The sequence below is a fragment of the Bacillus sp. NTK034 genome (assembly GCF_017303275.1).
Lineage (GTDB): Bacteria > Bacillota > Bacilli > Bacillales > Cytobacillaceae > Cytobacillus.
The window spans coordinates 1-53838 of sequence record NZ_JAFKOJ010000018.1; the positions used below are offsets into that span (position 1 = coordinate 1).

Consider the following 53838-nt stretch of genomic DNA (forward strand, 5'->3'; position numbering starts at 1 on the left):
ATCCTGCCCCCGCAATCTGGTCCGGTAGTTCAGTTGGTTAGAATGCCTGCCTGTCACGCAGGAGGTCGCGGGTTCGAGTCCCGTCCGGACCGCCATTTTCTAATATTAAAAACGTCAAACGAAACCTGGTTTCGTCTTTTTTTTATTCTTTTTTATCCTAAGCTCATATTTCATTAATAATGAAAATAGCTTACTTTGCCCATTGCTGCAAAATAAGGTAAACTACATATAGATTATTCTCCTTAGGATTTATCCTAAGGTTTTTTTTCTTTATAGATTAGACCATAAAAGGTGATGAAACATATGAGTCAGTTTGAGTTTATCTCAAAGAAGCCAGAGGATACGATGGCGTTTTCGGAAAGGCTGGGCAGCCTGCTCCAGCCGGGGGATGTCCTTGCTCTGGAAGGAGATTTGGGCGCAGGAAAAACGACATTCACCAAGGGGCTGGCAAAAGGACTTAATATTACCCGTAATGTAAATAGCCCCACTTTTACGATAATTAAAGAATACCAAGGAAGATTGCCCCTGTATCATATGGATGTATACAGAGTTGAAGATTCTTTTGAGGATTTGGGGTTTGATGAATATTTTGAAGGCAATGGGGTCACAGTTGTAGAATGGGCTCATCTAGTTAAAGAACAGCTTCCCGAAGAGTTATTGACGATTTATTTATATCTTGATGATAATGACTCAAGAAAGCTTGTCCTGGAACCCCAGGGAAAAAGATATGAGGAATTGTGTAAGGAGATTATGTTATGAAGGTTTTAGCCATTGATACATCCAATTACCCTTTGGGAGTAGCTCTTCTGGATGGTGATCAGGTTATAGGCGAGTATATTACCAATGTAAAAAAGAATCACTCTGTCCGTGTTATGCCGGCTATTGATATATTAATGAAAGATTGTGGTGTTACGCCAGCTGAGATAGATAAAATTGTTGTTGCGAAAGGACCTGGCTCCTATACAGGCGTCCGTATTGGGGTTACCATTGCAAAAACTCTGGCCTGGACTTTAAATAAGCCGCTGGTTGGGGTATCCAGCCTGGAAATTTATGCGGCTTCGGCCGGCAGATACTTTAATGGCGTCATATCTCCTCTGTTTGATGCACGAAGAGGGCAAATATATACTGGCCTGTATCAATATAAGGAAGGGAAATTAGAGTCTCTTATGAAAGACCAGCTCCTTCTTGCAAAAGATTGGGCATCAATGCTTTCTGAACAGAAAGAGAAGGTCCTTTTAATGGGGAATGATTTGCCTTTACATAAAGAGGTATTCGCAGAATCCCTTAAAGACCGGGCTGTGTACGCTTCGCCTGCAGAACATAATCCAAGGCCAGCCGAACTTGCCTTATTAGGCAGAGACCGAGAGCCTGAGGAAGTTCACACTTTTGTTCCTAATTATATTAGGATTGCGGAAGCTGAAGCTAATTGGATAAAAGCAAACCAAGAAAAAAAGCTATAGTGATGAGGAAGCGAACGTATGAATAAATCCTTAACTTTCCGTTTTATGAATGAAGAGGATATTGATGATGTTTTGGAAATAGAGCATAAGTCCTTTGCCACACCCTGGAGCAGGGAAGCCTTTTTTAACGAATTAACACAAAATCAGTTTGCTTTGTATGTTGTTTTAGAAGGAGAAAATAAAGTAATAGGCTACTGTGGAGCATGGATCGTCGTGGACGAAGCTCATATCACAAATGTTGCGCTGCTCCCTGAATATCGCGGGAGAAAGCTTGGAGAAGCTCTGATGCGAAAGTTAATAGAGATTGCGTCTGAAATGGGGGCCATCACGATGACTCTGGAAGTAAGGGTATCTAACTTCACAGCTCAGTCCTTGTACCGAAAGCTTGGTTTTCAAAATGGAGCCATTAGGAAGAACTACTATACTGATAATCAAGAAGATGCTTTAGTAATGTGGGTGAATTTATAATGAAAAAAGATCAATGGATCATGGGAATTGAGACAAGCTGTGATGAAACTGCTGTTGCCATCATTAAGAATGGCCGTGAAATCTCAGCCAATATAGTTGCATCCCAAATAGAGAGCCATAAACGTTTTGGAGGAGTAGTTCCGGAAATAGCTTCCCGCCATCATGTTGAACAGATAACGATAGTGCTGGAAGAAGCATTATATAAGGCTGGCATCACAAATTCTGATCTTTCAGCAATTGCTGTGACTGAAGGACCTGGCCTTGTAGGCGCGCTGCTGATCGGGGTTAATGCCGCTAAAGCGGTTGCTTTTGCTCATGGTATTCCTCTTGTAGGCGTGCATCATATTGCTGGACATATTTATGCCAATCGATTGGTTGAAGAAATGGAATTTCCATTACTATCCCTGGTAGTCTCTGGCGGACATACAGAACTGGTCTATATGAAGGAGCATGGCCATTTCGAAGTGATTGGAGAGACAAGGGATGATGCTGCAGGAGAGGCATATGATAAAGTTGCCCGGACATTAAATCTGCCATATCCAGGCGGTCCTCACATTGACAGACTCGCTCATGAAGGGAACCCAACGATTCAGCTGCCGAGAGCATGGCTGGAAGAAGGTTCATACGACTTTAGCTTCAGCGGCTTAAAATCTGCCGTTATCAACACTGTTCACAATGCTGAGCAGCGTGGTGAGGCCATTGTGCCGGAAGATCTTGCCGCAAGCTTTCAGGAAAGTGTTATTGATGTCTTAGTAACGAAAACAGAAAGAGCCGTTGAAGAATATCGGGTGAAGCAGCTGCTGCTCGCAGGCGGAGTTGCGGCGAATAAAGGACTTCGGTCCTCTTTGGAAAAGAAGTTTGGGGGCAAAGCGGATATAAAGCTTATTATTCCTCCATTATCTTTATGCACAGATAATGCAGCGATGATTGGTGCAGCAGGAAGTGTGCTGTTCGAAAAAGGACAATTCGCCGGTCTTGATTTAAATGCCAATCCCGGTTTAGACATCACTATCCACAATGATAAATAAATTAGTAAAAAGTCCCCGACCGAAGAGGGGACTTTTTCTGTGGATAAAATCATTTATTTCAGAATTTTATGTTGATTATGTGGATAAAATCAGTTCGTTTTGTGGATAATGTGGAAAAGTCTGTGGAGAGTATATATAACTGCGTTTTTCTTGTGTTTATCTCTGTGGATAATAAAAAAGACTGGCAGTGACTATTCTACCAGTCTAAAAGTTATGAATTTTCCTTTATTAATCATCAGCTAAAAGTGCCCATTCTTCCATCAACTCTTCCAGCTTTGCTTTTGCTTGATCAGTTTCATTTGTAATGCCCATCACTTTTTCATGGTCTTGATAAACATTCGGATCACAGAGAAGCTGATCATTCATACCAATTGCTTTCTCCAATGCTTCTATTTGCTCTTCAATTTCTTCCATTCTTCTTTTTCGCTGTCGTTCGAGCTTTTTGGCTTCTTTATCATGCTGATAATTATTTTTGTCCTGCTTAACAGGTTGTGATGGAGAGGATTCAACTTGCTCATTAAGTGTAAGCAATTCCTCCTGTTCCTGCTTTTTTTCCACATAATAATCATAATCGCCAAGATACTCTGTTGCACCACTACTGGAAAGTTCAACTACTTTTGTTGTGATTCTGTTGATAAAATATCGGTCATGAGATACAAAGAGAATCGTTCCGGGATAATCAATCAATGCATTTTCAAGAATTTCTTTGCTATCCAGGTCCAAATGGTTTGTTGGCTCGTCGAGGATTAAGAAATTGGCTTTCTGCATCATAAGCTTCGCAAGTGCAAGACGAGCCTTTTCACCGCCGCTCAGTGTTGAAACAGTTTTAAGAACATCATCACCAGAGAAAAGAAAGTTCCCAAGTATTGTCCGAATTTCCTTTTCCGGTTTAAGAGGGTATTCATCCCATAATTCGTTCAGGACTCTTTTGTTGCTGGTGAGTTCCGCCTGTTCCTGGTCATAGTAGCCAATTATCACATTGGAACCGTACTGAATCTCCCCAGAAAAAGAAGGGATTTTTTTGATGATGGTTTTAAGCAGAGTGGATTTGCCAATACCATTAGGCCCAACAAGTGCTATGCTGTCTCCTTTTGCCAGTCGCAGTGAAATATTTCCGCTCACTTTCTTTTCATAGCCTATAGCAAGAGAATGAATATTTAAAACCTCATTGCCAGATTGCCGTTCAATGTCAAAGCCAAAAGAAGCCGATTTCTCGTCTCCAAGCGGCCTGTCCATCACCTCCATTCTTGCCAGCTGCTTTCTGCGGCTTTGCGCCCTTTTGGTTGTGGAGGCCCGGGCAAGGTTTCGCTGGATAAAATCCTGCAGCTTAGCGATCTCTTCCTGCTGTTTCTCGAATTCCTTCATTTCTCTTTCAAAATTCGCGGCTTTTTGATCCAGATATGAACTGTAGTTGCCAGGATACTTTCTTATTTGGCGGCGGGAAATCTCGTAAACCTGGGAAACGACCTTATCAAGGAAATAGCGGTCATGGGAAACGATTAGAATGGCGCCATTGTATCCTTGCAGGTATTGTTCGAGCCATGATAATGTTTCAATATCCAGGTGGTTGGTAGGCTCGTCAAGTATTAAGATATCAGGCTTTGTCAGCAAAAGTTTACCAAGGGCCAATCTGGTACGCTGTCCGCCGCTCAATGATGAAATTTTAGTGTCATAGCCCATTGAGCTGAAGTTGAGTCCGTGGAGAATGGAACGGATATCTGCCTCATATTGATAGCCGCCATTTTCTTTGAAATCAACCTGAAGCTTGTCGTATTCTTTTAAGATGCGTTCATAGGCATCAGAGTTATTTAGGATATCAGGGTCTGCCATTTGTTCTTCAAGGCTGCGAAGCTGTTTTTCCTGCTTCTGCAGATGACTAAAAACAGTCAGCATTTCATCCCAAATGGATAACTCTGATTCCAGGCCGGTATTTTGTGCAAGATAGCCAATTGTTACTTCCTTCGGCTTTATAATCTCACCGGAGTCATACGTCATTTGTCCGGCAATAATTTTTAAAAGGGTGGATTTTCCTGCACCATTGCGCCCAACAAGGGCAATCCGGTCCCTGGTTTGTACTTCAAGCTTTATATTCGATAAAATGGGATCAGCGCCAAAATTTTTTGTCAGCTGATTGACTTGTAATAATATCATGTTCTTTCACCTCGGGTATAGAGTAAGTGTAACTCATTCATATATGTTCGGCAATAAAGGGGACAGGACTTAAGCCTGACTGCAGGGCATTAAATCAAGACAAAAGGCAAATAAATATGTGAGGAACCATACAATGCACATACAAAGTAACAGAAAAATAGTGTATGATTTTGAAGAGAGGTGTTTTTGAATGGCGGATTTTACTCATTTTAATCAAGAGGGAAGGGCAAAAATGGTGGATGTCAGCGATAAGCCTGAGACGTCACGGACAGCCATCGCTCAATCAAGTATTGCTGTTAATCAGGAGATATACGAGAAGATAACATCCAACTCCATGAAAAAAGGGGATGTACTCGCTGTTGCACAAACTGCAGGCATTATGGCGAGCAAGAAAACATGGGACATTATTCCGATGTGCCATCCGCTCCCGCTAAAGGGTGTGGACATTTCATTTTCATGGAAAGCGGAATCGGAAGAGTATGTTCTTATCGTTACTGCTTCTGTAAAAACGAAGGGAAATACGGGTGTGGAAATGGAAGCGTTAACAGCTGCTTCGGTCTGTGCACTGACCGTATATGATATGTGCAAGGCTGTAGATAAAGGAATGGTGATTGGGCCAACCTTTTTAATAGAGAAAACAGGCGGAAAAAATGGAGACTTTAAAAGAAGTTAATTCATCATAAGAAATGGGGATGGACGAATGGCCAATGAACCAATTAAGATACCGCAGGCAACAGCTAAACGGCTGCCTTTATATTACCGCTTTCTAAAAAATCTTCACTCATCAGGCAAACAAAGAGTCTCTTCAGCAGAATTGAGTGAGGCCGTAAAAGTGGATTCTGCTACAATCCGCCGCGACTTTTCGTATTTTGGTGCGTTAGGGAAAAAAGGATATGGGTATAATGTGAATTACCTGCTGAGCTTCTTTCGGAAGACTCTTGACCAGGATGAGCTGACTAAAGTAGCTTTGGTCGGGGTAGGCAATTTAGGAACAGCCTTTCTTAACTATAATTTTCTTAAAAATAATAATACTAAAATAGAAGTAGCTTTTGATGTTGATGAGAGTAAGGTTGGCACGAAAATCGGCGATGTGCCGGTCCATCATATGGATGACCTTGAAGAAGTTATTGTAAATAATAATATTCAAGTGGCAATTTTAACAGTGCCGGCACCGCCTGCCCAGTCTATTACCGATCGGATGGTGAATGCGAAAATAAAAGGAATCCTAAATTTTACACCTGCGAGGCTCACTGTGCCAGCCTCGATTCGTATCCATCATATCGATCTGGCAGTGGAATTACAGTCACTGGTTTATTTTCTGAAAAATTATCCTGAAGAAGTGTAAAAAAATGAGCCTTTTGCGGGCTCATTTTTTCATTTTATTTTTCAATTTAAAATGCAGGCCAACCATCCGCAGACCGGTGCCAAAATCGAATGTGGCAATTATGATCAGAAAATAAGTAAAGAAACCCCAGGTTTCTTCACGCTGGATATTCTGTATTGCTATAAAGGTGAAAAGGCATCCGAGAAGGATGTAAATAAAGCCTGAAAACAAAGGTGTACTTCTCATCAAAATCCCCCAGTAAATTTAAAACTCTGCACAGCATTCCACTAAGCTAGAAAAAGCTGATAAAGCTCTGCATTTTTTCCATTTCTTCTAACCATTTTTGCATATTATCCTGATTCAGCTGGATAACTGCAACAAAGGTGTTCATCGCCACATGGGCAAAAATCGGCACAATAATCCGCTTCGTCTTGACGTATAAAAAGGCAAAGGTGAACCCCATTGCCGAGTACAGCAGTACATGTTCAGGCTCAAAATGGGCAAGTGCAAAAATGACTGAGCTGATCAGGGCCGAAAGGAAGAAGTTGAAGCGCTTATGGAGAGAACCGAAAATAATTTTTCTAAAGACGATTTCCTCAAGGATTGGCCCGATGACCGAGCTGATTAATATAACGATTGGCGATGCCTCAATGATCCGGATAATCTGCTGCGTATTTTCAGATCCCATTTCAATGCCAATCATATTTTCAATGCTTGCAGCGGTAGCTTGAGCGATCATGGCCAAAAATATGCCGCCTATTGCCCAGCCCACTGAGCTTGCTGCGGGAGATGCATCCCTATCCAGGCCTCTTTTCATCTCTTTTCTTAATAATAGAAGCGTAATGATCAGTGTGACTGTAAAACTGATGACAAGCCAGTAGGCTACAGCCAGGATCTGCATGTTTTCGGGATTCTGTCCAAGGGCATCTGCAATAAATAACACAAGCGGAACGCCAAACAAACTGGACAGCTGCATAGCAATATAAGCTATTAATATAAACCAATATTCCTTCTTCAAAATGTTATACTCCTTAATCTGAATGTTGGAAAACAAGTCCTAAAGCCATTGTACTCTTAAAAAGGAGCGGGTTTCAAATATCAGCATCAAAGCAGCAAAATACCATGTTTAAAGTGAAGAGCTTCGAAGTATACTTAAGTGGTTGTCTGTGTCGAAAAATAGCGTGTATCGGCGGGTAAAATTTTTTCTAAAAAATTTAAGCTTCACCCTTGCAAATAGATATAAGATTCATTAATATAATAATTGTGTTAGCACTCATACAGAGAGAGTGCTAATAAATAAAAATATTTACATATTATTTGAGGAGGTTGTTTCACTTGTTAAAGCCACTAGGTGATCGAATCATTATCGAGCTTGTTGAAACTGAAGAAAAAACTGCAAGCGGCATCGTACTGCCGGACACTGCTAAAGAGAAGCCTCAAGAAGGTAAAGTTGTAGCTGTGGGAACTGGCCGCGTTCTTGAAAATGGCGAGCGTGTTGACCTTGAAGTTGCTGACGGCGACCGTATCATCTTCTCAAAATATGCTGGTACTGAAGTGAAGTACGAAGGCAAAGAATATTTAATTTTACGCGAAAATGACATTCTTGCTGTAATTGGCTAATCGCCATCAAGCGAAGATTATTAAAAGATAAAGCTAAAATTTTTGAGGAGGTTTTTATCAATGGCTAAAGAGATTAAATTTAGTGAAGAAGCTCGCCGCGCGATGCTTCGCGGTGTGGATTCCCTTGCAAATGCGGTAAAAGTAACTCTTGGACCTAAAGGACGCAACGTGGTTCTTGAGAAGAAATTCGGTTCTCCATTAATCACTAATGATGGTGTGACAATCGCAAAAGAAATCGAACTTGAAGATGCTTTTGAAAACATGGGTGCAAAGCTTGTTGCTGAAGTAGCAAGCAAAACAAACGATGTTGCCGGTGACGGTACCACAACTGCAACTGTTCTTGCTCAGGCAATGATCCGTGAAGGACTTAAGAATGTAACTGCAGGCGCCAACCCTATGGGCATCCGCAAAGGAATCGAAAAAGCTGTTTCTACAGCTGTTGAAGAGTTAAAAGCTATTTCAAAGCCAATTGAAAATAAAGAATCCATCGCACAGGTTGCTGCAATCTCTGCTGCTGACAATGAAGTTGGCCAGCTGATTGCTGAAGCAATGGAGCGCGTTGGCAACGATGGCGTTATTACAATTGAAGAATCTAAAGGATTCACAACTGAGCTTGATGTAGTAGAAGGTATGCAATTCGACCGCGGATACGCTTCTCCATACATGGTTACAGATTCTGATAAGATGGAAGCGGTTCTTGAAAACCCTTATATCTTAATCACTGATAAGAAGATCACAAGCATCCAGGAAATCCTTCCTGTACTTGAGCAGGTTGTACAGCAAGGCAAGCCTTTATTGCTTGTAGCTGAGGATGTTGAAGGTGAAGCACTTGCTACACTGGTAGTGAATAAGCTTCGTGGAACTTTCAACGCGGTAGCAGTAAAAGCTCCTGGCTTCGGTGACCGCCGTAAAGCTATGCTTGAAGATATCGCGATTCTGACTGGCGGTGAAGTAATCACTGAAGAGTTAGGCCGTGACCTTAAATCTGCTACAATCGACTCTTTAGGACGCGCTTCAAAAGTGGTTGTTTCAAAAGAAAACACTACGATCGTTGAAGGTGCAGGGGACAGCGCGCAAATCGGCGGCCGTGTGAACCAGATCCGCACTCAAATGGAAGAAACTACTTCTGAATTTGACCGCGAGAAATTACAAGAGCGCCTGGCTAAGCTAGCTGGCGGTGTGGCCGTGGTTAAAGTTGGTGCTGCGACTGAAACTGAATTGAAAGAGCGCAAGCTTCGCATCGAAGACGCCCTTAACTCTACACGTGCTGCTGTAGAAGAAGGCATCGTTTCCGGTGGTGGAGTTGCCCTTCTAAACGTATACAACAAAGTGGCTGCTATCCAGGCTGATGGCGATGAAGCTACAGGAATCAACATCGTATTGCGTGCGATGGAAGAGCCTGTACGCACAATTGCACACAATGCAGGCCTTGAAGGTTCTGTAATTGTTGACCGCTTAAAGCGCGAAGCAGTTGGAACAGGCTTCAACGCTGCTACTGGCGAGTGGGTAAACATGATCGAAGCTGGTATCGTTGACCCAACTAAAGTAACTCGTTCAGCTCTTCAAAACGCTGGATCTGTTGCAGCTATGTTCTTAACTACTGAAGCAGTAGTTGCTGACAAGCCAGAAGAAAATGCTGGCCCTGCAATGCCTGATATGGGCGGTATGGGTGGAATGGGCGGCATGATGTAATTTAAAGCGTTGAATCCAACGTTTTAAAGCATCTTCCTCCAGAACATAGGGACAGGTTACATGTCCCGCTGATCCCTAAAATGCTTATAACTCAAACAAAAAAGGAATTCCTATTCGGGAATTCCTTTTTTATTTATTCTTTATCCGAACCCCCGCCAAATGTTTCGGGAATCATAGTGAAGCCTTCAATCACGGTATCTTCTTCCACCTCGATCATCAGGTAACGCTTGCCATCAAAATGGACTTGTTTGACATATCTCAGGTCTTGCGGGCAGATGGATATGTTGGCTGCCTTCGTGCTGATTTTTATTGATTTTGAATTGTATTTGGGCAGGACGCTGCTTGCCTTTATTTCATATTTGTCATCATCGATGATTTTTTGATAAGCAGATTGGACCTTTTCTGAATTAATATCTTCGAGACCGCTCACCTTTAAAACACGTTCTACGTCTTTGGAATCCAGCTTCGGCGGTTCATCCTCTTCGTTTTCCACGATCATCCGGTTAATCTCTTCATATACGCTGGAAAGTGTTGATGTGCTTAGCTGATCTCCTGTTACGTCTTTAATAATTTCCTCAAAAACGATTTTATCATCCTGCGCCGTCATCGTTTCTTCCCCGTTTAAAACGTCCTCTATGAACAGGTGGTCGGGCTCATGGACCTTGCCTGCTGAATACAAGACATGATTGACATCAGCAGCATGATCGGTGAAGCAAGGAAATAGGAACCCTGAAATTGGTGCTTTGAGGTTGATAATCGGATCAACAGTAAAATGATACTTAAATTCCTTTTCTACATAGTCAAAAAGCAGTTCTTTCTTCGGTTCCTGCGTGTTATTTATGCTGCAGAGAATAAAGGGATGAGAATATACGGCATCGCTTTCACTTTCCTCGGCTTCTGCATTGCGGCGTTTCATTGGCTTAAGATATTCCCCGCGAATGAACGTAACGACAATATCCTTTTCATATTGCCGGATTCCCAGAATTTTGCCGACTATCTGAAGCATTTGATCCATCCAGCCTTCAGCATCACTGCTTAGCAATCCTTGATGCAGGATGAGCTGACTGCTGTTTTCGGCATCCCGCTGAAACTTTAATTCAAAGAGCTTTTCATCCAATTGGCCGCCCAGCAGCTTTTTGAAGTTATCCATAAACAGCTCCTGCTGATCCTGGTCCAGTATTTCAAAGGGCTGGCTCTCATAATGATAAATCTCGCTTGATTCCTTCATAATATAGACATTAAAAATATCTGAGATCTTTAGTAAGTCATTATTTAACTTAAATTGTTTCCGAATCTGTGCGATGTCTTTCTTGTTCACGGTTAAAATCCACTCCTAAGCTGCCCAATATGCATATTTACTAGAATAACAAAATACATCAGCTCTATAAATTATTATTTATTTTCGTTTTTTGATAAGGGTTTTTTAATGGAGATTTGAAAGAGGGGAGGTGACTGTAGAATCCTGATATTTTGGCAGCATTGAGGGTATAAAAAGAGACTTCCCATAAGTTGAGCAATACTTGTGTGAAGCCTCTTATTTTATGAAAAAGGGTTGTTGAACTATCACACGGCAGCTGTGCTAAGGCATTCTTTTTTGTGCACCGCTCTGTATACCCCTGGAAAGCAGCCGATCCGATTCATCTAAAAATTGCACGGATTGTCGCGTTGTTTCTTCGTTTTGCAGCAATACAGATTTATACGTCTCTGTCACCTGCTGAAGCTGCCTATTTAAAACATTCAATTTATTGATGAAATCAAGGACATTATTCTCCCCAATAGTGGATGGAAGGAATGGCTGGAGCCCGTTAGCGGAGGCTTGAAGTTTAGAGAGTGCCTGTTCTATTTCGCTTATCCTTAGCTTAATCTCAGTATCCATTCTCAGTACCTCCTCATTATTTCTTCGACCTCTCTGCTGCAAGCTGTGCTTCCAGGGAAGCGATCGTTTGTTTGATAGAATCGATTTCCTGCTGGATCTGCTGCTGCTTCCGGCTTATGGCTGAAAACACTTCATGAAACTGATTTGATTCAAGGTCAGTGTAACTCGTAAGCATTTGTTCAAACCGGATATCCTCAAATTCATCTGCCAGCTTTCCCTGCCAGGTAAAAGGGGAAAGATCAGGCTTTGTGACGGTATGCCGATAGTGGTTAAACTCCTGCTGTTTTCCTTGGAGCTCTCCCTCACAGGCCAGCAGTCTCTGCTGATCACTTTGTTTCTTCGCCAATAAACTGTAGTAATATCCTAAAGACATGAATATTCACCTCTATATACTGCCATTTTCATATTATTAAACCGGAAAAAAGAATCCATTTTACTATATCACAGGGAAATAATGTAATAATGATACATTTTCCTTATTTTAGTCATTCTGTCGATGGGTATATATTACTGTTTTATACAAAAGTGTAAAAATAATCCTATTCGTAATAAAATTACTCTAATTTTTAGTGTAAAGTATAGATTATGGAAAATTCTAGTGAGGAGCTCTCTGAAGCGCCTCTATTCCAGTTGTCGAATGGCAGGAGGCGATTTATACTGAAGGTATTAGATACGAGTGAGTTGCATAGCCGATTGAAGGAGCTTCAACCCAGTCTGCACTCCTTAGAAGAGCAGATAAGAAACATTGCGCGTGATGTAGAAGGTATTACCTCGCTTGAGGACTCCTTTCGGGGAGAGGGAGCAGCCGCTATTCAGGCTTTCTTCCAGGAATGTCATTCTCCTTTTCTCTTATTTTTTGAAGGTTTTCTTGCAGACTATCAAAATACTTTAAAAAGAATAGCTTCTTCCCTTCAGATGCTCGAGCCGGCAAGCAATGGATTCATCCGTCAGAACTTTTTGGATGGAGAAGCGGCACAGGGCCTGGTGAAAACAGAATTTATCACTAATAGCCTAACGGAAGAGACCAATGCGGTATTACAGAAAGTTTCTGATATTGTCAGTCTCCCTCACCTGCAGGATGGGGAGTTTTCGGCACATGTAAGGAGAGCGGAACTTCACCGGAGAAATACGGTTGATCATCTTATGACCTTTGACAGCCAGCAAACACTGGCTCTTGATCCAATTGAGCAGGATCTTCATCTGATGAAGACATACATCGATGGAATTTCCAGCCTCTTTCAGAGTGGAAATCTTAGCATTTCCGGATATTCCGTCAAGCAGCTTCACTCCAGTCCAATCTATGGAGAGCTTTTAGAAGGGATCAGGCATAAAGCAGGAAATTCCAGGCGTTCTCCGGAATTCTTTAAAGAACTCGGCGTAACGGCCCTGGGTCAGATTCTGCCGCCTGGTGCTTATTCCATCTGGGCTATCTGGCAGAGTACCTACGAAAGAAAGACCATCCACTATCAGTTAAGAGCATTGAAAGCTTTTGCAGAGCTAAACAGTAACGAAATCAGCCCGGAGGAAATCGCCACCCTGAGCGGCAGAGAGATCCTGACTGTTGATGTTATAGATGAGCATGGCATCGGCAGCCAGAATCAGGGCGGAAAGTTTCATCTGTATGAGGACGGCCGGATCGTCAGGAAATTCTATGGGGAAAAAGGAACAGTCTACGAATTCGTCGACTCCATTCCAGAAGACCGCGTGGGAGGAGTACGGGAATTGGACTCCATAGCTGACGGAACCCCGCTTGAAATACTCGAATACCTGTCGCTCGCGGCTGTTGTCCGAAAGCAAGGAACCAAGATCATACGGAAAAGCATCAATAGGGCCGACTTTGATGCGCTTGTAAGGATATTGAAAGAGGAAAAGGGCCATGTGGTCTTGCCGGGGAAGAAGGCTGGTAAGGGTAAAGATGTTAAGGTAACTAGTGAGGCTATAGATGATATTATTAGAGATGGTAGTCATATACTTAAAGGTGGAAAATTAAAACCTAATATTAAATATCAAGCAGGCGAATATGATTACCTATATAAAACAGATGAATCAGGAAGACTGACCGAGTTTAATGCGGGTGATTTAAAATTAACAGAACGTGATAATAGATTACCGCATAAGTCTAATACACCCGGAAAAGAACCCGGAGACCATGCAGGGCACTTAGCAGCAGATAGATTTGGAGGATCTCCAGATTTAGATAATCTTGTGTCTCAATCAAGTAGTGTTAATTTGAGTAAATATAAAAAATTAGAGAATCAATGGGCTAAAGCAATAGAAGAAGGAAAAGATGTTTCAGTTAATGTTAAAATTAATTACGAAGGAAATAGTTTAAGACCGAGCGGCTTTGATATAGAATATGAAATTGATGGTCGCATAAGGTTCATAAGTATAGATAACTAGAGGTGATTATGTGAAGTTATTTGAGGATTATTTTTCAGAAATACAAACAGACATGGTGGCTATTTGTTTAGAGTATGTCGAAAATAAAGCAGATGAAATCTTTATTTATTGTTCATATGAACCCGAAATGTATGTTTTTGATTTTTTCTATAGAATTAACGGAAAGATTGTCCATAAACATCAACTAAATGATGCTATAAAAGAGTTAGACAGTCAGCAATATCAAATTTACGATGTTTCGAGAGAAAGACAGAAGGCAGCATTAAAAATTGGTAATCAAAATTTAAAGCTAATCCATAAGAAATGTGAAGACTTCAATAAAGAAATGCCTACAGAGATGAAGTTATATTACAATGTAAAACAAAATAGTTTAAAAGGAAAATATAGATATGATTTAGTTTATACGAATGATGATGAACTATTGCCTGATGATATCTTTGATTTATGGTTCGAAGAAATGAAAAAAACTGATTTATAAAATCTGACCTTGAATGGCTTAATGCCTTTCAAGGTTTTTTATGCTTTTAACATATTAAGAAGCGGCACAGGGCCTGGTAAAAACAGAATCTATCACCAATAGCCTAACAGATGAGACCAATGCGGTGATGCAGAAAGTTTCTGATATTGTCAGTCTCCCCCACCTGCAGGATGGGGAGTTTTCGGCACATGTAAGGAGAGCGGAACTTCACCGGAGAAATACGGTTGATGATCTTATGACCTTTGACAGCCAGCAAACACTGGCACTTGATCCAATTGAGCAGGATCTTCATCTGATGCAGACATACATCGCTAAAATTTCCAGCCTCTTTCAAAGTGGAAATCTCAGCATTTCCGGCTATTCCGTCAAGCAGCTTCACTCCAGCCCCATCTATGGAGAGCTTTTACAAGGCATCAGGCATAAAGCAGGAAATTCTATGCGCTCTCCGGAATTCTTTAAAGAACTGGGCGAAACTGGCCTGGGTCAGATTCTGCCGCCTGGTGCTTATTCCCTTTGGGCTATCTGGCAGAGCACATATGAAAGAAAGACCATCCACTATAAGTTAAGAGCCTTGAAAGCTTTTAGCAGAGATGAACAGTAATGAAATTAGCCCAGAGGAATTCACCTCTTTGAGCGGACGAGAGCTCCTGACTGTTAAAGTCATAGATGAGCATGGCATCGGCAGTCAGAACCAGGGCGGCAAGTTCCATCTTTATGAAGACGGACGGATTGTCCGGGAATTCAATGGCGAAAAAGGAACAGCCTACGAATTCGTCGATTCCATTCCAGAAGACCGAGTGGGGGGAGTGCGGGAACTTGCCTCCATTGCCGACGGAACCCCGCTTGAAATACTCGAATACCTGTCGCTCGCAGCTGTTGTCCGAAAACAAGGTACCAAGGTCATACGGAAAAGCATCAATAAGGCCGACTTTGATGCGCTTGTCAGGATATTGAAAGAGGAAAAGGGTAATGTGGTCTTGCCGGGGAGGAAGGCTGGTAAGGGTACGGGTAATAAGATAGATTCTGATACAATAAAAAAATATATTAGAGATATAGAAGGACAAACAGGCAGAGAGTTACCTAAAAACCAAATAGAGAAGTTGAAGGAAGCCTTAAGAAATAAAGAATAAAAAAAAATGTCACCAATAGAACAGGCTAAGCATAGGGCAGAATTTGATAAAGTAAAAAATAAAGTAATCAAAGAGTGGGAAAAAAATACAGGCAAAAGTGGCCTGTGTATAATGAAAATGTTATTCAGAAAAAACAGGTAAAATAATTAGGAAAAAAGGAGATAAGTATGATGCTCATCATATAATTGAGAATACATTTGGAGGAGAACATGAATGGTGGAATATGCATCCTGCAAAATTCCCAAATGAGCATCAAGCTGGTATTCATGGAACAGGTTCACCAGCAAATTCGCTATTTAAAGGAGGTAAAAAATAATGGGCTACGAATCTATGAAAGCAAATCAAGAAAATAGTATTTATCGAGTAACTGAAAATGAAATAAAAGATGTTGAGAAGGAACTCGATTTAAAATTTCCTAAGGAGTTAGTTAATTTTCACATAGAGGTTGGCTACGGGTTTATTAAAGGTTCAGAGTTTAATATAAATCGTATTATGGATCCTTATTCCGTAAGAGATTTTCGATTAAGAGTTAACGATTTTGAGTTTTATCCTGACATAGAAATCTATGATGAATTTGAAAATAACAAACTAATATTTTTTGAAGGTAGTGAATCAGCTTTAATGTCAATTGAATTGAATGAAAAGAAAAGCAGTCCGGTTTACTATTATGATATTCAAATTGCGACTTCTCTTGAAGAATTTTTAAGAAAAATTGAAGAAAATGATAAATATTACTTGGAGTTACTAGTTGATGAAAAAACATAATAAAACGGACACCTTGATTGGCTAAATGCCTTTGAAGGTTTTTCTTTTAATATGCCCCTAACTTTCCCCCGCCAAATGTAGTGAATTTGCCCAAGCCAAACCCGTTTCCACGCATATACAATAATGTAGGCATATATATAGAGGAAATGGAGGTATGAACGGATGTACCCTTACAGAGGTCCTTACCAGCCGCAGGATCAGCGTTTTTTTGGATTCTTTGGTCTGCCCTTTTTAGGAGGGTTAGCAGGAGGTCTATTGGGCACCGCCTTATTCTACCCGCGTCCATATTATTGGTATCCTCCACCGCCGCCTTATTATTACCCGCGGCCTTGCTGTGGACCGGGATTTGGATATCCTTATTAATAGCTATCAGGGGGAGCTCTTTAAGAAATGCTTCCCTTTTTTCATGCCTGAAAGCACCAGAGTCATATTGCAGAGAAAAAGGCTTAAGGCAGCATAAATCTCCACATTAATTAAAGATAGTAATTAATAAAGAGTTTTTCTTTAAAGGTGAAGAACCTTTTTGGTTTGAAGAAAGAAGATTAGGGTTAAATATGAATATTATGGAATTATAGTGGGATAACTAATTTATCGATTTTTGCATGCTTAAGCAGCCTATGTTATCCTGAAAAACGTGTCTGCGGACAGGGTGTTCCATATTTTGTATATTATATGATGTATAGGAGGTGCTGAAAAGTTGATTGAGTTTAAAGAAGTTAACAAAATCTTTCAGGATGGGTTTCATGCTCTTAAGGATATTACCTTTAAAGTGGAAGAAGGAGAACTGCTGGTTCTGATTGGACCCAGCGGATCTGGAAAAACCACAACAATGAGGATGATCAACCGTCTTATTGAGCCGACAAAAGGCACAATCACTATTGAAGGAAAAGATATTTCAAAAGAAGATCCAGTCAAGCTCCGCCGGACGATCGGTTATGTGATCCAGCAAATAGGGCTGCTGCCGCATATGACGATAAAAGAAAATGTTTCTCTTGTTCCAAGGCTGATGAAATGGAAGAAGGAAGAATACATAGATAAAGTGGATGAGCTGATGCATATGGTAGGGCTGGATCCGGAGGTCTTTGGTAACCGCTATCCTTCAGAGCTGAGCGGCGGGCAGCAGCAGAGGATCGGTGTTATCAGGGCACTGGCAGCAGAGCCGAAGATCATTTTAATGGATGAACCGTTCAGTGCGCTGGATCCAATCAGCCGGGAGCAGCTTCAGGATGAATTAGTCCGTCTTCAGCGGGACATCCAAAAAACGATTGTATTTGTAACCCATGACATGGATGAGGCGCTTAAAATCGCTGACCGCATCTGTATCATGAAGGACGGAGAAGTCGTGCAGCTGGATACGCCTGAAAACATCATCCGCAGGCCGGCCAACGAATTCGTCCGGAGTTTTATTGGAGAAGACCGGCTGCAGGAAAATGATAATATCTCATTACCTAAGCTAACCAAATTAATGGTTCCGGCTGTAACAGCCGGCGGGAACCGCAGGCTGGCTGAATCCCTGAAGCTGATGCGAAGCAAACGGGTTAACAGTCTTGTGGTTGTGGATAATCAATATGTTTTTCAGGGAATCGCAACTGTCTGGGATGTCCAGAAAAATTACAAGGACGAAGAATTGATGCTTAAAGACATTATGGATTCAAACGTTGTGACACTTCAGCAAAATGATCCTGCGGAAAAAGCCTTTCAGCTGGTGAACGAATCTGTATATGGCTTTGTTCCGGTCATGGATGAACACAAAAAGCTTTTGGGTATTGTGACCCGATCAAGTCTAGTAGAATATATGGCTGACGAAATCATCGAGTAATCAGGATAGGGGGTGTTGATGATTCTTAACTTAATCAGCAGCACGGCTGACGTTTTTGTAAACCGATGGCCAACAATATGGAGCTTAATCTTAGAGCATATGTATCTTTCGCTTATTTCGATTGCCATTGCCATTTTAATATCTGTTCCTTTGGGCATTTATTTAACGAGGCATCGAAAAATTGCGGATTCAATTATTGGGATTGCAGGAGTTTTTCAGACGATTCCAAGTCTCGCACTACTTGTATTTCTCGTGCCATTCATCGGAACAGGACAAGTTCCTGCCATTATTGCTTTAACCGTTTATGGCTTATTGCCCATTCTTCGAAATACATATTTAGGTATTACTGGTGTTGAAAAGTCTGCCATCAATGCAGGGGTTGGAATGGGAATGACGAATCGCCAGGTCCTTTGGATGGTGGAGCTCCCACTGTCCCTCAGTGTCATCATGGGCGGAATTCGTACGGCGACTGTATTAATTATCGGTGTTGCTACGATTGCGGGCCTCATTGGGGCTGGCGGTCTGGGAGATCTAATCTTCCGCGGGCTGCAGACCTATAATACGGGCCTGATCCTCGCAGGGGCGATCCCATCTGCGCTGCTGGCGATTATTTTTGATTATTTATTGAAGCTGCTGGAGACTGACGTGACTCCGCAAGGGCTTAAACAAGGGCAGAAAACAAATCAAACTGTGAGCCGCTGGAGAAAGTGGGTGGTGACCGCATTAATTCTAATTCTCCCTCTTTCTGCTTTTGCTGCCCAGCTGGGTGAAACGTCTGGCGGCAAAGATACGATTACTATTACCGGCAAAAACTTCACAGAGCAGGAAATCATGGTTTACATCATGGGCCATCTGATTGAGGAGCATACTGATCTTAATGTGAAATATGAGTCCTTCCTAGGCGGTACTGCACCTGCATTTGAAGGAGTTAATAACGGAAATTATGATTTGTATATGGAATATACGGGAACGGCCTTGCTGAGCATTCTAAAAGAAGAAATGATCAGCGATCCTGACAAGGTGTATGACATTGTAAAAGAGCGCTTTAAGGATGATTATGATTTGGTCTGGCTTGAACCATTTGGGTTTAATAACACGTATACTCTGACCATTCGTAAAGAAGATGCTGAAAACTGGGGTGTTAAAACAATCTCAGATTTAGGCAAGAAATCATCTGAGCTGTCTCTTGGTTCAGAGCCGGAATTTCTTGAGCGTCCCGATGGATATCCGGGCCTTGTCAATACTTATGGGTTCGAATTTGGCGAAACACAGGCCATGGACTCTGGCATTATGTACAGTGCCATCAAAAATGGAGAAGTGGATGTCATTGATGCTTTTTCCACTGATGGCCGCATACCGGCATTCAACCTGCAGGTACTCGAGGATGATAAAGGATTCTTCCCGCCTTATTATGCAACCCCAGTTATCAGGGCTGATACGCTGAAAGAACATCCTGAAATTGAAGAAGCATTGAAGATGCTTGCAGGAAAAATTGATAATGAAAAAATGCAGGAACTCAATGCAAGAGTAGATATTGATAAAGAGCAATATGAAGATGTGGCGGTTGATTTCCTGAAAGAAGAAGGATTAATTGACTGATTCGAAAAGGACTGTGATTATTTTGCAGTCCTTTTTAGTATGATGAAAGTCTTATCAAATAAGGAAAATGTAGGATATTTATTATTCAGAATATTAATTCTTTTAGCAGATTTACATCCTCCTGCTGAAAAGGCATGATAGAAATAATTCGGATATCGAATTAATAGATCAGGGGAGGCTTAAACATGAAGAAAAAGTCATTATGGAAAGTACTTAGTTCAGCAGCACTGGCAGCTTCGATTCTTGTACCTCAAGTAAGCTTTGCTGAAGGCGCAAAGCCTGTGACAGAAGAAAATGTATCAATTAATGGTTTTGTAGATTATGAAGAATTAAAGAAAAAGTTAAGCCAAATTGAAAAATCATCGAACGGCCTGGTTCAGGTTGAATCTGCGGGAAAAACGAATGAGGGGAGAGATATCTTTACAGCACGAGTGGGCCATGGAGATAAGGTGGTACTAGTACAGAGCGAAATTCATGGCAATGAAAAGACCGGTACAGTCGCATTGCTGAATAGTCTTCAATATTTAGGATCAAGTCAATCAGCAGATGCGAAAAGGATTAGAGAAGAATTAACGATTGTGGCAATCCCGATGATGAATGCCGATGGTTCCGAATTGGACAGGCGCGGCAATATAATGACCTGGGAAGAGGTTCAGGAACAATTTCCTCAATTACATAATGCACAGCCCACCTGGAATTATTACACACGCAGCCTTCAGGGGAATGACTATTCTGCAGCACCAGGATTCGATGTAAACCGTGACTTTAACCCTGACTTGAACTATATTCCGAAGGCGGAGGACTTCCCTGGCAATTCAAGCACTCCAGGCTGGTATATTACGCCTGAATCACAAACAGTCCGGGATGTTTATAAGAGTCTTCAAGAGGAATTTGGTAATGTTGAAGTCTTTTTAGATCTTCATCACCAAAATTTCTATAAGATTGAAGGAACAGATGAAGATGTAACAATGTCCATTTCAGCAGACTTTGTTCCGGATCCAAATTCCGCGGAGGGTGCAAAATATAGCCAATATGCGGAGAATTATCGTTTTGATTTCTCACGCCAGTTAAACGTTGCTCTTTATGATACACTTCAGGAAAAAGGAAATTCAGTGTTTACCAATATTTCTTTATATGACCAGGACTTAGACTTGCCGGGTACTGCCCTGGGCTCCTTTGCCTTGAATGGAAGCGGGGTTGTCCTATTTGAGGTAAAAGGGCAGACGCATAACTATGGGCAAAAGATGAAAGGTCAGCTGGTTAAGACAGTAGAAACAGGTGTCATGGGGATTATCAATGGGGTGGCAGATGGCAGTGTGTATGATTTGAATCCGGATGAATATAATGAAATTCCTAACAGAGTGCCAATTCGTTAATTGAGTCAATAGAAGCTGATTCCCAATGGGAATCAGCTTCATTCTTACTGCAGATGATCTGGTACACTATCAGTCGTTTCTTCTGCCACTTCTGTAAAAATATCCTCTTCGTTTTCGGGAACCATATGGACAGAGAAGCCCTTGGCAAAAGCAGGTTCGAGTAAATGAATCAGCTGCTGGACATCAGCCTGCAGCTGAAGGAATTCCTTTTTCGTTACAGGCTGGGCTTCTTCTTTTAATTCATAGCCCACTTGTCCGTTTGGCTCCAGGGTTGCCCACCTTACATCGCTGATAACTGCAACATTATGCTGACGCAGCTTCATTTCAAGCTGGTCGACTGTAAACCGGAGTTTTCTCAGATTCTGTTCATTTAATTTTCCATCTTCTATAATAATTTTGGATTGCCCAGTGATAAACCTCTCGAATTTGTCTGATTTCATTTGTGCATATTCCATGATAATTAAGGTAAGGACAAGGAGGAGTCCTACAGCAAGAGTAGTCCAAATGCTTTCCCCTGAAACCGGTTCAATTAATAATGAACCAATGCCAATCATGATTACTACCTGAGCTAACGTCATCTGTGAAATAGACTTTCGGCCTGCGATTCTTAATAACAGCGTGCCCCCGATAACGACAAGGATTGAGTTCCAGATCCAATCGAATTCCACTCCTATCCCTCCCTATTTTTTATTATAGTCTTTCGCAATTAGAGCCCTCTAAAACTGCTATTGTCAATTTATCTAACAAAAGTGGGATTAGCTATTGTTACGTACTTATTAAACGTGTTAATATCAAAATATTATAAAAATTTTAATAACTACATAATTGTCGGGGGGAATTTGTGATGAAGAAGATGTTAGCCGTCCTAGCAAGCAGCGCTTTATTAATGCTGGCTGCCTGTGGCTCAGGAAATGAGGAAACCAGCGGGGAAGCGTCAGAAAAGAAAACCGTAAAAATCGGTATCACGCAAATAGTTGAGCATCCATCATTGGATTCTGCGAGAGAGGGATTTATTGCCGCACTGAAAGATGCAGGCTATGAAGAAGGAAAAAATCTAAAAATCGACTTCCAGAACGCCCAGGGGGATATGAACAATAATATGTCCATCGCCCAGAACCTGGTTGCGGACAAGAATGATTTGATCCTCGCGATTGCTACTGCGAGTGCACAATCCGTTGTGCAATCCACGAAGGATATTCCGATCCTTTTTACAGCCATCACCGATCCTGTGGGAGCTGAGCTTGTGGAAAGCATGGAAAAGCCAGGCGGGAATGCAACGGGTACATCTGATACACATCCGGATGCCATCAAAAATACAATTGACTCCATTAAAACATTTGTTCCGGATGCCAAAAAGGTCGGAATCATCTACAATGACGGGGAACCAAACTCAGTTGTTAATGTAAAGCATGCGAAAGAAGCCATCGAGGCGGCAGGCCTTGAAGCGGTTGAAACCACTATTTCAACAAGCTCAGAGGTAAAGCAGGCTGCAGAATCCTTAGTGGGCCGTGCTGATGTGTTTTATATTCCTAAGGATAATACAGTTGTATCTGCCCTTGAATCTGTGCTGAACGTAGCGAATGAAAAAGACATTCCAGCATTTGTTGGAGAAAGCGATTCGGTTAAACGGGGCGGATTTGCTTCCTATGGTTTTGAGTATCATGATCTTGGATACTCTACTGGCCAAATGGCTGTTGATATCCTTGAAGGCAAAAATCCTGGAGAGATTCCTGTTGGCTACCCGGAAAGTCTTGAGCTGGTGATTAACAAAAAAGCAGCTGAGGAACAGGGAGTTACGTTGACAGAGGACATGCTGAAAGATGCTAAGGTGGTTGGGGAGTAAATAGCTAGTTAAGAGATACAGCGATTCAGCTGTATCTTTTTTTTGCTTAAAAGAAACCGGAAATTTTTTCTTGAAAATGATCCAAAAGAACTACGCAAGCCGGAAGGATGATTTTAGAAAAAAAAGGGCTCAACAAAGTTTAATTTAAATATAAACAACAGGGTAATTTCGCCTATAAAATACAATTGAGGGTTTATAGATTAATAGGAATAAAACCACAGACATAATTCGACACGGCTGCAAAAGCGATTTGACGAGTCTTGACTGCCATGATAGTAATAAAAAGGTAGAAATTTTGAATTTAAAAATGAGTGAATAACAAAAAAATAGAAAAAATCTATGAAAAAAATACCAATTTTGGTTTAATTATCACAAAATTGGGTATTAGTGGGTATAAATAACTGTTTTGTTATTTTTTGCAAGTAAGTAATTGACCTTTTAATTGTGTATTTTTACAATAATAGTAACCTATTGAAAAGGAGAGATTTGAATGTCAGGAGTTATTCGCGTTACACCAGCAGAATTAGTAGGCATGTCTAACCGTTATAATGGAGAAAGCAGCCAGGTTGGGGATCAGATTGTCCGTTTGGATAATATGATTCGTGAACTGGAAGGTGCATGGGAAGGGGAAGCAAGCAGAGCGTTTGCTGAACAATACCAATCTTTAAGACCTTCATTTGTTCAAATGCAGCAATTATTAGAGGATATCTCTGTTCAGCTTAATAATACTGCAAGAGCTCTTGAAGATGCTGATAACCAGATTGCTGGACAAATCCGCGGTTAATTTCATCTGAATCAATAAGTGGAGAAGGAGCGCTACATTCATCAGATGAAAAGCGCTCTTTTTTTATGGGGTGTTGAAAATGTACATAGTATTAACAATCGATCTGAAAAATTATGAAGTTGAACCTTTTGATCTCCGTCTATCTAACTATCACTCTGTTAAAAAAGTAGTAGATATTGTTTGGCAAGCTAAGTCGATTCCTCAGCCGCCCCGGGAAGGCTATTGGGTCAGAATTTCTAACAAGCAAATAATTCTGTCAGGAAACGATAAGCTGGCAGAAAAGGGGATTACCACTGGGGACCGTTTCGAAATTTTATAAAGGAGCATTAAAAAATGTCAGAAAAGAGTCAAAACTACCTTGAAGAGCAGCTTGAAGCGGTTGTCGAAACAGATCATCAATCCCTTACCATTCTTTTTCAAAGAGAGAAAATAAAAGCTGATGCTGCTGCGGAATTGGAATTGCTCAAAGCAATGGATTCAGCTATAAAAAGGGATGTCCATTTAACAGAGGATGAACTGCGCCTCGTCCTGCAAATTCCCTCAAATTATTTAACCTTTTCCAAATTAAAAAAGAAAGACCAAAGAAGCAGATGGATCTTCTCTTCACAACTCCTCAAGCTTGTGAAAAGTCATCCGTATTCCAGGCTGCATCCTATTGTTTGTCCGGAAAATATAGTGGCTGATGAAAGCCTTTCGCCGCATTTGCTTCATTATGGTGTAAAAGAAAGCCTTCCGCCTTATGAAGCCAATCAGGAAAAACTCTGGATGGAATTGAAAGCAACCATTGCAGCTGCTGTAGATGGAAAGCATTCCTTCCGCGACTATCTTAGACTCCATGAAACCATTGAACTGTCGCCTGCAGCGGCGAGTGTGATCAAAGCCAAGGATGATAATGAATTGTCAGAAGTCATCCGGACAAATATTGAAATGCTTGAAAAGAAAGATAAGGAATACGTTAAGGTTCCGCAGAAAAAATGGAAAGCCACACGGTATTCTGCTTGGGGACTGCTGATTGCTTTATTGCCTTTCCTTGCTTTCAGTCTATATTCCCTGATCTTTACACAGCCTAAACAGGCAGCATTTATTAATAGCCAGGAACACTTCTTGAAAAGCCAATATAGTGAAGTTGTTTCTGAGTTATCCAATTATGATATTGATCAGATGCCGCGAGTGGTGCAATACGAACTTGCCCAGTCTTACATAATAAATGAAGCATTGACAGAAGACCAGAAAGAGAATGTTCAGAATACCATCACCCTGCAGACGGATCCTCTTTACTATCATTATTGGATTCATATTGGAAGGGGAGATGCCAAGGAAGCTCTCGATATCTCCCGGGATCTTGAAGATAGAGACTTAATCCTATTTGCATTGCTAAAATACCGTGAAGTTGTCAAAGCAGATGGTAGCCTTGAACCCGATGAAAAACAGCAGAAAATTGACGAAATCCAAGCTGAAATTGATGAATATATAGAGGATCAGAAAGCTCAGGAAGAAGAGGAACAAAGGCTGCAGGAAGAGCAGGAGAACAACAAGGCCAATGAACAGGCTGTAAAAGAGGAGTCTGAACAAAAGGCTGCAGAAGAGCAAAAGCCTGCAGATTCAAAGGCAGCTGAAACTTCTGCTGAAAAGCCAGCCGAAAAGAAGGAAGAGGCAGCAAAGACAAAACCAAATTAAGATAGGCAGGAGGTGGAGAGATGGAACAGTTATGGTTGTTTTACAGCGATTACTGCCAGCAGCTGTCTATGCCATTTGAGAAAAGCGGCAAGATCACCATCGGCCCAAAGCTGGAACAGCTGGTGACAATAAGGGATTTCCCTTTCACAAAAGGGACTGTGTCAATAGAAAGGCAAGACAGCATCTATGAAGTAAGGCAAAATGAGTCAGTTCTCGGAAAGCTAAATGACGGGGAACCCTTCCAGCTAAATGATGATGGGAAGACCCTGACGATAATCGTAACCTCTGAAAATATGAATAGCCAGACCTACTTTTCTGGCTTTCAAAAGGAAATAAAATTTTCCTCTGAGAATCCAGATGCAGCGATTTATAAAAAGAACGGCATTTTAATAGATGCCGGCCATTCCTTCGAACTCATTAAGACAGATAACGGCTGGAGGGCAGAACCACAGTCAGGACAGCTTTATGTAAACGGAAAAAGAGCCGAAGAGAGAATTTCCCTTGAAATCGGAGATGTGCTATTCTTCCCATTTATGTCTATTCGAATACTGGAAGAGGACCTCTTCCAGGTTGACAGCATTGAAAGCTATGAATCTAAGCTTCCGATTACCATCAGGCCGCAATCAGAGATGGCAAAGAAATATCCGCTCTATCGCAGAACGCCAAGAATGATTTATGAGATGCCGGATGAAAAGGTTTCTCTATCCTTTCCGTCACAGGAGCCTGATGATTCCAATCGGGGGTTATGGATGATCATTATGCCGCCGCTGATTATGCTGATTGTGATGGGCATAGTGGCGTTGATTCAGCCAAGAGGAATATTTATTATAATTTCAATGGTCATGTTCATGACCACGTTAGTCACATCTACCGTTCAATACTTTAAGGATAAGAGCAATCAAAAGAAGCGGAAAGAGCGCAGACATCGCGTGTATACTGCCTACCTGGAAGAGAAGCGGAAAGAGCTGCAGGCACTGTCTGACAAGCAGAAGCATGTTCTGGAATTCCACTTTCCTTCTTTTGAGAAAATGAAATATTTCACGGGCCATATTTCCGACCGGATTTGGGAGAGGCCCCTTGAGAGTTTTGATTTTCTGCAGTTCAGGCTTGGAACAGGCAATGTGCCTGCGAGCTATGAAGTTAAGGTCAGCTCAGGGGATATGGCCAATCGTGAAATTGATGACCTGCTTGAACAGTCACAGCAGATGGAAAAAGTTTATAAAGAAGTTAGAAATGTGCCTGTGGTGGCTGACCTTGCAAAGGGGCCAATCGGGCTGATCGGAAAAGAGTCAGTTGTTAAGAATGAGATACACCAGATCATTGGACAGCTGGCGTTTTTCCACAGCTACCATGATGTGCGGTTTGTATTTATTTTTAATGAAAAGGAATATAAGAAATGGGAATGGCTGAAATGGCTTCCGCATTTCCAGATGCCGCATGCACATGCAAAAGGGCTGATATATAGCGAACAAACGAGGGATCAGCTGTTATCTTCCATTTATGAAATCCTGCGGGAAAGGGATTTGGATGAAAATAAGGAAAAGCAGGTGTATTCTCCGCATCTGGTGTTTATCATTGCCAATCAGCAGCTGATTGCAGATCATGTGATTCTGGAATATTTGGAGGGCGACCACTCCAATATGGGGATCTCCGTTATTTTTGCTGCCGATTCAAAGGAAAGCCTGCATGATAATATTCAAACACTTGTCAGGTATGTCAATCAGGAAGAAGGAGACATTCTGATTCAGGACAAAAGAGCCGTGAGCATCCCATTTAGGCTTGATGCTCATCAGAAGAAGGGAAATGAGGAATTTTCCCGTCTGTTAAGAACGCTTGATCATCAGGTTGGAATGACCAATTCCATTCCTAATAGCGTTTCGTTCCTGGAAATGATGAAAGTAAAGGAAGTGGGAAAACTTCCAATCAAGCAGAATTGGCTAACAAAAGAGTCTTCCAGATCATTGGCAGTACCAATTGGATTAAAGGGAAAGGAAGATCTTTCGCTTTTGAACCTTCATGAAAAGGCGCACGGCCCGCACGGACTGCTCGCTGGGACAACCGGATCGGGTAAGAGTGAATTCCTGCAGACCTATATTCTTTCACTTGCTGTTCACTTCCATCCCCATGAAGTCGCATTCCTGCTGATTGACTACAAAGGCGGAGGAATGGCCCAGCCGTTTAAGAACATGCCGCATCTTCTTGGAACGATTACGAATATCGAAGGGAGCAAAAACTTCAGTTCAAGAGCGCTTGCCTCAATCAAAAGTGAATTGAAAAGACGGCAGAGGCTTTTTGATCAATACCAGGTGAATCACATCAATGATTACACAGACCTTTATAAAAACAAGATGGCAAAGGAACCGCTTCCGCATTTGTTTTTAATCTCCGATGAGTTTGCAGAGCTGAAAAGCGAAGAGCCGGAATTCATCAGGGAGCTTGTCAGTGCTGCACGAATTGGGCGAAGCCTGGGGGTGCATTTAATTCTGGCAACCCAAAAGCCAGGCGGTGTCATAGATGAACAGATCTGGAGCAATGCCCGTTTCCGAGTAGCTTTAAAGGTTCAGGACACAGATGACAGCCGGGAGATCATCAAAAACGGAGATGCAGCAGCTATTACCGTAACCGGACGCGGCTACCTGCAAGTCGGCAATAATGAAGTCTATGAACTCTTCCAATCTGCATGGAGCGGGGCGCCTTATTTGGACGACACCTCCGAGACAGAGGATGAAATTGCAATCGTAACCGACCTGGGGCTTGTGCCATTATCGGATGTTAATTCCCGCCAAGGAAAGAAAAAAGGCGAAAAAACAGAAATTGAAGCAGTGGTGGAGGAAATTGAAGCAACACAGTCTTCGATGGGCATTAAAAAGCTTAGAAGTCCGTGGCTTCCGCCTCTTGAAGGGCGTTTAAGCAGGAAGCTCCACTGCGCTGAAGAAAATCATGAGATTCATTTAGGGATGGTGGATGAGCCTGAGAAGCAGAGCCAGTATCCATTGAGCTATCAGATCATAGAGGATGGTAATGTGGGGGTATTTGGATCCTCCGGTTATGGAAAATCCCATACGATTATGACAATGCTTCTTAGCATTGCCGAAAAGCGGACTCCTGAAGAAGCTCATTATTATATTTTTGATTTTGGCAATGGCTCACTTCTTCCGCTAAGACAGCTGCCGCATACGGCCGACTTCTTCCTGATGGATGAAGAACGCAAGATTGAAAAGTTCATGAATCTGATCAAGGATGAAATTGCCCGCAGGAAGCTATTGTTTCAGCAGCAGGAAGTCAGCGGAATTAAGATGTACAATTCGATGAGCAGCGAAAAACTGCCGCTTGTATATATCACATTTGATAACTTTGATTTAGTAAAAGAAGAGATGCAGGAGCTTGAAACGCAAATCAATCAGATTGCCAGAGATGGACAGTCACTAGGCATTTATATGATTTTTGCTGCGACACGCATCAATTCGATCAGACAGTCGCTTATGAACAATCTCAAAACGAAGGTAGTCCATTATTTGATGGACAGCAGCGAGGCATACTCCGTACTGGGAAGAGTTCCGTTCGCACCTGAACCTATTCCGGGAAGAGCCATAATTAAAATGGAAGAGGCGTATTTCTCACAGGTATTCCTGCCGGCAGATGGCAAGGATGATTTTGAGATTATAGAAGCTATCCGGGAAGACATCCTGGAGCTGAAAGAGAAATACAAGGACTGCAGGCAGCCTGAAGAGGTGCCGATGCTTCCGGCAGAGCTTAATACGATTAACTTTACCCGCTACACTACAGGAGTGACTCAGCCGGGACTTGTGCCTGTTGGCCTTGATGAGGAATCTGTAAAACCTGTTTATGCGAACTTCAATAAAACGAAACATTGCATCATCCTGGGGCAGGCCCAAAAAGGAAAGACAAATGTTCTTAAGCTCATGATCAATCACATGCTTGTTCAGGGTGCAGAGTCCGTCGGTATTTTCGATTCCTTTGACAGAGGATTGTCATCCTATGTCAGTGAGGAAAAGTCGGTTTATATCGAGACAAAGGAACAGATCAGCGATTGGGCAGCACAGGTGGAAGAACAATTATCCGTCAGGGAAAAAGATTATCTTAACGCAATCCAGCATGGCAAGACTGATATAGAGTTTTCGCCAATCGTACTGGCTGTGGATGGATACTCCCGTTTTGCGCAGACATTGGATAACAGCCTGCAGGAAAGAATGGCAAGGCTGATGAAAAACGGCAGCCATCTCGGCTTCAGTGTCATCGTTACAGGCAGCAATAATGAATTGACAAAAGGATACGATTCCTTAACAGCAGAAATTAAACAGATCCGCCAGGCGATCGTTCTGATGAAAAAATCAGAGCAGACGCTGTTTACCCTTCCATACGACCGGAAAGAGGCAGAGATCCAGCCGGGATATGGTTATTACGTTATAAATGGAAAGGAATTAAAAATTCAAATTCCTTTATGTGCCACTGAAAGGAAGGTCTTAGCATGACAGCCAAAACAAAATACATCGTGAAAATGGTTTTGGTGATGCTTCTGATTATCGCCGCGCCAGCCATCTTTTTTGGCTCCATTGGCGATAATCCTCTGCTAGTCAGGGAGAATGCCACAAGAACCATAGCTGTTGTTAATGAAGATACAGGCGCTGACAAGGAAGAGAAGTCACTTGATTTTGGAGAGGAAATTACATCGATTCTCCAGGACGGCTCACAGTATGAGTGGACCGTCATCGGCAGAAGTGCTGCAGAGAATGGCTTGAGAAATACCAAGTATGACGCAGTCGTTTATATTCCTTCCAACTTTTCAAAGAACATCATGTCCTATGAAAGCCAGCAGCCTGAAAAAGCAAACTTTGAATATACGGTACAGAACCAGCTGAACTCACTGAACCGGGAAAAGGTTCTGCGTGAGATCCAGACTGCCACCAACCGTGTTAATGGAAAGATTTCAACCTTGTATTGGACCTATGTATCCCAGGACCTTGAAAATGTGAAATCCCAGTTCGATACCATTTTACAAAAAGAAATAGACTTCCAGAATGCCATGCTCGCTTTCTATAAGCCCAGTTCCAAGAACCTGGCAGCGGAAATCGAACAGCAGCGCAATATGCTGGAGAGCATTCAGTCGACAGTGAAGACTACTGCGGAAACTACTTCAGAGGGTGAAAGCAATCTTACCCAATTTGAAGAAAATCTTGCTGGTTTTGTTCAATATGTAGAGCAGTACCAGGAATATCAGGATGTTCAGCAGGAGACACTCCAAAAACTGCAGGATGAAAATGTACTAAATATCCAAGCACTGACTGGAAAACATGATCCACAGTACGCTGAATCGCTAACCGCGCTGAATGAGGGCGGCGAGCAGCTCTCGAATACTATTGATTCAGTGGAAGCTCAGCTTAAGGAAAACAGTGAGACGTTCAGCAGCCTCTCGAATATCCGTACTGCACAAGTGGATCGGCAGAGAGAAGAATTAATCAATTATCTTATGAACCAAGAGAGAGAGACCCTTAGCCAGGTTGAGTCAAACATAGCTTCCTTGAAGCAGGAGTTGTCAAAAGGCACTTCTGCCGGTAATCCAGGAACAGCATCAGCAGCTTCAAACAAAAGCTATACAGAAAAACAGGCTGCTAATACAAATACGGATACAGCTATTCCTTCAGTTCCCGGCCTTGAAGCTGAGCGGGCAGAATTACAGTCCATTGCCAGTGAAATGAACGCAATAAAGTCTTCACTAGAAACTATTGAAGGAACTCCGGAGCAAGCAGCCGCTGCTGCTGCAAGCCTGCCGAAGCTGTCTCAGCGTTTGCTTAATGTGGAACAAAAGCTTTCTGCGAATGACTCAGCAGAAAATCCTCTGCAGAAAGTGGTGGATGAGCTAAGGGCTGCCAATGAAACCTTAACTGCTCAGAATGGGAAATTGGTTGAAGACTATAATAAGCTTGTTGCAGAAAACAAAAATTTGATTGAGCAGCTGAGTAATTCAGGTAACTTTTCATCTTTAATCGGCTTAATCGATCAGAAAGAAAATAAAATTCTCGAAATGAATCTGGATAGTTCCAGCAAAGCGAAGTTAACAGAAGTGTTTAACCAGCCAATTATCTATGCAATCCCATCAAAAATGATGGAATATTATTCTGCTCTCGGAAGATTTGAAGGCACGATAGAGTCTTCCATTAACTATAATCCTGAGAAACTTCAAACATTTATAGAAAAATTGAACCCAATTGTAAAAGTGGGCGAGGATGAACAAATGGTTTGGGATCAATTGAATTCTTCCATCCCTAATTCAGAGGAACAGCTTACAGGTTTGGATAATCAGTTTACTGCATTCTTTGACGAGTATAGTCAGAAAATTGAAGAGCAGCAGACTGCTATTACATCAGACTTATCTGCACTGCAGGAAAGTGCAATGGCTGTCATGGATAATATTCAGTTGTTATCATCATCCAATACTTCAATGCCTGTCGATGGCATCGACGGAACTTCCGTCATGGTTAAACAGGAAGGAATCAGCCAAAGAATGCTGATGATTAATGATCTTGTTGGTTCCATCGGAGAAAACCAGAGCAATATCGTGTCATATACAAACGAGCTTGAGCAAAAGGTGCAGAGTGTCCAGCAGGATGCAGATACACTGAATTCCAAGTGGGGCTCGAACGTAGAGACGACTCAGATGTTCCGGGATGATATTTACAATCTTCTTGGTAATACCTATGTGAATGGCCAAAAGAATGGCCCGGTATACGAGCAATTATCCAATCCGCTTCAAATCAGCGGAGAAACTGCTGCAAAGAAAGAGGAAAGCAAGCTGCCGCCTGTTGTTGTATTGGCCATTGTCCTGCTCAGCAGCTTAATGATCGGATACTTCAGCCATTATTTCAAAAATGCGCCGATGCTTGTCCATGCTTCCATGTTTGTGCTGCTGAATCTTATTGTTGGTCTGATAATCAGCATATTCGGCCTTAATATTTACTCAATGGAACAGGATCGGGCTATTGAGTGGACGATATTTACCATATTGCTGCTGACTGCAGCTTCAGCCATTGTGCTGGCAGGGTTCAAGATTGGCAATCTGACAGGATGGATTTTGAGTGTTGGTCTCATTGCCTTCTTCATTAGTCCGTTCCTGGCTCTTACAGCACCAAATATTAACTATGAAGATCCAATGTCCAAGGTATATATGTCCATCCAGTATGATTCGCAATCACTGTTTGTTCCGGCTATTCTCATACTGCTTGGCATCATAGCCTTCCTTGCCATCATTCCATTTGCAGTCCGGTCGATAAAAGACCTGCGTACAAAGAGGGATGAGGATCAGGCTTATGAAGCTTAATAAATACCTTCAAGTCCTGGCGTTGATCCCGGCGTTTTGGCTGATAGCTGGCCAATCCGCTGGGGCGGCCCCTGACTTTAATAACTTAACTCCGAATACCTATGAAAAAAAGGAATTCAAAGAGAACACCGATTACTTGCATGAAAAATCGCTCTATGAAAATAAGAAAGAGATCCCCGAAGAACAAAAGGATCTTACTTTTACAAAAAAGAACCTGGATCCTTTAAAGGAAGTGAAGGAGCAGCTTTTTGATGGCGGTGAAACCGCTAATAATACCATCACCGCAAAAGCAGACCAGCTTCAGCTTTTTTCCGATTCTAAACAGGAAAGCTTTTTGAAGGCGGAGGATCAAACTCCCGCTGAACAAGATAACAAATTAATCTTTCTTTATATTATTCTGCTCGTCATTGCCATAGGTGTGATTATGGGATTCCTCATACCGAGGATGGCGAGGCAGGCTGACAATTAAATAATTCCCGTACATGTCTCCGGTTTGGAGACATGTACATAAATACTGCAACCAAATTCTTCAGCAAACTCCCCTCAAAAAAACTGGCTTCTAAAAATAGAATAAAGAATTAGGGATGAAAGAAATGAAAATGTCTACGCCGAATAGCCAGATGACGAGACTTAGAAATTATTGGATAGAATAACTTTAAAAATGGGGTGTCAAAATGAACTCATCACATGTAAGAGCCCTGGCAAGGGTATTTCAGACAGCTTCAGATGATATCAAGACAGAGGAATTCAAACTAAAGCAAAGTGTCCAAAACCATGCAGATGAATGGAAAGGCAAAGCCCGGGACAAATTTGATTCTGCATTGGAAGAAGCAGGTGTCCTCTTCCAAAGGCACTCTGATAACCTTTATAACATCAGCCGAGAACTGGAAAGCGCTGCGAATGAAGTTGACAGAGTCAGAGAAGAAATTGAAAGACAAAGAGAATTAGAGAGATTGGCCAGGCTTAAGGAAAAATAATTAATTTGAATTGAAGAATATAAAGATTGGATGGGTTTTTATGTCTAATAATGAAGAGAAGAAAAAAGGTTCTTATGATAAGAATAAAAGATATGATGGCGAAGCGGTGCCGGGATGTGCAGACCTTTTTATATTGCCAATTCAAGTATTAATAGTTGGGTATCAAATAATTAATTTAATTTAATTAGAAGAACTAATCCGAAAAGAAAAGAGGTATTGAAATGGGAAATGAAATATCTGTAAATCCTGATCGCCCGGAAGACCTGGCAAATGACTTGGTTACTCGTTTGTCCAGAATTGAAGACGAATACAGAAATCTCCATATGGAGCTTGCAGATTTAATTAACAGCGCTCCGCCGGAATACAAGCATTGCTTCTATCATGTAGGGGATCCTTGGGGTACTGGTAATCAGCTGGTTGGGCAGCTCAGTGAAATGGAGATTGACCTGAGAATGGTCGCGAATAAATTTGCTGACGCAGATAATCTGGTCGGTAAGTTGTATAAGCTATATGAGCAATATGGTGCCGTAACAGCTCTCGGAGCATTGATGACAAAACAGCTTGCTTTTTACGGGTTGGGCTTTACTCAATTTATTAAGGATGCTGATGGTGTATTCACCTATAAACATATGGCGGCCCTTCAGAAGGTAACAGATAAAATTGACGAATCTAAAAAGTTGGGAACGATGGCAAGAGCGTTCCTGGGTCCATTATATTTGAGAAGTAAGTATAGAGATGTACCACTTGCGGATTTAATTCATAGAAAAATTGCGAAATACCTTCCGGATGATGTTGCGAAGTTTGCGGGTAGCTCCAGAGCCTTTTTTGATGAAATTAAATATAAAACTTTTAATCCAACTACGTTCAAATCTTTTGTTAGTACTGGTGCCAAATTCGCTAAAACAAATGCATTAAGTACAGTTGTTTTAACCGGTGCAATGGAAGTCGGAGGAATGGGGCTTAAAATTTCAGAGAACTATGCTAAGTACGGAAATAACCCGGATGTTTTGAAGCGTGAAAATGCTAAAGCGATTGGTAATGCTGTTAATAATACAGTAGCTATCTCAGGAGGAGCAATTACAGGTGCAGTAATAGGTGGAGCTTTAGGTAGTTTAGTTGGACCGGTTGGAACAGTTGTGGGTGCAGCTGCTGGTTCATTCGTTGGTGGAATTATTGGAGAGAAGGCTGCTAAATTAACTGCTGGAATTGCTGAAAAAGGTGCTATCCTTATTAAGGAACCTTTACACCATGGAGTCGAGTTTTTTAAAGGTGGATTTGAGAAAGCTGGAAAAGCTGTTGAAGCAGCAAATAAAGGTATTGATATTGTAAATAAACAAATTAAAGAAACAATTTCTGATCCGGTAGGAAAAATTAAAGATATTGGAAAAGGGCTGTCAAAGGCTAAGGAGACAGCTGGATCTTTTTTAGATGGAGCAAAAGGGTTTTTAGATAAAAAATTATCGTTTTTTTAAGGAGGCAATATGAGTACCATTCAATTAAGTATTGAGGAACTAATTTTTGCATTTTATAGTGAAGGATTATATGAAGAAGGAATATCTATGAAAGAGACGTATTTTCCTTCACTTCAAGATTCCGAATTGAAGTTAATGCTGGAATTTGCGGCTCGCTCTTTGCTGGCAAAAGATATGGCCGTAGAGGTTAATAATCAATATAGATTAAAAGAGAACTATAAGGCTCATATTAATATTCTTAGTAATGCGGAGAAGACGGTTAAAGCTTCTAGATTTGATTTAAAGTTCGAAGGGGAAGAAAACATATCTTTTCATTTTGGAAATGGGGAAGTTTATCTTCATAAGTTATTGCATGACCATCAAGTACATTATATTACCAAATTCACACCAGAAAATATAATAACAAGTATTAAAGGTTTCTTCAATATTAGCAAGCTGCCTTTACAGGATGAAGTGCTTTTTAGTTTGAAGAATGAAGAATTTGAAGAATTCCTAGGTGATATGAGTGAATCGGATTCGTTGTCTGAATCTACTGCTCAAAAGTGGGAAAATAGGGTTAATGGTTCTTTCTCATTTGAGTTTTTAAAAGATATTTCCAATAGAAAAGGAAGAATGGATAGCTTACTTAGTCTTAAATATGACTCTGCAAAAAATCCCGATTTAATTGACCTAATTTTTATTGTTCCCGGAAAATTGGACTTCTGGATGATTACAAGAGACGATAACTTAGATTTAAATATTCAAAGGGCAAACGAGACATCTATTAGAAACCTATTATTTAACAATTCTGTCCAAGGAGGAATTCCTCTTGTCCATGATTGAGAAAAAAGGAGAAGCTGTATTAATAAAAAGTTCTAAGTTCATGTATGTATGGATGTTTTTAGCTACAGTAGGATTTTTACTTGCATGTATCTTCTTAATTACACATGGACTGAAATTTAATTCTAAATATTCTTTCCTCTATCTTGGCGGAGGAATCGTATTATCTCCCTTCTATCTTTATTTGACTATTTGGAGTCTGCCTGGATTAATGCCAGGAAAGGTTTTGTTTAAAATACTCCCGGGAGAAAAAGGAACAGTTAATGCTAAAAAAGATACGGTACCTATAAGTAGTATTCGAGATATTAATTTAGTAAGAAACCCTTTAAATTTAATCAATGACATTGTTATTGAAACATTCAATGATAAAAAGATAAAAATTAGAACATATAATCTTCTTGGGGACTTAGATTATGAAATGATTGTAGATCAATACATTTATCCATATATGACTGAAAATGCAAAAAAGGTTTGGGATCGAAAGGTAGATCTTGAACGTCTTCGTAATGTGGCAAGATACGAGAGAAAAGAACCTAAAATTGAATAAGATAAATTGAATCTGTTTAACAAGTCCTCTCATAAGAGAGGGCTTTCTCAAGGGGCGGAAAAGAAGTGATTCCTTTTATTTTTCTCAAATCTAAAGGGGGATTATTATATATCGATGGTTCAAGACAAAGATCATATAACAATAAAGAGTTCAAACATCATGTATATTTTGGTGTCTCTTGCTACTGTAGGTTTTTTAATAGCATGTATCTTTCTAATTGTTCACGGATTGAAGTTTGACTCTAAATATTCTTTATTCTATCTTGGCGGAGGAATAATTTTCACTCCTTTTTATCTCTACATCACACTTTGGAATTTACCAGGCCTAATCCCGGGTAAAATCTTGCTATCCATTATACCCGGAGAAAATGGTGTGATTAAATCAAAAAAAGGCATTGTTCCAATTAAGGATATACGAAGCATTGATCTTGTAAGGAATCCAATAAATTTAATTAATGATATTGTTATTGAAACCTTCAATGATAAAAAAATGAAAATTCGCACGTATAACCTGATTGGTGATTTTCGCTATCAGATAATAGTTGACCAATATATATATCCTTATATGACTGAAAATGCAAAAAAAGTTTGGGATCGAAAAATAAACTTGGATACTCTTCGGCATCAAGCTAATTATGAGAGGTAAGAACCAAAGGAAGAATAATGATTTTTGTGTGAATCTCTCTTCTTTAGTTTCTCTGCCTGGTCCCAAAGGGGTGAGTATTGTTTGTCAATGGTTCAGAAAAAAGGGGATGCAGTTATTATAAAAGGCTCCAAATTTTATTATGTATTAATGTTTCTAGCCACGGCAGGATTTTTAATTGCATGCATTTTTCTAATTATACATGGATTAAAATTTAATTCTAAATACTCCTTATTCTATCTTGGCGGAGGGATAATATTTACCCCTTTTTATTTCTATATCACACTCTGGAGTCTGCCAGGTTTTATTCCAGGAAAGGTTTTGCTAAAAGTTGTTCCCAGAGAGAACGGAACAGTTATTGCCCCAAAATGCCTTGTTTTAATAAAGAACATCCGAAATATTGATTTGATAAGAAATCCATTAAACCTTATAAACGATATTGTTATTGAAACCTTCGATGATAAAAAAATAAAGATTCGCACCTATAATCTCTTGGATGATGGTGATTTTCAGGTGATTGTTGATCAATACATTTTTCCTTATATGACTGACAATGCCAGGAAAGTATGGGATCGGAAAATCGATCTGGATAAGTTAAGAGAAGAAGATAACTATGTTAGGCAGGAACATAGGATTTAGTAAAGCTTGTCTAAGTTTTTGATAATTACTTTGAATTTAGGAACTGTAATGCAGCTCTTTAAGGGTCAACCCCTATAAAGAGCTTTTGTTTTGAGATTAGCCCTCTCTCCCCTATCGGAAGGAGAATAATATGAAAAATTTAATCGCCTTTGCAGCAGTATTTCTGATTTGGACATTACTCTCTTTAATGCTGACCGGGATAGATATACCAATTCCAAGTTCTTATATTGCTCTAATGATTACAGCAAATGCTATTTTTGCCTTTTTCTCTATTTTCGCTCAGAAACTAGTTATTATCCTTTATGAAGTGAATGTGTATGAACATCCTAGGACTTTTCTTGACTATTGTTTTAAGTATATTGCTATTATCACCTCAGGTATAAATTATCATATTCAAAATTTGTTAAATAGACTCCCTCTCATTCTTAATAAATTGGCATCTGTATCTTTCTTTATCTTTCTTTTCTTTACGGGGTTCGGAGTGTTTGCTGTTTTTAATTAATACAAGTAGTTAATAATCTGGGGAGGGAAAAGAGATCTTGACTGCAAAAGAGGAACAAAAGAAATTCTCATTAAAGAAAGGATTCTCATTTTTTTGGAAAAGTAATCTGGTGTTATTTATAGCTATCATATTCCTCTATACAAACAAATCGAGCTGGAGTGAAGAAGGGGGTTCAGTTCTTTTGGTTTTGGCTTTGATGTGGGGAGTGCTCATTTTATTATTATCCATAATTGATGGCATAAAGTCCAAGAGTGCTGAGTCTCTGAAACTTTAAGGGATAACGTACGTATGTAAATTTAGAATTAATGAAACAAAAAGGAGGACCCCATGCCAAAGAAAAGCCCCATCACCCTATTGATGATAGTATTAACCAGCTTCCTCTTCCTCTCAGCCTGCAGCAGCTCAGAAAGCAGTTCAGAGGCAAAAGCAGAGAAAAAGGAAGAAGACAAATATGAAAAACTGGTTAAAGAGAAAAACAAGGAACTCGAGCTTGAACCTCTGGAGCTGACTTCTTACAGTGAGGAAGTCGGAGCGGCTATGAAGAATCCGGAATATAAGGAGTTTGCTGCAAATGGCCAGGTGGCTGTGCAGGGAGAGGTTGAGAAGTACTCAGAGCTAAAATCAGACTATGCCTGGATTAAGGTTCGTTCCACAGAGGATGGACCGGCAGGGAACGATCTTGAATATTACACACCCATCAAAGAAGGGAAGTTCAAGCAGAGTATCCGCTTTTTTAATGGGGAAGGCGAGTATAAGGTAACCGTACAGCTTCCAAGCACGGATAGTAAGAATTACTATTACGATCTTGCCTCGTTCACTATCCACAATGTGAATCCAAATGCAGAACGGGATATGACATATACTCCGTTTGGCCAGGAGGCAGAACTGGTACTGGATATTGAATCAAGCTATATAAAAGGCAATGAAGTATTCAATTTAAAAGGGGAAGCAGGAAGCCTGTCAGACAGCGATACGATCATGCTTAAGCTGAATAAGGAATCGGATATGTGGAAGCATGTCATTCCGCTTAAGGACGGCAAGTTCTCTTATGAGGTGCCTTTATTCTATGGAAAAGGACTTCACGAGCTTGAGGTGCTTGTTCCTGACAAGGAAAGGGAAAATTATTATCAGACGGCAGCAACTATCTTAATAGACAATGAGTCAGATAGGACAATGAGCCCTATCGAATATTCTAAAACGTATGAGGAGCGGGGAGTGGCGCTTGAGTATCCTCAATATGGCGGTGAGGAATCGGATGGTGTTTTTACTGTCAAAGGAAAAATTGATCCGCAGGCAGAATTCGGGCCTGAAACCGATCATATTTACATTACCACTAAAAAGGGTGAGGATGAAGCACTGGATGTTATCCCAGTAGAAGACTTCACATTTGATGATTCGTTTTACTTAAGATTCGGCCCGGGCACATATGAAGTCACACTAAGTGTGCCGGAAATCAAAGAAGAGAACAGTGATTATTTTCGTTACTATGGATTTGCCAAGTTTGAGGTGGAGTCAACAGGCGGGGATAAGCGGGACCTTCTGCCTTCAAGAGGCGTCCAGTCAGATGCACCGCAAATTACTGAATTGGCGAAAGAACTGACAGAAGGCATAAGCAGTGAAAGGGAAAAAGCGAAGGCCGTCTATGATTATGTCGCGAAAACCATTTCATATGATGTGAATAAGCTTGAAACAGATGATTTCAGCTGGGATGATAGTGCACTCAAAACACTGGATTCCAAAACGGGCGTATGCCAGGATTATTCGTATCTTGCCATTGCCCTGCTGCGGGCCAGCAATATGGAAGCCCGTTTTGTCGAAGGGACTGCTTTCGGCGGATTTTGGCCGCAGAAGCATGCATGGGTGGAAGTGAAAGTGGATGGAAGCTGGCTTACTATGGATCCTACATGGGGGGCGGGATATATTAAAGATGATAAATTCGTGGCAGCTTTCAATGAAAAATACTTTGATCCGAATAAAGAAGAGTTTGAAAAAACACATAACCGCACAGGTGTATCCTATTAATTGTTATAAAGTCACGGGCTTGTTCCTGTGGCTTTTTTTTCAATATTTGGCCGATTTTTTCAAATGGGTGGAAATTATATCGAAAGACCCTTCAATAAATATTCTGAAAATTATAAAATCAAACTGACTGGACTTCCGTCCGGATCTCCTTTAAGGAGGGGAAAAGCTTGATAAAACAAATGGCAGGAGTGATCTTTTGTATGATGCTGATTTTCCCTGGTATGGTGAAGGCTGGCGGTTTTGGCGGTGATGACAGTGGAACTCCGGGTTATTGGTATGCTGGAGAAGCGCCTTCAAGCATTGATCCTTCCAAATCACCTCTTGTGTTTGTACACGGCTATAACAATTCATCAGCTGTCTGGCATGAAGGGAATGATATGTATGAAGTGGCTTTGGCAAATGGGTATGAAACAGCATTCATTGACCTTCATCATGACCGTGATATGTGGACGAATGGTGCAATTCTGGCTGAAAAGCTTCAAGAAATCTACCATCATTTCGGTGAAAAGAAGCTTGCAGTTATCGGCTATAGCAAAGGCGGGGTGGATATTCAGACAGCGCTTGTTCATTACAGTGCCCACCCATATGTATCAAATGTTATCTCCCTATCCTCCCCCCATCATGGCACCCAGCTCGCAGATCTGGCTCACAGCAGCGCGGCCTGGTGGCTTGCTGCCCTCCTTGGCAACAATAATGAAGCAACCGAATCCCTGCAGACAGGTAATATGCAACATTTTCGAAGCCTTACAGATTCCCATCAGAATGCTGAAAAAAATCGATATTATACACTTGGCGGCACTAAATGGGGTTCATTTGGCAGTGCATCATATTGGGGAGGCTTATATCTGAGCCAGTATGGAAAAAGCGATGGCGTCGTTACGGCGGTTAATTCCCGCTTGCCAGGAGCATCCGTTGTTCAGGAAGGCAGCTGGAATCATACAACCATCCGGGAAGGATCCCATACATTTCCGGTGTTCAGGCCCTATACCTCTATCACTCAGCCTGCTGCGGGTTTCTCATCAGCACGCTCTGAATCCGCTGCCAGACAGCCTGGCACTCATTCCATTGTAAAAGGCGGAAAAGCTGTCAATGCAATAAGTGAACAGTTTACCGTGGAGGAAAATGTAGAATCCATGACTGTTTCTTTTTTAAGTGAAAAGAATTTGCCCGATTTAATATTGATCAGTCCGGATGGCAAGGAATATAAAACGAAAAAAGTGTATCAGGAAGAATCCGAGTTTTTCAAAGGAGCATGGGTTCATCCGTTTGAAATAGATTATCCTAAAGCTGGAAACTGGGTGTTAAAGGCTCCGGCAAATGCTTCATACCTATACACTATTGCACTGGACAGCCCGTTAAATGATAAAATTCTGGGAAAGTCTGCGAAAAGCCATATAGCCTTTAATACAAAATGGATCCTATTCGGGTTTGATCCTTCAGGGAAAAAACTGAAGCAAAAAGCCAAAGGAGAAAAGGCTGGCCTCATGATCGAAAGCGATTTTACACAGGAAGGTGTATACAATGTGACAACAGAAGTAAAAGGACAGACTGAAAATGGCAAGCCGTTTGAAAGAACCATCATTGAATCTTTCTATGTAGATCAAAGTGGAAAACGATATAAGTAATGTAATGTATTTTGACTGCTGAGAAGCAGTCTTTTTTTTATTGAAAACCCAGGGATAAGGGAGAATCATCCTAAGAAAAACACAGGAGTTTCTAACGCGACAGCGAATATATAATAGGTTAGAATTAAATTCAGGGTAATGTAAATTAATGGAATGCGAGATATAGATAAAGGGGAGAGATTTCACATGGATAGAAATCAAATGCACCCTGCAATTGAGAGGGTATTAGGAAATATTGAAAAAGTCATGATCGGCAAACGGGATGTCGCAGAATTAAGCTTAGTGGCACTTTTAGCGGAAGGCCATGTTTTGCTCGAGGATGTGCCGGGTGTCGGGAAAACGATGATGGTGCGTGCACTGGCTAAATCAGTCGGAGCCGCATTTAAGCGCATCCAGTTCACGCCTGATTTGCTGCCTTCAGATGTGACAGGTGTATCCATCTATAATCCGAAGGAAATGGAATTTCAGTTCAGGCCGGGCCCCATTATGGGCAATATTATTTTAGCAGATGAAATCAACAGAACCTCTCCCAAGACGCAATCTGCTCTTCTTGAAGGGATGGAAGAAAGCAGCGTAACCATCGACGGAGTGACACATCGCCTTGAGAAACCCTTTTTCGTTATGGCGACGCAAAATCCGATCGAGTATGAAGGAACTTATCCGCTTCCGGAAGCTCAGCTGGACCGATTCCTGTTAAAAATGAAAATGGGCTATCCTGATATCGCTGATGAGATGGAGGTCCTGAATCGGGCACAGCGGATTCCGCCGATAGAAGATCTGGAATCTGTAATAGATTTAACTGAATTGCGCTCACTCCAGCAAGAAATTAAAGAAGTGCATGTCGATCAGACGATTAAACGCTATATTGTGGAAATTGCCAATCAGACCAGAAACCACAGCAGTGTGTATTTAGGGGCAAGCCCCCGCGGTTCGATTGCTTTAATGAAAGCAGCCCAGGCTTACGCATTCATGTATGGCCGCGATTATGTTCTTCCGGATGATATTCAGTATTTGGCGCCTGCTGTTTTTGTCCACCGGATTATTTTAAGGTCTGAGGCGAAATTCGAGGGTATTACCGCTGAAGAAGTAGTAGAACGGGTCATTGCCAGGGTTTCTGTTCCAGTACAAAGGTTAGTGAAGTAAAATGAAACAGCTGTTAAATACACTGAAAGGTGTCTGGAAGCTGATTGTGTTATTTTTGCTTATTCTGTTCGCCTTTTCATATGCGATGTTTCAGGGCGGGTTTGTAAGCTGGTTTTTGTTTTACAGCTTTCTTCCTTTTGCTCTTTACGCACTTGGCTTGTCGTTTTATTCTTTAAACGACTTTGAGGTGGAGCGTATCCTGCCAAAAGCAGAATTCAATGCAGGTGAACAGGCAGTTATTACCTTGAAGATTACCAGAAGAACAGCTTTTCCTCTGTTGTATCTGGTCATAGAGGATGAGATGAGTGAACAGCTGCAGCATGCCAGGAAATCAAACGAGGCAAAGCGTTTTTTATTTTCTGGGTTTCAGAAGGAAATGTCCCTTCAATACAGGATTAACAGCCTGCCGAGGGGTGAGCATTTTTTTGCCTCCATCCGTATGAAAACAGGTGATTTGCTCGGTTTAATAGAAAAAGAAAGGCAAGCCCCTGCTGAGAGCCGGATGATTGTCTACCCGGCATATGAGGAAATCATTTATAAGCCTATGGCGCATCATTATGATCAGGGAATGACTGCTTCAAAAGAGCGGGTGCAAAGGGATACTTCCATGGCCATCGGCATTAGGGAGTATCAGCCGGGAGACAGATTCTCCTGGATTAACTGGAAAGCTACTGCTAAGCGCAATGATATTATGACCAAAGAATTTGAACAAAGGCAATCGCATGACGTCTATATCCTCATGGATTGTGCACCGGATAGCCGATTTGAGGCCATCGTTTCGTTTACAGCCTCCATGGTAAGGGCGATTCTTCGCAAAGGAGCACAGACTGGGTTTTTGACCTCTGCAGCAACGCGGACAGCTTTTCCAATCAGAGGCGGTGAAGCACACCAGCTTCAGCTGTTCTATCATTTGGCAAAAATAAAGGATGATTCTGCAGCTGCAGTGGACCGGGTTCTTGAAGCAGAGCATTTTCTTTTGCAGCAGAACAGTCAGCTGATGGTTGTTACAGGGCAATTAACAAAAGCGCTTATAGAGAAAGCCGGGTTTTTCACGTCCAAGAAAGGGGTTGTATCTATATTTTTAATAAAAAATGAGGATGAATCTCCTTCCGGGGATGAGCTACTGCTCAAAACCTCCGCCAATGCCAGGGGAATCCGGGTAGTTCTGGTTCATAACGGACAGTTTGCAGATGTGTTTTCGGGGGTGAACAAGTGATGAGTTCTCCAAAGGTACCGAAAGATTTTGCCTCGTTTCTTCTTTATGTTCTGGGCTTTTTCTTATTATGGGAATGGCTGCGTCCGGTTGAAGAGCTTACGGACACATCTAATGTCATTGTTTTCCTCGTGTTCCTTATACTATCGCTTCTGCTGGCTTTTTTCAGTGTTGGCCTTGTTTTAAGCGGTTTTATAAAGGTGCTTTATATTCTCTATGAACTGCATTATTTGTACTTTGAGGGATCCTTTTTCCAATTTTCATGGATATCCGTATTTGCATCGGACATGGTGCACAACTTTGGTTTAATAGCTGATAGAGAATGGCCTGGCATGACAAATCTATTCAGAAGCCTTCTCTTTTTCATTCTGCTATGGCTGATGACTTATTTGATTCAGTACTGGCTGATCAATCGCAGGCGGATTTTCATTTTCTTTTTCATGACACTCATTTATATAAGTGTATTGGATACCTTTACGCCTTACACGGCAGACGCGGCGATTGTCAGGACAGTTATTGCGGGCTTTGCGGTTATGGGCATCTTAACGTTCAACCGTCTCCTGGATCAGGAGGGGTTGAAGAAAGAAGCTTCCCTGTCGCGCAAATGGATGATTCCGCTGACCGCTCTGATCGCTCTGAGTACCGGCTTAGGGTTTGCAGCACCTAAGGCAGAACCGATTTGGCCCGATCCTGTTCCGTTTATTAAGTCCTATGGACAAAATAGCGGCGGTGATGGCCCGGGTATTCAGAAAATCGGCTATGGTGAAGATGATTCCCGTCTTGGTGGCCCTTTTATTGGAGATAACGCTGTGGTCTTCAGGGCGGAAGTGGAGTCCCGCCATTACTGGAAGGTGGAAACAAAAGATGCATATACAGGCAAAGGATGGATTACATCCCAGGCTGAAGGAGAATATCTTCCGTTTGGAATGGGAGAAGAAATTCCGGTTACATCCTTCATCGATAACGATGCAATTGAAACCACTGAAGAAGTAAGCTCCGTTTATACTTTTATGAATTACCCTCATGTTGTGTATCCATTAGGGGTAAATAGTATTAAAGCTTCGCAGTTCATTACCTATGAGCTGGAAACGGCCACTGAAAAAATACGGACATTGGATGGCGGACGGCCATCTGCATTGGAAGAATATAAGTTAGGCTTCGAGGTGCCTGAATACAGTGTGACTGCAATGAAGGAAGCCGGGGCAAACGCGGAATCACTGCCTGAAGAATTTATGGCGCGATATACACAGCTGCCTGAAGAATTGCCTGAAAGAGTCAGGGAACTTGCTCTGGAAATTACTCAAGAGAAACCGGACTGGTTTGAAAAAGCAAGGGAGCTTGAGAGGTATTTCCGAAGGGCAGAATTTACCTACAGCCAGACAGACGTAGCTGTTCCAGATGAAAATGAGGACTATGTGGACCAGTTTTTATTTGATACCAAGCAGGGATATTGCGACAATTTCTCCTCCTCCATGGTGGTAATGGCCAGATCCATTGGATTGCCGGCAAGGTGGGTTAAGGGCTATACAGAGGGAGAATTCAAGCAATCATTAGGGTCTGGTCTTCGCTTGTTTGAGGTAACAAATAACAATGCCCATTCATGGGTGGAAATCTATTTCCCTGAAATGGGCTGGGTTCCATTTGAACCAACTCAGGGGTTCAATAATAATGTACAATTTAACTTTGACAACGCAGGCCAAAATACGAGCCAGCCGGAAGCGGAAAAGCCAAACGAGACTGAGGCTCCTGTTAAGCCGGACATGCCTGATGAAGCATCGGCAGAAAAATCGCCGTTTTCGGTAAAAGAGCTTTGGGACAATCTGGGAGCTTTCTTAAAAGATAATTGGAAAGTAGTCGCAGCAGCGATATTGGCAGCAGGTGTGCTTGTTTTCGTGCTTTTCCAGAAGAGGGGAAAATGGATGCCGCATTATTTTATCTGGAGATTTAAAAAGACAAATAATGATGAGCATTTTCCTAAAGCTTATCTTATTCTTTTAAAAGAATTGGACCGGTACGGGCTAAAGCGGAAAAAGGGCCAAACCTTAAGGGAGTATGCCAAATATATAGACAGCTTTTTCTCAACAAAGGAAATGAGCAGGCTGACAGCCCACTACGAAGAACTTGTTTACAGGGGAGTTCTAAAAGAAGGAAGCTGGAATGACACGAAAGAATTGTGGGAAAATTTAATTAAAAAGACAATAGCTTGACCGGGATTTGGGGCTGTTGTTACAATAGGCAAATAAGACAGCGGCATATTGTTCGGATTTTGCCGAGTATTACAATTAAATCATGCAACCTTCATATATCCTCGATAATATGGTTCGAAAGTCTCTACCGGATCGCCGTAAATGATCTGACTATGAAGGCAGAAGAAGCTTTTTGCTATACGTGAAAACCGAAATTCTGCCTTCACTTTTTTTTGTGGAGAAAGAGTTCCGGTTTTTTTTATTGGCCAGCTTCTGGCTGGCAGTTATATGAGTTGCAAAGAAATTATATTTTGACTAGATATTTTACCTGCAGGAGAGAAGACTAAAAGTAAAATAACAAATTTAATGAGGTGAACAGTGTGACGGGGAAAACAGAACTTCAAAATCAAGAAATGATCGTAGTACTGGACTTTGGGAGCCAGTACAATCAGTTAATCACACGCAGAATCCGTGAGTTTGGCGTATACAGTGAGCTGCATCCGCATACGATTACAGCTGCGGAAATCAAAGAAATGAATCCAAAAGGGATTATTTTCTCTGGCGGTCCCAACAGTGTTTACGGCGAAAATGCTTTCCGCTGTGATGAAGAAATTTTTGAACTGGGCTTGCCGATTTTCGGAATCTGCTATGGCATGCAGCTGATGACTATGCATTTTGATGGTAAAGTAGAACCTGCGAAACACCGTGAATACGGAAAGGCGATCATGAAAATTGAAAATGAATCCAAGTTGTTTACAGATCTGCCTAGAGAACAGACGGTCTGGATGAGCCATGGCGATCTTGTCGTAGAGGCTCCCGCTGGTTTTACAGTGGATGGTACAAATCCATCATGCCCGATTGCAGCTATGAGCAATGAAGAGCGCGGTTTATACGCTGTTCAATTCCACCCTGAGGTTCGCCATTCAGTTCACGGAAATGATATGCTGAAAAACTTTGTGTTCGGCGTTTGCGGCTGTACAGGCGATTGGTCAATGGAAAACTTCATTGAGATTGAAATGGAGAAGATCCGCCAGGAAGTTGGAGATAAAAAGGTTCTTTGTGCATTGAGCGGCGGTGTTGATTCATCTGTTGTTGCCGTCCTTATTCATAAAGCAATTGGCGATCAGCTAACCTGTATTTTCGTGGATCACGGCCTGCTGAGAAAAGATGAAGCAGAAGGCGTCATGAAGACATTTGCTGATGGATTCAATATGAATGTAATTAAAGTGGATGCCCAGGAACGCTTTATGAATAAGCTTAAAGGGGTTAGCGATCCTGAACAAAAGCGTAAAATCATCGGCAATGAATTTATCTATGTATTCGATGATGAAGCAGCCAAGCTTGAAGGCATTGATTTCCTTGCACAGGGAACACTTTATACGGATATTATTGAAAGTGGAACAGCAACTGCTCAAACGATTAAATCTCATCACAATGTAGGCGGGCTTCCTGAAGATATGCAATTCAAGCTGATCGAACCGCTTAACACTCTGTTTAAAGATGAGGTGCGTGCGTTGGGAACGGAGCTTGGCATTCCGGATGAAATCGTTTGGAGACAGCCATTCCCTGGTCCGGGACTAGGTATCCGCGTACTTGGGGAAATCTCAGAAGATAAGCTTGAAATTGTGCGCGAGTCTGATGCCATACTGCGCGAGGAAATTCAAAAGGCAGGGCTTGATCGCGACATTTGGCAATACTTCACGGTTCTTCCTGATATCCGCAGTGTCGGTGTAATGGGAGATGCCCGAACTTATGATTATACTATTGGAATCCGTGCGGTTACTTCCATTGACGGTATGACTTCTGACTGGGCACGTATCCCATGGGATGTACTGGAGATTATTTCAACTAGGATCGTTAATGAAGTATCGCATGTCAACAGAGTGGTTTACGATATTACGAGCAAGCCGCCTGCAACAATCGAGTGGGAATAAAATACGAACATTAAGAAAATGCGGACATGAAAATGTTCGCTTTTTCTATTGACTAGGACTTTTTGAGGTGCTATGATAAAGAAGAATTAAATATGTCGTTTTACGTCGTATAATATTGGGGATATGGCCCAAAAGTTTCTACCGAGCTACCGTAAATAGCTTGACTACGAGGTAAGTGCAGATAGGGATGTTTTTTGCCATTATTCTTCTTTGTTTTCCCCTATTGCAAGCACGAGCCCAGTTGTCAATGCTCCGGTAGTCAACCCGGAGTTTTTTTTATTGAAAAAAATAAAGACAGCCAATAGGGGGAAGAGAAATGAAGAAGTACTTCCAGTTTGAAGAACTTGGTACTAACTACCGTCGTGAATTTATCGGCGGACTTACAACTTTTTTAGCAATGGCTTATATCTTGGTCGTTAATCCGATTACTTTATCGTTAATGGATATACCAGATTTGCCGGATGCCATGAGAATGGACTATGGTGCAGTATTCGTGGCGACAGCAGTAGCTGCGGCAATTGGATCACTATTGATGGGGGTACTGGCCAGGTATCCGATTGCGCTTGCTCCCGGTATGGGATTAAATGCATTTTTTGCTTATACTGTTGTATTAACGATGGGAATTCCTTGGCAGCATGCACTAGGCGGGGTTCTTATCTCAGGGATTATCTTTATCCTTTTATCACTTTCAGGTTTGCGTGAAAAAATCATTAACTCGATTCCTGCAGAATTGAAGTATGCGGTCAGTGCCGGAATCGGTTTGTTTATTACATTTGTCGGCGCTCAGAGTGCAGGGCTGATTGTCAATAATGATGCAGTTCTCGTTGGATTAGGCGATTTTACTGATGGGAATGTGCTTCTGGCTATTTTCGGGATTATCATAACAGTTATTCTCATGACAAAAGGAATGAATGGCGGAATTTTTATAGGAATGGTAATCACGACTGTTGTTGGAATGATTGCCGGCCTGATTGATGTTCCAGGAAAGGTTGTTGATTCCGTGCCAAGTGTAGCTCCAACGTTTGGAGCGGCATTCGGGGCATATAGCGACCCTTCATTCTTCTCAACAAGCATGCTGGTCGTTGTTCTGACATTCCTATTCGTTGACTTCTTTGATACAGCGGGTACTTTAGTGGGTGTTGCCAACCAGGCAGGCCTAATGAAGGAGAATAAGTTGCCGCGTGCAGGTAAAGCACTTCTGGCTGACTCAACAGCAACAGTAGTAGGCGCGATATTCGGAACATCAACGACAACTTCATTCATTGAGTCTTCATCAGGGGTTGCGGCAGGTGCGAGAACAGGATTTGCATCGATTGTAACAGCGGGATTCTTCCTGTTATCATTATTCTTCTTTCCTCTATTAGAGGTTATAACTTCTGCAGTGACTGCTCCGGCGCTCATCATTGTCGGTGTACTGATGGTTGCTTCATTAGGCAACATTGATTGGACAAAGTTTGAAATTGCAGTTCCAGCCTTCCTTACTATTATTGCAATGCCATTAACTTACAGTATCGCAACAGGAATCGCAATCGGATTCATTTTTTATCCAATTACCATGATTGTAAAAGGGAGAATAAAAGAGATTCACCCAATCATGTATGTGCTGTTCGTCATATTTGTTTTGTATTTCATTTTCCTAAAGTAATATTATGGATTGGGCCCGCTTGGATGCGGGTCTCTTTATTTTATTCAAATCAATCCGTTGACTTCCCGGACAGGCTTTAATACCATGAGAGTACATTTGTTTAATGGGCGGGGAGAAGAGAATGGGTGAGTATAAGGTTAAAAAAGTGCTTAATAATAATGTCCTCATTGGCAGCCACGAGTCATTTGGAGAAGTCGTTCTTATCGGCAAGGGGATTGGCTTCAGCCGGAAGTCTGGCCAGCCAATCGACTCTGCTTTGGTTGAAAAGCTCTTTGTGCTTAAAAATGAAAAAGAGCAGGAGAATTATATTAAACTGATGCCTTTTGTGGATAATGAATTGCTTGAAACGATTATCTCCTCGATTCAATTGATTAAACAGAGGGCGAACTCCATGCTTAATGAACATATTCATGTTGCGCTAACCGATCACTTGATGTTTGCGATAACTCGTCTGAAAAAAGGGATGGAAATGAAAAATCCTTTTCTTGTTGAGACTAAGACACTCTACCCATTTGAATACGAAATTGCCAGCGAAGTTGTAAACCTTATAGGACAGCGAACCGGCATCTATTTGCCTCAAGGGGAGATCGGGTTCATTGCCCTTCATGTTCACAGTGCTGTGATGAACCGCGATTTATCCGAAGTCAATCAGCATTCTCAGCTGGTAACCCATCTAGTGAATATGATTGAAGAACAGCTGGACATTAAAATTGATAAAGACAGTATCGATTATATGAGGCTTGTCCGCCATATCCGATTCACCATTGAACGGGTTAACAAAGGCGAGGTGGTTGAAGAACCGGAAAAAATAACTTCCCTCTTGAAAGAAGAATATCCGGTGTGCTACAATCTCTCTTGGAAGCTCATTAAAGTAATGCAGCAATCATTAAAAAAACCAGTCTTTAATGCAGAAGCTGTTTATCTGACAATGCATCTGCAGAGGCTTCAAAAGAAAATAAATTAATTTCGATACTATCTTGTCAAGAAACAGGCAAGTCTTTACGTGTTACTGATTCGATCAGGCATGAGTGAAGAAAGGTAATTGAATTTAGGTAAATAGGGTATGATACCCTTGTATACACCTGAATTCTATCCTTTTTTTCCTCATGCCTTTTTTATTTTTTTAATGCTTGCCGCTATTAAATGAAAACGCTTAATGAGTAAAAAACTTTAGGGGGTTAACATATGTTTAAGAAAATATTTGGCGTCCTGCAAAAAGTCGGAAAAGCCTTAATGCTTCCAGTAGCATTACTGCCGGCAGCGGGTATACTGCTCGCTATCGGGGCGGCTTTGCAAAATCCGGCACTGCTTGAGCTGGCTCCATTCCTGGATAACAGCGGAGTTGAAATCGTTGCTCAGGTTATGCAAAAAGCAGGAGATATCGTCTTTGCCAACCTGCCTGTTCTATTTGCAGTTGGTGTAGCTGTTGGTTTGGCAGGCGGTGAAGGTGTAGCCGCACTTGCTGCCATCATCGGCTATCTAATTATGAATGTGACAATGGGAACGGCTGCAGGAATTACTGCAGAGGATGTAAATGGGCTTAATTATGCGAACATCTTAGGAATCCCAACTCTGCAGACAGGTGTATTCGGCGGTATCATTGTTGGTATTATCGCTGCTGCATTATATAACAAGTTTTTTGAAATCGAACTTCCATCCTATTTGGGATTCTTTGCCGGAAAGCGTTTTGTTCCAATTATTACGGCTGCAACATCTGTAGTACTTGGTTTGCTGATGCTGGTTATCTGGCCGCCAATCCAGGAAGGGTTAAATGCTTTCTCTCAAAACATGGTTCATGCGAACTTGACTCTATCCGCGTTTATTTTTGGATTAATTGAACGCTCATTGATTCCTTTTGGTCTTCATCACATTTTCTACTCTCCATTCTGGTATGAATTTGGACAGTATGTAACGAATGCAGGGGAAACGGTTCGCGGTGATCAGCGTATTTTCATGGCTCAAATCAGTGACAATGTACAAAACCTTACTGCAGGTACATTTATGACTGGTAAATTCCCGTTCATGATGTTTGGTCTTCCTGCAGCTGCATTAGCAATTTATCATGAAGCACGCCCCGAAAAGAAAGTAGTAGTCGGAGGCCTTATGGCATCTGCTGCGTTAACTTCTTTCTTAACAGGTATTACAGAGCCGCTGGAGTTCTCATTCTTATTCGTGGCTCCTATCCTGTTTGCGGTTCACGCAGTGTTTGCAGGTCTGTCATTCATGACCATGCATCTCCTGGATGTGAAAATAGGCATGACTTTCTCAGGCGGTTTGATTGACTATATTTTATTCGGTTTAATCAACCCTCAGACAAATGCCTGGATTGTCATTCCGGTTGGATTAGTATTTGCTGTAATCTATTACTTTGGCTTCCGATTTGCCATCCGCAAATTTAATTTAATGACCCCAGGCCGTGAAGAAGTAGAAGATGAAGAAACAGCTTCTTCAGGTAAAGGCGGAGATCTTCCATATGAAGTTCTTGATGCTATGGGCGGACAAGAAAACATCGCTCATCTTGATGCATGTATTACTCGTCTTCGTGTATCGGTAAACGATATTAAAAATGTAGATAAAGAACGATTGAAGAAACTTGGTGCATCTGGAGTACTGGAAGTAGGAAACAACATCCAGGCTATCTTTGGCCCGAGATCTGAAACAATCAAAGGTCAAATGAAAGATATCATGAGCGGCAAAAGACCGCGCACGGTTGAAAAAGCGCCAGAAGGCGGGGTTGAACAGCAAATTGAAGAAGTAAATCCTGAAGCTCTTCAGACAGAGCACAAGGAAGATCTTTTCATTTCACCGATCAAAGGAGAAATCAAACCAATCACAGAAGTACCTGATGCTGTATTCTCGGGTAAAATGATGGGCGATGGTTTTGCGATTGTACCTGCAGAAGGAACTGTTGTATCACCGGTGGATGGGAAAATCGTTAACATGTTCCCGACAAAGCATGCAATCGGCATCCTTTCAGATTCAGGCCGAGAAATCCTTATCCATGTAGGTATTGATACAGTAAACCTGAAAGGACAGGGATTTGAAGCATTAGTTGCTGAAAATGACCGTGTAGAAGCAGGGCAGCCATTGTTGAAAGTGGATCTTAATTATATCGAGAAAAATGCAACTTCTATCATCACGCCAATCGTATTCACAAACCTTCAACAGGGTGAAGGGATCAAGATTAATAAGCCAGGCGCTGTTGACCTTAAAGAAAAAGATATCATTGTCATCTCCAAATAGTAATATATAATATAGAAGAAACCAGCTGTATTTTAAGCAGCTGGTTTCTTTTGATTTAAATGCATAATAAAATCTTTTTTGTTTTTTTTGAATAACTTGTTGACCTTCTGGGCAATAGGTGATATTATAGAAAAACAGTCGCTTGAGACGTTAACAAGATTTTAAAGTTTTAAAAAAGTTGTTGACGAAGTGATTGAGAAATGATATATTAATAAAGTCGCTTCTGAGCGGCGCATTGATCTTTGAAAACTGAACGAACAAAAACGTCAACGTTAATTCTTTAGTCTTTTTTTGAAAAGACAATTTATGAGCTTAATCAACTCTTATATGGAGAGTTTGATCCTGGCTCAGGACGAACGCTGGCGGCGTGCCTAATACATGCAAGTCGAGCGGACAGATGGGA

47 protein-coding genes, 1 tRNA gene, 1 rRNA gene, 1 pseudogene and 2 riboswitches are annotated in these 53838 nt (G+C 41.5%); of the genes and pseudogenes, 43 read left to right on the forward strand and 7 right to left on the reverse strand.

Annotated elements, in window-relative coordinates:
• The first annotated feature begins 18 nt into the window (after nt 1-18).
• From JI665_RS27170 to tsaD, 5 genes are all read left to right on the forward strand, one after another.
• A tRNA-Asp gene (locus JI665_RS27170) sits at nt 19-95 on the forward strand.
• 208 nt (nt 96-303) lie between these two features.
• Nucleotides 304-759 (forward strand): tRNA (adenosine(37)-N6)-threonylcarbamoyltransferase complex ATPase subunit type 1 TsaE, encoded by a 456-nt coding sequence (tsaE, locus tag JI665_RS27175; RefSeq protein WP_206845909.1) that lies wholly within the window; start codon nt 304-306, stop codon nt 757-759.
• Nucleotides 756-1460, forward strand: a complete 705-nt coding sequence (tsaB, locus tag JI665_RS27180; protein ID WP_206845912.1) for a tRNA (adenosine(37)-N6)-threonylcarbamoyltransferase complex dimerization subunit type 1 TsaB — start codon at nt 756-758, stop codon at nt 1458-1460. The genes tsaE and tsaB overlap by 4 nt, the downstream gene beginning before the upstream one ends.
• Nucleotides 1461-1478: 18 nt before the next feature.
• Nucleotides 1479-1928 carry a ribosomal protein S18-alanine N-acetyltransferase gene (rimI, locus tag JI665_RS27185; protein ID WP_206845915.1) on the forward strand — a complete coding sequence of 150 codons (450 nt, stop codon included), beginning with the start codon at nt 1479-1481 and terminating at the stop codon, nt 1926-1928.
• Nucleotides 1928-2956, forward strand: coding sequence for a tRNA (adenosine(37)-N6)-threonylcarbamoyltransferase complex transferase subunit TsaD (gene tsaD, locus JI665_RS27190; protein ID WP_206845917.1), 1029 nt, complete (start codon nt 1928-1930; stop codon nt 2954-2956). Before rimI ends, tsaD begins: the two co-directional genes overlap by 1 nt.
• Nucleotides 2957-3184: 228 nt before the next feature.
• Here the strand turns inward: tsaD and JI665_RS27195 are convergent, their stop codons facing one another.
• On the reverse strand, nt 3185-5107 hold the full coding sequence (locus JI665_RS27195; protein ID WP_206845919.1) for an ABC-F family ATP-binding cassette domain-containing protein: 1923 nt from the start codon (nt 5105-5107) through the stop codon (nt 3185-3187).
• A 190-nt stretch (nt 5108-5297) separates the two neighbouring features.
• On the opposite strand from JI665_RS27195, the gene moaC reads away from it, so the two are divergent.
• Nucleotides 5298-5780, forward strand: coding sequence for a cyclic pyranopterin monophosphate synthase MoaC (gene moaC / locus JI665_RS27200; RefSeq protein ID WP_206845922.1), 483 nt, complete (start codon nt 5298-5300; stop codon nt 5778-5780).
• Nucleotides 5781-5807: 27 nt separating this feature from the next.
• The gene (locus tag JI665_RS27205) at nt 5808-6452 is read left to right on the forward strand and encodes a redox-sensing transcriptional repressor Rex (RefSeq protein WP_206845925.1); all 645 of its coding nucleotides are present in this window, start codon (nt 5808-5810) and stop codon (nt 6450-6452) included.
• Between the two features lie 21 nt (nt 6453-6473).
• Here JI665_RS27205 and JI665_RS27210 read toward each other — a convergent pair whose 3' ends face one another.
• Together JI665_RS27210 and JI665_RS27215 are read right to left on the reverse strand one after the other, a co-directional pair.
• Nucleotides 6474-6677, reverse strand: a complete 204-nt coding sequence (locus JI665_RS27210; protein ID WP_206845928.1) for a YdiK family protein — start codon at nt 6675-6677, stop codon at nt 6474-6476.
• A 46-nt stretch (nt 6678-6723) separates the two neighbouring features.
• Nucleotides 6724-7449, reverse strand: coding sequence for a CPBP family intramembrane glutamic endopeptidase (locus JI665_RS27215; RefSeq protein WP_206845930.1), 726 nt, complete (start codon nt 7447-7449; stop codon nt 6724-6726).
• A gap of 317 nt (nt 7450-7766) precedes the next feature.
• On the opposite strand from JI665_RS27215, the gene groES reads away from it, so the two are divergent.
• Nucleotides 7767-8051: a co-chaperone GroES gene (groES, locus tag JI665_RS27220; protein ID WP_206845932.1), complete on the forward strand. Its 285-nt coding sequence runs from the start codon at nt 7767-7769 to the stop codon at nt 8049-8051.
• A gap of 60 nt (nt 8052-8111) precedes the next feature.
• The gene (gene groL, locus JI665_RS27225) at nt 8112-9743 is read left to right on the forward strand and encodes a chaperonin GroEL (RefSeq protein WP_206845934.1); all 1632 of its coding nucleotides are present in this window, start codon (nt 8112-8114) and stop codon (nt 9741-9743) included.
• Nucleotides 9744-9876: 133 nt separating this feature from the next.
• On the opposite strand, the gene JI665_RS27230 is transcribed toward groL, so the two are convergent.
• From JI665_RS27230 to JI665_RS27240, 3 genes are all read right to left on the reverse strand, one after another.
• Complete coding sequence (locus tag JI665_RS27230) at nt 9877-11061, reverse strand: DUF4317 domain-containing protein (protein ID WP_206845936.1); 1185 nt, start codon at nt 11059-11061, stop codon at nt 9877-9879.
• A 261-nt stretch (nt 11062-11322) separates the two neighbouring features.
• On the reverse strand, nt 11323-11619 hold the full coding sequence (locus JI665_RS27235) for a YwqI/YxiC family protein (protein WP_206845939.1): 297 nt from the start codon (nt 11617-11619) through the stop codon (nt 11323-11325).
• A 16-nt stretch (nt 11620-11635) separates the two neighbouring features.
• A complete protein-coding gene (locus tag JI665_RS27240) occupies nt 11636-11992 on the reverse strand; it encodes a YwqH-like family protein (RefSeq protein ID WP_206845941.1) in 357 nt (118 codons plus the stop codon).
• A gap of 212 nt (nt 11993-12204) precedes the next feature.
• On the opposite strand from JI665_RS27240, the gene JI665_RS27245 reads away from it, so the two are divergent.
• From JI665_RS27245 to JI665_RS27290, 9 genes and pseudogenes are all read left to right on the forward strand, one after another.
• A complete protein-coding gene (locus JI665_RS27245; RefSeq protein WP_280516138.1) occupies nt 12205-14019 on the forward strand; it encodes a T7SS effector LXG polymorphic toxin in 1815 nt (604 codons plus the stop codon).
• 10 nt (nt 14020-14029) lie between these two features.
• Nucleotides 14030-14497, forward strand: coding sequence for a DUF600 domain-containing protein (locus tag JI665_RS27255; RefSeq protein ID WP_206845943.1), 468 nt, complete (start codon nt 14030-14032; stop codon nt 14495-14497).
• A gap of 91 nt (nt 14498-14588) precedes the next feature.
• On the forward strand, nt 14589-15098 hold the full coding sequence (locus tag JI665_RS27260; RefSeq protein WP_312886316.1) for a T7SS effector LXG polymorphic toxin: 510 nt from the start codon (nt 14589-14591) through the stop codon (nt 15096-15098).
• Nucleotides 15099-15498: 400 nt separating this feature from the next.
• Nucleotides 15499-15943, forward strand: a pseudogene (locus JI665_RS27265) (hypothetical protein); the annotation flags it as partial.
• Nucleotides 15943-16392, forward strand: coding sequence for an SMI1/KNR4 family protein (locus JI665_RS27270; RefSeq protein WP_206845945.1), 450 nt, complete (start codon nt 15943-15945; stop codon nt 16390-16392). The pseudogene JI665_RS27265 and the gene JI665_RS27270, both read left to right, overlap by 1 nt.
• Nucleotides 16393-16554: 162 nt before the next feature.
• Nucleotides 16555-16755, forward strand: coding sequence for a hypothetical protein (locus tag JI665_RS27275; RefSeq protein ID WP_206845947.1), 201 nt, complete (start codon nt 16555-16557; stop codon nt 16753-16755).
• Nucleotides 16756-17089: 334 nt separating this feature from the next.
• The gene (locus JI665_RS27280) at nt 17090-18211 is read left to right on the forward strand and encodes an ABC transporter ATP-binding protein (protein WP_206845949.1); all 1122 of its coding nucleotides are present in this window, start codon (nt 17090-17092) and stop codon (nt 18209-18211) included.
• A gap of 18 nt (nt 18212-18229) precedes the next feature.
• Complete coding sequence (locus JI665_RS29080) at nt 18230-19810, forward strand: glycine betaine ABC transporter substrate-binding protein (RefSeq protein ID WP_206845952.1); 1581 nt, start codon at nt 18230-18232, stop codon at nt 19808-19810.
• Between the two features lie 185 nt (nt 19811-19995).
• Entirely contained in the window at nt 19996-21186 is a 1191-nt protein-coding gene (locus JI665_RS27290; protein ID WP_206845956.1) for a M14 family zinc carboxypeptidase, read from the forward strand.
• 44 nt (nt 21187-21230) lie between these two features.
• Here JI665_RS27290 and JI665_RS27295 read toward each other — a convergent pair whose 3' ends face one another.
• Nucleotides 21231-21854, reverse strand: coding sequence for a DUF421 domain-containing protein (locus tag JI665_RS27295; protein ID WP_206845959.1), 624 nt, complete (start codon nt 21852-21854; stop codon nt 21231-21233).
• A gap of 176 nt (nt 21855-22030) precedes the next feature.
• Here JI665_RS27295 and JI665_RS27300 point away from each other — a divergent pair, with 176 nt between their 5' ends.
• From JI665_RS27300 to JI665_RS27420, 25 genes are all read left to right on the forward strand, one after another.
• Nucleotides 22031-23029: an ABC transporter substrate-binding protein gene (locus tag JI665_RS27300; protein ID WP_206845962.1), complete on the forward strand. Its 999-nt coding sequence runs from the start codon at nt 22031-22033 to the stop codon at nt 23027-23029.
• Between the two features lie 490 nt (nt 23030-23519).
• On the forward strand, nt 23520-23813 hold the full coding sequence (locus JI665_RS27305; protein WP_009336200.1) for a WXG100 family type VII secretion target: 294 nt from the start codon (nt 23520-23522) through the stop codon (nt 23811-23813).
• Between the two features lie 79 nt (nt 23814-23892).
• Entirely contained in the window at nt 23893-24132 is a 240-nt protein-coding gene (locus JI665_RS27310) for an EsaB/YukD family protein (RefSeq protein ID WP_206845967.1), read from the forward strand.
• Nucleotides 24133-24146: 14 nt separating this feature from the next.
• A complete protein-coding gene (essB, locus tag JI665_RS27315) occupies nt 24147-25490 on the forward strand; it encodes a type VII secretion protein EssB (RefSeq protein WP_206845975.1) in 1344 nt (447 codons plus the stop codon).
• A gap of 20 nt (nt 25491-25510) precedes the next feature.
• On the forward strand, nt 25511-29983 hold the full coding sequence (essC, locus tag JI665_RS27320; RefSeq protein ID WP_206845977.1) for a type VII secretion protein EssC: 4473 nt from the start codon (nt 25511-25513) through the stop codon (nt 29981-29983).
• Complete coding sequence (esaA, locus tag JI665_RS27325) at nt 29980-32826, forward strand: type VII secretion protein EsaA (protein ID WP_206845979.1); 2847 nt, start codon at nt 29980-29982, stop codon at nt 32824-32826. Before essC ends, esaA begins: the two co-directional genes overlap by 4 nt.
• Complete coding sequence (gene essA / locus JI665_RS27330) at nt 32816-33295, forward strand: type VII secretion protein EssA (protein WP_206845981.1); 480 nt, start codon at nt 32816-32818, stop codon at nt 33293-33295. Before esaA ends, essA begins: the two co-directional genes overlap by 11 nt.
• Before the next feature lie 205 nt (nt 33296-33500).
• Nucleotides 33501-33803, forward strand: coding sequence for a WXG100 family type VII secretion target (locus JI665_RS27335; RefSeq protein ID WP_009336194.1), 303 nt, complete (start codon nt 33501-33503; stop codon nt 33801-33803).
• A 40-nt stretch (nt 33804-33843) separates the two neighbouring features.
• Nucleotides 33844-33987 carry a hypothetical protein gene (locus JI665_RS27340; protein WP_019382387.1) on the forward strand — a complete coding sequence of 48 codons (144 nt, stop codon included), beginning with the start codon at nt 33844-33846 and terminating at the stop codon, nt 33985-33987.
• A gap of 139 nt (nt 33988-34126) precedes the next feature.
• Nucleotides 34127-35275 (forward strand): glycine zipper domain-containing protein, encoded by a 1149-nt coding sequence (locus JI665_RS27345; RefSeq protein WP_244671341.1) that lies wholly within the window; start codon nt 34127-34129, stop codon nt 35273-35275.
• A gap of 9 nt (nt 35276-35284) precedes the next feature.
• Complete coding sequence (locus JI665_RS27350) at nt 35285-36097, forward strand: hypothetical protein (protein WP_206845985.1); 813 nt, start codon at nt 35285-35287, stop codon at nt 36095-36097.
• Nucleotides 36090-36641, forward strand: coding sequence for a DUF5381 family protein (locus JI665_RS27355; protein ID WP_206846005.1), 552 nt, complete (start codon nt 36090-36092; stop codon nt 36639-36641). Before JI665_RS27350 ends, JI665_RS27355 begins: the two co-directional genes overlap by 8 nt.
• Before the next feature lie 114 nt (nt 36642-36755).
• On the forward strand, nt 36756-37286 hold the full coding sequence (locus tag JI665_RS27360) for a DUF5381 family protein (protein WP_206845986.1): 531 nt from the start codon (nt 36756-36758) through the stop codon (nt 37284-37286).
• 87 nt (nt 37287-37373) lie between these two features.
• Entirely contained in the window at nt 37374-37922 is a 549-nt protein-coding gene (locus tag JI665_RS27365; protein WP_206846006.1) for a DUF5381 family protein, read from the forward strand.
• Between the two features lie 130 nt (nt 37923-38052).
• Nucleotides 38053-38424: a hypothetical protein gene (locus tag JI665_RS27370; protein ID WP_206845987.1), complete on the forward strand. Its 372-nt coding sequence runs from the start codon at nt 38053-38055 to the stop codon at nt 38422-38424.
• A 327-nt stretch (nt 38425-38751) separates the two neighbouring features.
• On the forward strand, nt 38752-40446 hold the full coding sequence (locus tag JI665_RS27375) for a transglutaminase domain-containing protein (RefSeq protein WP_206845989.1): 1695 nt from the start codon (nt 38752-38754) through the stop codon (nt 40444-40446).
• Nucleotides 40447-40613: 167 nt separating this feature from the next.
• Nucleotides 40614-42071, forward strand: coding sequence for an esterase/lipase family protein (locus tag JI665_RS27380; RefSeq protein WP_206845990.1), 1458 nt, complete (start codon nt 40614-40616; stop codon nt 42069-42071).
• 186 nt (nt 42072-42257) lie between these two features.
• The gene (locus JI665_RS27385) at nt 42258-43214 is read left to right on the forward strand and encodes an AAA family ATPase (protein ID WP_206845992.1); all 957 of its coding nucleotides are present in this window, start codon (nt 42258-42260) and stop codon (nt 43212-43214) included.
• A 1-nt stretch (nt 43215) separates the two neighbouring features.
• Entirely contained in the window at nt 43216-44430 is a 1215-nt protein-coding gene (locus JI665_RS27390; RefSeq protein ID WP_206845994.1) for a DUF58 domain-containing protein, read from the forward strand.
• Nucleotides 44430-46634 carry a transglutaminase TgpA family protein gene (locus JI665_RS27395; protein ID WP_206845995.1) on the forward strand — a complete coding sequence of 735 codons (2205 nt, stop codon included), beginning with the start codon at nt 44430-44432 and terminating at the stop codon, nt 46632-46634. The genes JI665_RS27390 and JI665_RS27395 overlap by 1 nt, the downstream gene beginning before the upstream one ends.
• A 71-nt stretch (nt 46635-46705) precedes the next feature.
• A riboswitch (purine riboswitch) is annotated at nt 46706-46807 on the forward strand.
• Nucleotides 46808-47026: 219 nt separating this feature from the next.
• Entirely contained in the window at nt 47027-48547 is a 1521-nt protein-coding gene (gene guaA, locus JI665_RS27400; protein ID WP_206846007.1) for a glutamine-hydrolyzing GMP synthase, read from the forward strand.
• Nucleotides 48548-48632: 85 nt separating this feature from the next.
• Nucleotides 48633-48734, forward strand: a riboswitch (purine riboswitch).
• A gap of 129 nt (nt 48735-48863) precedes the next feature.
• Entirely contained in the window at nt 48864-50192 is a 1329-nt protein-coding gene (locus tag JI665_RS27405) for an NCS2 family permease (RefSeq protein WP_206845996.1), read from the forward strand.
• 121 nt (nt 50193-50313) lie between these two features.
• Nucleotides 50314-51156 (forward strand): glucose PTS transporter transcription antiterminator GlcT, encoded by an 843-nt coding sequence (glcT, locus tag JI665_RS27410; protein WP_206845999.1) that lies wholly within the window; start codon nt 50314-50316, stop codon nt 51154-51156.
• Between the two features lie 221 nt (nt 51157-51377).
• Complete coding sequence (gene ptsG / locus JI665_RS27415) at nt 51378-53435, forward strand: glucose-specific PTS transporter subunit IIBC (protein WP_206846001.1); 2058 nt, start codon at nt 51378-51380, stop codon at nt 53433-53435.
• A 324-nt stretch (nt 53436-53759) separates the two neighbouring features.
• Nucleotides 53760-53838 (forward strand): 16S ribosomal RNA (locus JI665_RS27420); the annotation flags it as partial.

Excerpts from the sequence above, each read along its gene's own strand:
- tsaE (WP_206845909.1), top strand. The coding sequence starts at position 304 with ATGAGTCAGTTTGAGTTTATCTCAAAGAAGCCAGAGGATACGATGGCG.
- tsaB (WP_206845912.1), top strand. The coding sequence starts at position 756 with ATGAAGGTTTTAGCCATTGATACATCCAATTACCCTTTGGGAGTAGCT.
- rimI (WP_206845915.1), top strand. The coding sequence starts at position 1,479 with ATGAATAAATCCTTAACTTTCCGTTTTATGAATGAAGAGGATATTGAT.
- tsaD (WP_206845917.1), top strand. The coding sequence starts at position 1,928 with ATGAAAAAAGATCAATGGATCATGGGAATTGAGACAAGCTGTGATGAA.
- JI665_RS27195 (WP_206845919.1), bottom strand. The coding sequence starts at position 5,107 with ATGATATTATTACAAGTCAATCAGCTGACAAAAAATTTTGGCGCTGAT.
- moaC (WP_206845922.1), top strand. The coding sequence starts at position 5,298 with ATGGCGGATTTTACTCATTTTAATCAAGAGGGAAGGGCAAAAATGGTG.
- JI665_RS27205 (WP_206845925.1), top strand. The coding sequence starts at position 5,808 with ATGGCCAATGAACCAATTAAGATACCGCAGGCAACAGCTAAACGGCTG.
- JI665_RS27210 (WP_206845928.1), bottom strand. The coding sequence starts at position 6,677 with ATGAGAAGTACACCTTTGTTTTCAGGCTTTATTTACATCCTTCTCGGA.
- groL (WP_206845934.1), top strand. The coding sequence starts at position 8,112 with ATGGCTAAAGAGATTAAATTTAGTGAAGAAGCTCGCCGCGCGATGCTT.
- JI665_RS27235 (WP_206845939.1), bottom strand. The coding sequence starts at position 11,619 with ATGGATACTGAGATTAAGCTAAGGATAAGCGAAATAGAACAGGCACTC.
- JI665_RS27240 (WP_206845941.1), bottom strand. The coding sequence starts at position 11,992 with ATGTCTTTAGGATATTACTACAGTTTATTGGCGAAGAAACAAAGTGAT.
- JI665_RS27245 (WP_280516138.1), top strand. The coding sequence starts at position 12,205 with ATGGAAAATTCTAGTGAGGAGCTCTCTGAAGCGCCTCTATTCCAGTTG.
- JI665_RS27270 (WP_206845945.1), top strand. The coding sequence starts at position 15,943 with ATGGGCTACGAATCTATGAAAGCAAATCAAGAAAATAGTATTTATCGA.
- JI665_RS27275 (WP_206845947.1), top strand. The coding sequence starts at position 16,555 with ATGTACCCTTACAGAGGTCCTTACCAGCCGCAGGATCAGCGTTTTTTT.
- JI665_RS29080 (WP_206845952.1), top strand. The coding sequence starts at position 18,230 with ATGATTCTTAACTTAATCAGCAGCACGGCTGACGTTTTTGTAAACCGA.
- JI665_RS27290 (WP_206845956.1), top strand. The coding sequence starts at position 19,996 with ATGAAGAAAAAGTCATTATGGAAAGTACTTAGTTCAGCAGCACTGGCA.
- JI665_RS27300 (WP_206845962.1), top strand. The coding sequence starts at position 22,031 with ATGAAGAAGATGTTAGCCGTCCTAGCAAGCAGCGCTTTATTAATGCTG.
- JI665_RS27305 (WP_009336200.1), top strand. The coding sequence starts at position 23,520 with ATGTCAGGAGTTATTCGCGTTACACCAGCAGAATTAGTAGGCATGTCT.
- JI665_RS27310 (WP_206845967.1), top strand. The coding sequence starts at position 23,893 with ATGTACATAGTATTAACAATCGATCTGAAAAATTATGAAGTTGAACCT.
- essB (WP_206845975.1), top strand. The coding sequence starts at position 24,147 with ATGTCAGAAAAGAGTCAAAACTACCTTGAAGAGCAGCTTGAAGCGGTT.
- essC (WP_206845977.1), top strand. The coding sequence starts at position 25,511 with ATGGAACAGTTATGGTTGTTTTACAGCGATTACTGCCAGCAGCTGTCT.
- esaA (WP_206845979.1), top strand. The coding sequence starts at position 29,980 with ATGACAGCCAAAACAAAATACATCGTGAAAATGGTTTTGGTGATGCTT.
- essA (WP_206845981.1), top strand. The coding sequence starts at position 32,816 with ATGAAGCTTAATAAATACCTTCAAGTCCTGGCGTTGATCCCGGCGTTT.
- JI665_RS27335 (WP_009336194.1), top strand. The coding sequence starts at position 33,501 with ATGAACTCATCACATGTAAGAGCCCTGGCAAGGGTATTTCAGACAGCT.
- JI665_RS27340 (WP_019382387.1), top strand. The coding sequence starts at position 33,844 with ATGTCTAATAATGAAGAGAAGAAAAAAGGTTCTTATGATAAGAATAAA.
- JI665_RS27345 (WP_244671341.1), top strand. The coding sequence starts at position 34,127 with ATGGAGCTTGCAGATTTAATTAACAGCGCTCCGCCGGAATACAAGCAT.
- JI665_RS27350 (WP_206845985.1), top strand. The coding sequence starts at position 35,285 with ATGAGTACCATTCAATTAAGTATTGAGGAACTAATTTTTGCATTTTAT.
- JI665_RS27355 (WP_206846005.1), top strand. The coding sequence starts at position 36,090 with ATGATTGAGAAAAAAGGAGAAGCTGTATTAATAAAAAGTTCTAAGTTC.
- JI665_RS27360 (WP_206845986.1), top strand. The coding sequence starts at position 36,756 with ATGGTTCAAGACAAAGATCATATAACAATAAAGAGTTCAAACATCATG.
- JI665_RS27365 (WP_206846006.1), top strand. The coding sequence starts at position 37,374 with ATGGTTCAGAAAAAAGGGGATGCAGTTATTATAAAAGGCTCCAAATTT.
- JI665_RS27370 (WP_206845987.1), top strand. The coding sequence starts at position 38,053 with ATGAAAAATTTAATCGCCTTTGCAGCAGTATTTCTGATTTGGACATTA.
- JI665_RS27375 (WP_206845989.1), top strand. The coding sequence starts at position 38,752 with ATGCCAAAGAAAAGCCCCATCACCCTATTGATGATAGTATTAACCAGC.
- JI665_RS27385 (WP_206845992.1), top strand. The coding sequence starts at position 42,258 with ATGGATAGAAATCAAATGCACCCTGCAATTGAGAGGGTATTAGGAAAT.
- JI665_RS27390 (WP_206845994.1), top strand. The coding sequence starts at position 43,216 with ATGAAACAGCTGTTAAATACACTGAAAGGTGTCTGGAAGCTGATTGTG.
- JI665_RS27395 (WP_206845995.1), top strand. The coding sequence starts at position 44,430 with ATGAGTTCTCCAAAGGTACCGAAAGATTTTGCCTCGTTTCTTCTTTAT.
- guaA (WP_206846007.1), top strand. The coding sequence starts at position 47,027 with ATGATCGTAGTACTGGACTTTGGGAGCCAGTACAATCAGTTAATCACA.
- JI665_RS27405 (WP_206845996.1), top strand. The coding sequence starts at position 48,864 with ATGAAGAAGTACTTCCAGTTTGAAGAACTTGGTACTAACTACCGTCGT.
- glcT (WP_206845999.1), top strand. The coding sequence starts at position 50,314 with ATGGGTGAGTATAAGGTTAAAAAAGTGCTTAATAATAATGTCCTCATT.
- ptsG (WP_206846001.1), top strand. The coding sequence starts at position 51,378 with ATGTTTAAGAAAATATTTGGCGTCCTGCAAAAAGTCGGAAAAGCCTTA.